Consider the following 49,865-nt stretch of genomic DNA (forward strand, 5'->3'; position numbering starts at 1 on the left):
AAAACCTGGATAATGAAAGCGTTACATTTTCTGTGAAGGACTACCGCCGCGCAGGAAGAAAATCCTTGTTACGTTTATCCGATGCAGAGTTCATCAGACGGTTCGCACTTCACATACTTCCCAAAGGCTTTGTTCGCATCCGGCATTATGGAATCTTGAGTTCCTATCATAAAAAAATTACGCTTACCCAGCTACAGCAAAGCCTGGGACGTGTGCACCTCAAAGAGCGTAAACCACTTCAACACCGCCTGTGCCCGGTATGTAAGAAAGGAAAATTGGTAACTCTTAATACCTTTACGGCACGAGGCCCGCCTGGATACTGGATGGAAAAACTAAGAAAACAATCAAATAAATGAGTATAAAAAACGATTCTTCCGTGCGTAACAGGAAGCCTATGGCCTAAAACGATAAAAATGGCATAAAATCCTGTAAGTGCCTGTGAAAAAATTTAATGTAAAGCAGCTTGACTTTAGGTCAATAGCAAAAAGCCGATATCTTGCATAGAGGCTAGATGTACTATCCGACAAATACTACCTTCTAAAAACAGACCAATCCCCATATAAAGTTAACCGGCAAAGAACCGGTTTAGTCAACATTGCGTTCATGTTGGGCCGTTCCGGCCACACGAACGCTTAGTTATTGTAAACTGTGCTTTTATATTTTTATTCTATTAACTTTTACATAAAACCAAGGAACTTCTTCAGCATTCATTGGGTCGCTTAAAAACTCCTTAATCTCATTCCAATTCTCAATTTTTTCAAAAAGTCCGAATTCATTTATTTTTAGCCCGAACTTATCTTTCAAATCACTCGACAAGTCGTTGCAATGAAAAGAGTGAAAGTCACCACTTATTTCAATTCCGATTATGTCGTAACCTAAAAACTCATTTTTTTCTAAATCAATTTCTTTGCTTTTCAGTTTGTTGTAAATTCCAATTTCTCCACTATTTGATTCAGTCGGTTTTATTAAATCCAAAGTTTTATTCAATTCCGTTTCTGGGAAACTGATACTTAAAATTTCAAAATCCGCATCGTTTGGGAAGAATTTTTCTTTGTATTCCGTTAATGTTTTTAAATCCGAAAATGTATTTATCCAGCCAAGTTTTTCTTCGTCCAATTTTTTGTCTGCCCAAACTTGTATTTCCTCAACATTTTTGTCAGTCAGATTAAACGTTTGTTTGGTTTCTTCTAATTCTTTCTTTTCAGTTGTTGCCCAAGAAATTGCCCAAGAGTCAAAAAAAGAGTCGTTTATACAACGACTACAAGTATAGATTTCCAAACCTTTAATCGTTCCATATTCGACAGGTTTTAATTTAATCAAATAATATGCTCCAATGTAGTATTTCACCCGGTTTTCGGCATTGTTTACAACGTCCCGTATAAAAACTGTGCGAGCTGGCGTGCGTGATTGTCCGCAGGACAATCCGCTGAGCAAAGGAGCACGGAACTTCGATTCAAAACCAAATTAAGCATTGTTTTTATATGTTGTTACATACTTTGCCGACACGCCCGAGTAATCACGTTCCCCAGATCTGTTTTCTTCTCCGCGACCGAGTAAAGGGTCGCAAGTTTTATATCACTTTTGCAATTTTTATCAGCCAGAGTGAAAAAGTTCGTTTTCCATCCGTTCTACATTTCTGTTTGTAACGCAGGGATGAGTCAATAAGCCACATTAAAACGAAAACTTCACACTCACCAAAACCTGCGATGGTCTTAAACGATAGGTACTTTGTATATAAGCAAATTCATTATTGGAAATCCGCACGAACTCATCTGTATTCAGCACATTGTTCCAGCTGGCTTCCAGATCTATTCCAGATTCCATGAAGGTGTATTGATAATTCAGGTTCAGGAAATAATTATTCCGGTTTTCATCGGATATGTTATTGAAATAATACTCCGAATTAAGGCTGAAATATTGATTTTCTGCCACGTAAAAGAAAAGGTCTAAACTATACTGTTTTGTTTCAATTTCATTCATATACCTTCCATCAATATTGGTTTGTAAGATACTCACATTGCCAGCATAGGAAGCGCTTAACCAATCGGTAAATTCAGATTCCATTTTCAGGTTGAAACTCAGATTTTCATTATTCACTTCAGCTAAACGGTCGTTTAAAAGTTGTTCCCTTTGAAAATGAGAATATGTGGTTCCCACACTTAAGGTAGTATTCAGTTTTCTAAAATATTTGCTTGCCTTTGCATTCCAGTTATGAGCATTGGAATAATTCTCCTGCTCAATGGCCTCCAGAATGGTAGCGCCACTCTCCCCAATTATGTTGCTGTACAATAAATTACTTCTTACATGTGCATAGGAATATGAGGTACTTGCAAAAAATGAAGTGAGCGGATTCCTGTAGTTTAGGCTCCAATTATAGTTCTGCCTGAAATCTTCCGGTAGGGGAGAATTGTAACGCTGCAGGCTGCGGTAATTGTTTAGAATAAAACCGTAATACATGCGGTTGGCATCTCCAAAATCATTGCTGTAATTGGCATTAACACTTGTTTCCCAAAATGCTGATAACTTATTACGTATGTAAAAATTGGGTTCAAATGTTAACCGATTTAAATTTTGACTCTGGTTTAATGTGGCATCTTCGATGTCAAAGGTTCTATAATTAAAAGGGGTAGTCAGCCTGAAATTCCAGTTGTCTTTTTCATAAACAAACCTGCTGGTGAAATAGATCCTGGAAGATAGAAAATCAAGATCATTTTGGTAATTTCCACCAAGGAGATCTCTGTCGCTTTCATCAAAAACCATGAGCCTGCTTTCAAGATGCTGATTTTGTAAGGTAAAACCAACCTCAGGAGAAATAGTTACTCCGCGTAGCTTTTTGGTCATTCCGCCAGAATTATCAGTAAAAAAGGTAGAGGAGTTCACCTCCTGCTCTACCTCCTCATAAGTTTGTCTATCATTAAGCAAGCCTTCAAACTGGCCGGGCAGCACGCTAAGGTTTTGGTTAGCTTCTGTATAACCGGTATTAGACCTGAAGGTGATCAATTGGTTTCCTATAGGCTTCATCAACCTAAGATTATTCCGAACTACAGAAAAAGGATTGGAAAGCCGCTGAAGGACTTCTGATTTCCCGGTATCAATAAATCCTTTTTGTGAATCCCAGTACCCGTTGAACTCCAGTTCATTTTTAAGGTAATTGTCATTGGTATTACGCTCAAGTATGAATTTGGACTGTAGCGTATTGTAGAAAAACTCATTGTTGGTTTGTTCTACTAAATCTATAGTATCTGTGGGAGTGAAAAAGCGGGTTTGGGTATTCCCTATTTGCCGCTGAGCATCGTTTAAATAGGAAATATTGGTTTTAAGGTCCAAATCTTTTTTTAGCCGGATTAAATAATTGGCAGATCCAAGGTGTACATTATTATCCAGCCAGCGCTCCTGAGAGAATGGCGGTTCAGCCAGCCGGCGAATGGATAGCCAGTCCCTCTTATTAATACTGAATTCCTGCCTGCCAAAATCTGAAATTGAGAAATCCCTTATCTCCCGTGAGACATCGCTCCCGGTGTTATTAGTCTGGTAAGTGACAATAGCCTGATTTTTCTTTGTGAAGATCATGGGGGTGACCTTCACCTTCCATAGCAGTGGAGATAAACCCGCTCCCAGTTCTGCCGTTCCAGTGGTGGTAACATTGTTTTTAAGCTTGATATTAATAGATGCTCTTTCAGAAAATTCCAGGCTGTCCAGCAATTTTATAGGTTGGTGATTTTCCAGGATCTGCACTTTTGAAACATCATCTGCAGCGATATTGTTATTGGCCAAGCTGTACCTGCCTTCCAGCAAGTCCAGCCCCTCGATGTAATACTTTTGTATAGGCTTTCCCTGGTACTCAATTTGTCCACTGGGTAGAATCTCAATGCCGGGCATTTTCCTTAGGACATCGGCAATAACCCTATCTTTTTGATCTTTAAAGGCTGCAACCGAGAAACTGAGGGTATCACCACGCTGCTCAATAATCCTGGCTTCTACAAGTACTTCTTTCAATTCTTCAGCTGAAGGGTATAGCTGAATTTGCAGCTCCTGATCCTTATTCTGAATTTCCTGCTTTAAAGTAATGTAGCCTACATGAGAAATTTTCAGAAAAAGTGACTCAATATCGGTATTAAGCTTAATGCTGAAGTTTCCCGTTCCGTCTGAAATTCCGTAGGCCAAAATAGCACTTGTAGAATCTTTAGATATTATAATAGTTGCACCACTTAACGCTTCCCTGTTCTCATTGTAAATATTTCCGGAAAGAACGGACTGTGCATGTGTTGGGAAAAAAAACATGAACATAATGAAAAATAAAAAGGTAGTTCTTTCCAAGCTATTCCAGTTCTATTGGGTTATTTTCATATTGAAGCCTTGCCCGCTGATTTCTGTCATATTTATCCATCCCTTCCTTGGGAATGTTAATACCGGGATTGTTTAATATTAGTGATGGTTTTTCTTTTATTTTGCGCAAAAACACCTTTAAATCGGCTTCTATAATTTGAGTGTAATCTTTATCTAAAATAATAACTGAATTTCTTATTTTTTGAATACCTAATGCCTTAAAGTGGTAGTGGTTTTTCGAGTCCTGAATCTCCAGGATCAATCCCGGCAAACCATAAAATTTATAAGGACCTTCGGCTATAGGAATATTAGGAGTAAACCATGCCTCATAATCTCGGCCTTTAAAACGCGTACGGGCCAAAGTAGTTTCATATCCTATTATGACCTTTTTCTCATTCTCAATCTGCCATGTTAATCCGGGTAATCTTGTTTTTATTTTATATTTGTAGGATGTAAAATCATACAACGAGATCAACTCTTCATTTTTTAGATCCTTAAATATTTTATAGTTAAATTTTGATTTTGAAATTCCAAATATTCCCTGAGGACTTTTTGAATCTAAAATAGAATCTTTTAGGTGTACAGTCTGGCTTTTGAACACCGATATACCCTCGTCAATTTCCAGAAACATATATTCGCTGGCTTTGGAAGCTGGATTCAAGGAATCTATCTGAAATGTCAATTCATAAATAATCCGCAAGTTATTATTGTTGTGCTGTGAAAACAATACTGCGGGAAAAAATAAAAACAGGGCGTAAATTTTTTTCATCTATTTTTTTATTCCAATTCAATAGGATTATTTCGCTTAAGTAAAGTCTCTTTATGTTCTTTCATCATCTTCTCTTTTTGTCCAGGTTGAAATCCAAAAGTGATCCCCGCCCTACCCAGGGCTGCAAATGGATCCCGGTTATATTCTTCAAGCGCTTGCAAATACCTCTCTTTGGTAGTAGTTATATATTCTTTAGAATTATATTCAAAGGGAACCGGTTTTTTAAGAATTTTAAAATTGGTAAGTTTAAAGGAATAATAATTTTGATCGTCACTTATTTCCAGTATCAATCCCGGTAACCCGTTGAATTTATAAGGCCCTTCGACAATTGGTATCTCAGATGTGAACCAGGCAATATAATCCCTTCCGGAAAAACTGGTTGTAGCTTTTTGAACCTGATAGCCCAAAACCTCTTTTGTTTCGGGAAGTATTTCCCATTGAAATTGATTGAGGTCTTCAATGTACTTAAGCTTATCTTTAACGATCTTCTGAGTAAAGGATAGCTTCCCTTCGGGAACTCCTTTGTAGATATAATAGTCAAATTTTGTTTGTGGGGCCCCCTGAAATTTACCCGTAAAGGCGGAAGGATTCTTTCGTCGGTTTTTCAGGACCTCGTCTCCTCTCAAACGTTCCTTACTGGAAAATCTTGATATCTTATCCCCAATATACAATTCCATAGCTTCACTCTCAACAGACTCAGCATTTGTGGAATCTATTTGCCAGGTAATTTCATATGTGGCTTTGTATTTAAAGACGTCGGTAACAGGTTTTTGCGCAAACGCCGCCTGGTAAATGATTAAGATAAAAAGTGTTAGGCTGTAGTTCTTCATTATAGCATATATTTTAATTCAATGGGGTTATTCTCATTTTTCTATTTTTCCTTTTCGTTCTAATTCATCACTCCAATTCAATGGGGTTGTTTTTCTTTTTTAGTTCCTCTTTTAGCTCTCTTTCCATTTTTTCTTTCTGTCCAGGTCTAAACCCAATGGTGACCCCAACCTGTTCCAGGGCTGTAACTGGATCTCAATTAAATCCTCCAAGTACCTTGAGAAAATTGTCCCTGGTGGTTAGAATATAAACTTTGGTATCAAATTCCAGCATTACTGGTTCTTGTTTTTTCGGAGGCATTGTATGTAACGTCTCGTATAAAAATAGTGCGAGCTGGCGAGCTTGATTGTCCGCAGGACAATCAGGCGCAGCAAGCGAGCAGGGACTTTCGATTTGAGACAGGTTTGAGCATTTTTTTTATACGTTGTTAGCCAATGGCTTTTTTACTCATCTACTCGGTCAGATATTTGTTCTCTTACCCACTCGACATTTCTTTCTTGTCGAAAATCAAACCATTCCTGTCTGAAGTCCGATTCGTGTATTAGATGATTAAAATTCCTGAAAGGTTTTGGTCGGTTTAGAGCAACAAGTAACTTTTTGCTAAATCCGTCCGCCTCCAGCTGGTCCGCAAAAGATTCCATTACAGCATAGGATTGGTTTGAATTCATTGGCTCGATACGAATGTAATCATCCCAATTATTCTCGACTTTATCTGTAACTTCTTGCCAAGGATTTTCCTCATCTAGAAAAAAGTCCATTTCTGCCGGATGATATTCAAAATCACCTGTTTTAATATTTAGAAAACAAAGTTGTCCGCACAGAATGAGTTCAGCCATTTCTCGAATATTTGCTTCCTTAACTTTCATTTTTTTCAGCTATTGGCTAACGTCTCGTATAAAAACTGTGCGAGCTGGCGTGCGTGATTGTCCATAGGACAATCCGCTAAGCAAGCGAACAAAGAGTTTCGATTTGAGACTAATTTACGCATTGTTTTTATATACTGTTGTAAGCAGGTTTTATTCCGCAACAATTTCCAATTCCTGTTTTTCTTTCCATTCTTCAAATCCGATTTGACCATATTCTTTAATCAAATTAGATGATTTAAATGCTGTTCCAGTTACTCGATATCTTAGGAAAAAGACTTTGTATTCCATTTCAATTTTTCCGTTTACCAAAATATCATAATCTGTTCCAGCTTGTTTTAAAGCTCTTTCCGTCGCTATTTTAACAGACTTTCGCTGACTTCGAGCCCAAGAATCATAATATCCGTTTACCTCAATTCCTCCTTCTGGATTTATATTTACGGATTCGTCTGCGAGTACTGAATAGTTCAATAAGTTAATTGAACAACTTGAGAGTGAAGAACTCAAAATTCCAATAAATATTAATATCTTAAATCTCATTGATTTCATTTTCATTGGTCAAGTTTATTGATTTGCGAATTTTGGTTAACTTGCTTACAACGTCCCGTATAAAAACAGTGCGAGCTGGCGAGCTTGATTGTCCGCAGGACGATCAGGCGTTGCAAGCGAGCACGGAATTTCGAATTGAGACAGGTTTAAGCATTGTTTTTATATGCTGTTGTGCAACGTTTATTTTGTTTTCATTGATAAAATTCCAGTTCCTTCATTTTAGAAATATCCGAATCCTCCACATCAACAATAATCCGTTGTCCTGTTCCGCAACCACAAGATTCGCAATCTGTTGCTAATGGCGACCTGGTGTCAAATTCCAACTTTTGAACGCTAATATTCTCATTTTCTAAATATGTTTTAACGGCAATTTCAGTTTCCTCGTTAGTGCTATTTTCTCCAGTATTCCAAGGATCAGCACATTTGGTTTGGTTCCAGTAGAATATGCTTTCATCTTGAGGGGAATCATCGTCATCACTACAGCTATAAAGTGAGAGTGAAATAAGTCCGATTAATAAAATTTTAGTGTATTTCATAAGGTGGTTTTTATGTTGCACAACGTCCCGTATAAAAACAGTGCGAGCTGGCGAGCTTGATTGTCCGCAGGACAATCAGGCGTTGCAAGCGAGCACAAAGTTTCGCTTCAAGACAGGTTTGAGCATTGTTTTTATATAGTGTTGTAGCACGTTTTTATGATCTAAATATTATAAATAATCCGGCAATAATTAGCATAAAAATCAAAGCGTAAGAATTGACCATAGCTTTCCAGTTCATAACATCATAATCTTTCATTTTATAGGATTCTCTTTTGTCGATTTTGTAAATCAGGTAAGCCAAACCGAGAAATAGAAATAATCCGCCAATGAACAAAGGGTAGCTGTCAGTCAGGTGAAGTATTTTTTCTTGAATAGTATTCATCATTCTTCTTTGGGGTCAGATTTTATAATGTGCTACAACGGCTTTGTATAATAGTCAGTTGCGGATTGATTTAGTATAAAGATAGCAAAAAAAGATCGAATTTTATGCATGCGCGGTTTTGTCCGCAGGACAAAAAGCCGCAATTGCTATTATACATTGTTACCTGTTTTTGCGACACGTTCTGCTTTTTATCCGTTAATAATTTTATTCTAATTTATCAATTTTAGATTATTATTTTATTGGAAGTTTCAATTTTCATTTGTCAGAGCAGCGTGAAAGTCAATTTTTTACCGATTTTACTTTTTTCAATTAGTTTTTGATCCAATTTTATGCGAATTTTTCTCTTTTTCTTCAATTTTTCTTTTGGAAATAATCCGTTTTTATTTTTGTCATTTTAAAATTTAATTTGCTGCTAAAAAAGACTTTAAATCTGTAGATTTTCGATTGTTTTCGCTCTTTTTTCGTCTGAGTAAGTTTTTTATTTAGAACTCAAAACATTCTTTTTGAGTTCCAAGTTTTCTTATTTAGTTTTTGTCTAAAATTTTTCGTTTTGAAAAAAATGAAGTTTTAAAAAACTGATTTTCGATTAATCGATTTTGTCTTTTGAGTATCCATTTTTCTTTTTTGATTTAGTTTTCTATAAAATCTGGATTTATTTTATTAATTCTGAGTTTCCTTGTGTATCAATTATTTTCATAATCAACGGCTTGAGTGAGTTTTTGGAGCAATTACAGGTAACGTCTCGTATAAAAACTGTGCGAGCGGGCGAGCGTGATTGTCCGCAGGACAATCCGCTAAGCAAGCGAGCAGGAAGTTTCGATTCGAGACAGGTTTGAGCATTGTTTTTATATATTGTTGCAAACTGTGCTTATAATTTTTCAATTAGGGTTATCGCCTTGCTTCTTGTTTTTAATCGAAAAATAACTCCATAGGGCTGCGATAACTGCGATTCCGACCACAATAAAAAAGGCATTATCCTCATACTTTTCGCTCATATAGTTATTCGGAATATAAGAGAGTGCAAATCCTATAATTACTCCTAAAATGATGAATATAGATTTTCTATTCATTTGTTTCTATTTAGATTAATATTAGATATTTCAATATTTATTGATATAAATTTTTAGTCAGTCGATAAATCTTTATTTCTGAATGAATTCTCCTTCCCCTAAATTTAAATTAGATTTTCACTCTACTTGACCGCATTGTTTGCAACGTAAGTATAAATGCAGTATTACATTTATATCTATTATGTCTTTACATGACTAATCTAATGGATTTTTAATCTTAAAAAAAATATTTGTAGCCACGTGCGTGTAAATTTCTGTTGTTTTGGTGCTTCTATGCCCAAGGAGTACCTGGATATATCGTAAATCGGTTCCACTCTCTAAAAGATGGGTTGCAAAGGAATGTCGTAACATATGGGGTGTCACCCGCTTCTTGATCTTCGCTTTTTTCGCAGCATTCTTTACTATACTCGAAACACTTTCGGGACTATAGGCTTTCCTGCCCGGGCCTTCAAACAAAAAATTAGTCGGTCGCCATTCTTTATAGTATTTTCGTAAATCACCAAGTAGTTTTTCGCTTAAGATTGTAAACCTATCTTTATTTCCTTTGCCCGATCTTACCTTAATCACCATTCTCTTACTATCTATATCTTCCAGTTTTAAATTTAAGAGCTCAATTCTTCTTAAACCGGCCGAATAAAGCAAACTTACTATACATCGGTGTTTAATGTTATTAGTATGCTCAATAATAGCCATTATTTCCTCTTTTGCCAGGACCTTCGGCAGTTGTTCTATAGGTCTGGGACGTTCTATGGCATAAAACCTATTGGGCATTTCCAGTACCACTTCATAATAGAATTTAATAGCATTAATGGCCTGGTTAATATAGGAATGAGAAAAATCCTCTCGTATCAATTTCTGAAGATATAATCTTATATCCTCTTCGTTCAAATCCTTTATCTCCCTGTCACTGTAATGATTTATGAATGTTTCGAAACAAGAAACATAGGTTTTGATCGTGCTATTGGCATACCGTTTTAATTCTAATTTTCTAAGGTAGCTTCCAGGGCAATATCGCTTTCCGCTTACCTCTTCCCTATTTTGCAGCTGTTGAATGTTCACAGGCTCTTCCTCTCTTCCAAAACTAGCCTTGGAATAAAAATGATTGCAATTGATCCAGGCAACACCACGAAAGGTCTTAAAAACAAGCTCCAGGTTAGCCGGTGTGTTTAAGATATAATTCATGCGAAACTTCTCACTCCACTGTACATCGGGTAAGTTGTCCACCATAACCTGCACTACTTTATCGGTAAAGAATTTTAACCCTATACATTTTTCTTTATCAATGATTAAATTCTTTAGAGTAATATACTTCCTATCCATATGGCCTGCGCATTTATTGGTATATAAATGTAAACAGACTTAAACCCTAAAACGTTTATTATCCGTATATTATACGACTAAAACGGCTTTATAATTATGGAAACTGAAAAACATTGTCTGGCCTGTAATAAAAAACTGGAAGGCCGTCCGGATAAAAAGTTTTGCGATCCCTATTGTAAAAGTGCCTGGCATTATCAAAAAACCAAAGAAGGAGCTGCCGGATTCTATGCAAAAGTAGACCGTCAATTAAAAACTAATCGAAGGATTTTAAAAAGCTTCAACAAAGCAGGGAAAGCCACGGTTAGAGCTGACATTTTAAAACAACACGGCTTCGATCCTAATTACTTTACGCACTATTGGAAAAACAGCAAGAAGGAAGTTTATCTCTTTGTATATGAATTTGGTTTTCTAACCCGGTATGAAAACGGAAAAAAGAAATATGTTCTTGTAACCTGGCAAAACTATATGGAGAAAACTACTTAACCTTTATGCCTATATATCAAAATTCATCCTGGTTATTCTCTTTCTTAAAGCATAAATCTTAATCAAAAAATTACATGGCTTCGCCACCGTCACTCCCATTGGTCTTTCTTTTAAGCAATTACGAATTACTTACAGCTATCAACCTCAAATTGCCTTAAATTTAATTCGAGATAGCTTTAAAAATAATCAATGTATAAAGTAAAATTGGTGGTTAATTAAATGAGTAGGGATTCCAAATTTAAAAAATATCTAATTCTAGGTTTATATTACTATCTATAGTTATTAACAAGATATTAAGAATAAAATAGAGAATTGAATAATTTTTGGAGTTAAATGAGGGGTTTTCACTCCATTCAGCACTTTAGTCTTACGTACCTCCAGGCTAAAGAGCCTCATTCACTGGCACCGGACACAAGCGAAAAATCTTCACCTTCCATTTCGCTTATTCCGCAAAAACGGCGGAATGCTTCATTCTCGGTTCTGGTTTTCCACTTAAGTCCTCAAATTGGATTCCATTATTAATTTAATTCCGCTTCCTGCTCCTTCCCTACTCTTCCATTTACCTATTTGAAGTATTCTCGGCCTTCACTGCCACTACCTTTTTCTGTAATGCAAAATACCAAGATTTAGAAGTTAGTCCGCACTGCATAAAGCCAGTCCCCGCGCTCCCTTTTTATAAGTCCTCCCTAATTCTAAATCTTGAAAATGGATCAGCATCAGAAAAAGGTAACAGTGAAGGCGCTACGGGAAGTAAATCTAAAAACGGAAAAATGAAATCATACAAAATCTACAAAAAAGGAAGCGGAATTAAAAAAAATCAAAAAAGGAAAACGCTCAGGATACAATAAGTAAATCAGTTAAAAATCAATTATAAACCTTTAAATCTTTTAATTATGAAAACGCTTAGAAACACAGTACAGTTAATTGGAAACGTAGGGGAAGATCCAAAATCTCACAGGTTTGAAAATGGTATGTTGGTTTGCCGATTCTCTTTGGCCACCAATGAACAATTTTTTAAAGACGGAGAGAAAATTCAGGAAACACAATGGCACCAGCTTGTAGCCTGGAGTAAGCAGGCAGAACTTGCCAGTAAGTATATCGCTAAGGGAAAGGAAATTGCTATTAAAGGCAAATTAACTTATCGCTCGTATAACAACGAAGCTGGGGAAAAACAGTACATCACCGAAATTCTGGTAAATGAGATCCTTTTATTGAGCAGCTCAAAACGGGATAATAATTAATTAAAAGCAAAGAGGGCGTCATCGTCGAAAATTGCGCCCTCTTTCATTATTTAACTTTAAACAAATCAATAATGGAAACCAAAGTTAATGAAATCGCAATAAGTTACAGCGGAAGTATTAAAACAAAATTCCTTCCCAATATATCTTCTTCCCGTGATGCTATTAACCTTCTATTTGAGCATTGGGATAAACAAAATATTGAACTTTTTGAAAGTTTTAAAATGCTGCTTCTTAATAATTCCAATAAGGTAAAAGGTATTTACACCCTCTCTACAGGAGGCATCACCGGAACTTTAGTAGATATAAGAATCGTATTCGCAGTAGTTCTAAAGTCTGTAACTACTTCTATAATTTTAGCCCATAACCATCCCTCGGGAACGCTGCAACCCAGCCAACCCGATAAACTCTTAACGGAAAAGATCAAAAAAGCAGGGGAACTTTTTGATATTAAGGTATTGGATCATTTAATACTAACTCCCGATGGGGATTACTTCAGCTTTGCCGATGAAGGCATTTTATAACAGGAAATAATTAGTTTCTAAAACGGGATATGATTTTCATAATCCCGTTTTTCATTTTACAGAATTCTCAATTATTCTTCCAATTCTCTACAGTTAATTTTAAAGATTTTTCTTTTCCAATCATAAAAAATGGGATTCAGTTTCTTACTAATTAAAGCGCTATTAAATTCATTTTAATAGTCAAAATTTTTGTCCCTGCGGGACGAAAAGGTAGAGCAAGAGGGTAACGGGCAGAGCCACGTTAAGAATTACCTTTTAAAACACAACAATCTGTTTTACAGTTGTTTAAATAATTTTATTCAAGGCGCAAAATTAAAAAGAAGCTGTTTTATTACTAAAAACCCTTGAAATCCATTGAAAAATGGTAGAAATTTTACTAAAAAATGGATGAAGAATATAAAAAAGAGAAGTTCGAGACTCTTAAGATCAAGACTTCCGTAGCCAAAAAATTTAGAAGGTTCAGCCGGGCTTTATCTAAATCTCAATCAATGACATTATTATCGAGGGTCGAATTTTTTGAAATGAATAGTATTTCTCCCAATGAAATGATGGGTCCAAAAATGGAGACTCTGGAAAACCTTGTCAAAAAAAGAATAAATGCAGTAATCGCAATTTTGAAAGATATAGAGAAGAATAAAGTAAACCCCACTTTAGGCATTTTGGAATCTCTAATGGAAGCTGCAGATCCCAAAGATAACTACGAAAATCGAGTAAGGGATTATGAGGAAGACGATACTCATCCCGATTTTTATAAATAATACCCCTGGTTAAAATTTCAGGTTTTATTTCGGTTATTTCTTTTCCAACACCTTACCTTTTGCTACGAAAGTACCAAGCTTTGAAATTAACCGGACTGCATAAACCGGCAGGCTATTTATAGCTCCTCTATAATTTCAAAGCTTGAATATGAAAGCGCATCAAAAGGTAATCCGAAAGCGCTGAAAGAAGTAATGAAAAGACGGACTCAAAAACTGTCATTTCAATCTACTTTTTGCTCCTTTCCGACGTCAAAAAGGAAAATGCTCCAGATGAAAAAAGTAAATGTTAAAAAAGCTATCATTTTATTTAGTGTCATTTGGTTGATTTTGTGATCTTGAAGGCAGCTTTCTAAGTTTTAGATTTTCAAAATATCCCAAATGGTAACAAATTTAATGTTACCAAAAAAATTACTCTTAAGTGTTTTATAATCAATTTATTGCATATTTTTAAAGAGATGAATTACAGTAGTTTTTTAAAGTGCTTAGTTGTCCATTTTTTGTTTGACTTCGAAGACATAAGCATATAAATAATAAAAACGTTTTTGGTTTTTTTACTGGGTTAACCACTTGTTGGTTAAGCTAAGCTTGTATAAAATTTTTGCTTCCTAGAACAATTTTCTGAAAAAAGAAAGCTGCCAGAAGGTAAAAAAATTAAGTAATGGTAATTTTTAAAATAATAACAGATCATAAACTAATGAAATTATGAAAGAAAGCATCCATCCATTTATGGTCAGTATGCATTCCCTGGAAGCTAAAATAGAACAGCTCACCAGGGAATTCAGGATCAGGCAGATTAAAGATCCCTGTCTCATCCTTCTGGATAATGCTGATTTTATCCAGCTATTTAAAATAAGTGCGAAAACAGCTCAAACCTGGCGGGAAGAAGGGCTGATTGAATACGCACAGGTGAAAGGAAAGATCTACTACAGTCTCAAGGATATCCAGGCATTTATAAATCGTCACCGAAAAAATAGGAAGGATGCTAACTCTTAAGTAAGATGACTCCGGAGATTTCAGTTCCCATTCAGCTATTTATTGATGCACAGCAAAAAGGCTATGCTAAAAAGCTGCAATTCTTTCTATCCTTGAAGCTAATCTACAAGTGCGGAAAGGCAAAACTGGATGATGGGGAACTGTTATTTTTAGAATTAACCGAAGAGATCAGCTCTCGAAAAACTACATTAAAGTATATTGACTTTCTGGTAGAGAAAGGTTGGTTGCAATACAATAACAGGACGGGTTATTACATCATAAAATCTTTTGAAAGGATACGAAGCGAGAATAACTGGAAGCTCAGGCTTTCCTATCCGGTAGATTTTTATTCTTACCGAAACATTAAAGCAATTACAGGGGCAATTATTTATGGATATCTACATAAAGACTTCTGGAGAAAAGTAAGGAGAAAGAAAAGCGTACAGATAAAAGGCAGTACCTATCATTTTCTATCCCCTAACTTTAATTATATAGAAGCACCTGCTCCATTATCTGTACTTGGAATCTGTAGGATATTTCAAATTTCACCGTCAACTGCTTCCAGACTTAAAGAAGCTGCTGAAAAGCAAAAATTGCTGCAGGTCAAAAAGAATTACGGGGCTTCAGTACCCAGTAAAAAAGCTATGGAGCTGTGTTTAGACTACAATGATAAGCGGAACAATATTGTCTTTTACCAGGGAAATTACCGATTCCAGTTAATTGATACTATTTTACCTCTTTTTCTTTTTAAAAAGCGGAAAAAACTGAAAACATAAAGGAAAGGTTTATAGTATGAAAAAAATAAAAAACTTTTTGGCCAAAGTTTGATCAAGTTAGGCGCGATTACGCGTTTGTTTCTCTTTGGAACAGAACCGGAGCAAAGCCGGTTTAAAGCTAGGCTATAGCTTCTGCACTACTTGTTTCTTACTTGTCCATTTTTTGGACTAGTTAAAGCGAATAGCTTATACATTGATAGCCATTCAAGCTAAAGCCGGTATAGAATAGCAATTAAGCCTTTCTCCAAAAATTTTTGGATTCTAATCGTTCTTTCAATACAGCCATATCGTCACCCACTTTTCGATCTAGAATTTTTGCATAATGCTGAGTTGTACGAAGATTTTTGTGTCCTAGCATTTTACTCACACTCTCTATAGGAACTCCATTTGCAAGCGTAACAGTAGTTGCAAACGTGTGCCTGGCCAAATGGAATGTAAGATTTTTGTTGATGCCGCAAAGATCTGCTATTTCCTTAATATAAGCATTCGTTTTTTGATTACTTAGAATTGGAAGTAACCGCTTCTCGCTCACATCGGGATGCGAAGAATATTTTTCCAATATAGCCTCTGCCACAGGAAGAATTGGAACGCTGCATCTGGTCTTAGTTTTTGTTCTCTTAGTTTTAATCCATTTATTACCATCAATACCAATTACCACTTCCTTTTCTGAAAGTTTTTTTACCTCAGCATAACTAAGCCCAGTAAAGCAACTAAACGTAAAAATATCTTTAATTAAATCCAGTCGCTCATTTTTAATTTCTTTGGAGATCAGCGCCTGAAGTTCAACTTCAGTTAGAAACTCCCGATCTACCACTTTTAATTTACCTTTCCAGTTCTGAAAAGGGTCTTTTGCTATCCATTCGTTTGATAATGCTATGCGAATGATTTTTTTAAAGTTTGTTACATATTTAATGGCGGAATTATGCGCACAGTTCCTTTCTGTCTTTAAATAATATTCAAAGCCGGTAATAAATTTGAGGTTTACCTCTTTTACGGGAATATCCGAAACTTTGTACTCCTTTTCTATATATTCCCCTACGTGATTTTTAGCCGTTCTATATCTTTCAGCTGTACCGGCGGCAAAATCTTTACCTACAAGTCTATTAACCCGATCATTGTGTTCCTGGAAAATATCCAGAAGCATCCTTTCCTGGTCTTCTTTTTTCTTGTCTTTTCCTAAAAATGTGTCCACCAAGTCCTGAGCAGTAAACTTCGTTCCCTTTTCTAAAAGTTTTTGATGAGATATATAGAGGTCGTTTTCAACTTTGGATAAATATCTATTAAGAATTTTCGCTTTCTCAGTATTCCCCTTGGCCCTTCCTGCTGAAGAATTCCAATCTTCTTTGGAAATTTTTCTACGAAGACTAGTGGCTGCTCGCTTACCTCTTAGTGTGACTCGAAGGTAGATTGGTGATAAAGAATTTTTTGCGCCACCTCTTAGATAAAAAATATGGAAGAAATTTGTATCCATGACTTTAGATTTTTTAGATTAATACATTTCTAAAGTACGAAATTATATCAATCATAAAACACTAAATATCAAATTGTTAAAATATTTTTGTAGGAATATTCATCATAAAGGTGTCACTAATTTCAGTTATTCAAGTGACACCGAATTTGACACCTCCTAGCTTGATATTCTTTGGGATATTTTGAAATATTGTAAAATAAAAAAGCCCCAAAACCATAGGGTTTGAGGATTTTTGCAATATTTTGTAAGTTAAGTAGCGGAGGAAGAGGGATTCGAACCCCCGGACCTGTTACAGTCAACAGTTTTCAAGACTGCCGCAATCGACCACTCTGCCATTCCTCCAATAAAACGCTATGCATTTCTGCTTAGCGGATGCAAATATAACAAGCTTTTACAATTACACACAAGGTTTCAACAACTTTTTTAAAGCTTTTTTCGAATCGCCTAATTATCAGGTTTTAACATATTCTATATTTTTTTTTGGATTCATTCTTACTTAAAATTAATATCTTCATTATTCAAACTTCAAAAACCAGTTTAGATTACAAGGTGTATTTACAATGGGTTGCCATATGATTAAAACAACCCCCTCATGAACAAAACTTCCTACCTCTATCTACTCCTACTTGTATTATATTTTAACTGCATAAGCGCACAGGAATAAGAAGAACTGAATAATAGTGCGGCGGAGTCTACTTCAAATTTCTACACTTCCCAACTCAAGAAACAAAATTCCTATGATGGCCTTGGCTACTATAAGTTATATAACAATAGCCTTAATTATACGATAGACAGACTGAGCATTACTTTAGGCGCAGGATTTCTAGAACAGAATACTATTTATAATAGTAACGCTCCAGGGTTCTACGGTAGTTTTAGTACTAATGTGGAATACAAAATTAGCAACAGGTTTAGCCATTACCTTTTTGGCCGATATTTAACTCCTTCCCTGAATGGAGAACAAAGAATAAATAATCCCCATATGAACTTTCTATTTCCGCAAACAGAAATTGGAGCAGGATTAAGAGGTAATTTTAACAATGTAAATATAGATCTAGGTGCAAGCACTATTTTTGATACTCAACTCAATCAACCAGTGCCAAACACGATTTTAAGGTCTAAAGTATCTATCGGGTTTTAGAATTTTCAGTAGTAAGAATTTGGCGTTACTTAAGTTGGATAATATCTAAGTTTTGATTTATTTTCAAACCCGTTTCAATTGATTTTTAGTCGCTAAATAAATTCAATTTTATACATTTAAAATTCATGAAAAATTTCATTTTATTATCAATATTAATCTTTTTAAGCAATGTAATGTTTGCACAAAAAGAAGAATACCGCGAGCTTATGGAACAGGATTGGGCAAATCTTAAAAAGTATAAAGCACAAAACGAAAAAATAATCGCAAATCAGGATTTTCCAGATGTGGTTTTTATGGGAAATTCAATTACCGAAGGCTGGGTAAACGCACAGCCCGAATTTTTTAAAAATAATAATTACGCAGGTCGCGGCATTGGAGGACAAACCACTCCACAAATGCTGCTTCGGTTTATGCCAGATGTAGTAAAACTCAATCCCAAAGCGGTAGTTATTCTTGCCGGCACCAACGACATTGCCGGGAACACCGGATTTTCTTCCGTAGAAATGATCACCAATAACATTCAGGCAATGGCTCAACTGGCTGAAGCTAATAATATAAAAGTGATTCTTGCCTCTATCCTACCCGTTTACGATTATCCCTGGCGACCCGGCCTGGAACCGGTACAAAAAATTGCCAAAATCAATACCTGGATAAAGAAATATGCTAAAGAAAATAAGCATACTTATCTCGATCTTTTTACTCCGCTAAAAGATGAAAAAGAAGGTTTGTCGAAAAGATATTCCGAAGACGGAGTCCATCCAAATTTAGAAGGCTATCACGTAATGGCACCGATAACTCAAAATGCTATACAAAATACTTTATAGCTGGAACAGAGAAAGTTTTACAGACTTATTAAAATTTAAACCGAAACTGCTATATTGCTGCGACTTTAATAAAAACTTCTAAATATTTTACGAAGTATTAATTAGCAAAAATTAAATTAAACTATGAAAAAAATGCTTTTAGTGGCCTTATCTGCCGGAATGGTAGCCTGCGGCACCCAAAAAAATGTTGAAAATGCAAATCCCATGGAGTATGCTGAGACCATCACTGCTTCAGAATTAAAAGAACATCTTTACACTTTTGCCAGTGACGAATTTGAAGGAAGAAACACCGGCGAACCTGGACAGAAAAAAGCAGCCGAATATATTGTTAACCAATACCAGGAAATTGGCATTGAAGCTCCTGAAGGTTATGCTAACTACTATCAGGAAATCCCAACCGAATTTTTTGATGGAAAACTTAATGATTCCGAAAACGTGCTTGGTTTCATAAAAGGAAGCGAAAAACCAGACGAAATTCTAGTAATCACTTCTCATTACGATCACGTAGGAGTAGATGACGAAGGTAACATCTATAACGGTGCAGATGACGGTGGTTCTGGTCCCGTTGGTATTTTAGAAATTGCCGAAGCTTTTAGAGCAGCTCAAAAAGATGGTTATACTCCTAAACGATCTATTCTTTTTATTCATTTAACCGGTGAAGAAAAAGGACTTTTAGGTTCTAAATATTATGTTGAAAACCCTGTATTCCCATTAGAAAATACCGTTGCCAACTTAAATATGGATATGATTGGCCGTATTGATAAAGAGCACGAAGGCAACGACAACTATGTTTACCTGATTGGTAGCGATAAATTAAGCACCGATCTTCACGAACTTAGTGAGAATGTAAATTCAGAATATATGAATATGGATTTGGATTATACCTATAACGATGAAAATGATCCTAACCGTTTTTATTACCGAAGTGACCATTACAACTTCGCAAAGAACAACATCCCGGTAATTTTCTACTTTAACGGAGTTCACCCAGATTACCACAAACCAACAGATACCGTTGAGAAAATTGAATATGAAGCTTTAATGAAAAGAGCTAGATTGGTATTCCTTACCGCCTGGGAAATCGCTAACCGCGAAGAAAGACTGGTAGTTGATAAAGCTGGTGAATAAAAAAGCTGAAGCTTTAATATGCAAAAAGCCCCGGAAATTCTGGGGCTTTTTTGGTTTTATAATTAATCTAAAAATTAATCTGCAGCAGGTAGCAATACGGTATCAAGTGCGTGAATTACTCCGTTTGTAGCTTGAACATCAGCTGCAATCACTGTAGCAGTTCTTTCGTTTTCATCTGTAATAGTTACATTATCACCAAGATTTACAGTAAAATCACCGCCTTCTAGCGTGGTAACATCCATATCATCAGTTAAGTCTCCAGATCTAACATTAGCACCGGTAACTACGTGATAAGCTAAAGTAGCTTCCAAAGTTTCTGTAGGGATATCTGCAAGAGCTCCTAATTCCAATTCATCTAATAAATCTACAAATGCATCATTAATTGGAGCGAAAACAGTAAATGGAGCAGGATCTTCACTCATCATAAGTGTTTCAACAAAAGTGAAAGAATCTTCTCTTGTAAGGGCCTGTACAAGAATATCGAAGTTAGGATCGGCAGTAGCAAATGTGGTTATATTTGGTAATCCAATTACTGCATCTACTGCGTGAATTACCCCATTGTCTACTTCAACGTCGGCAGTGGTTACCGAAGAAACTCCATTAATCATCACGCCGTCATCTGTATTTATATACATACTTAAAGGCTCTTCAGAAGCTCCCCATACGGCCATACTTGGGATGTAGCCGGTAGTTAATTCGGTAGACATAATTTCGCCCATCTGTACGTGGTTCAATAATACCTGGGTTAATAAATCTACAGGTACTTCATCAAGACCATTAAAGCCATTCTCATTTAAAAAAGCTGTAAATGCAGCGTTATTTGGAGCAAATACGGTATAATCATCGGTTCCGGTGAAAGTTGAAGTTAAACCAGTAGCTTCAAGTGCGGCTAATAAAGAAGAATAATCTTCATTTCCGGCTACAAAATCGGCAATGGTATTTGTTTCAATTTCAATAGCCTCATTTTCAGGAAGAATTACTGTATCCAAAACGTGAATCACTCCATTATTTGCCTGAACGTTAGTGGCAACAATTGTTGCAGTTCTTCCGTTTTCATCAGTAATAGTTACATTTTCTCCCAGGTTGATAGTGAAACTTCCGGTTTCAAGAGTCTCTACCATCATTTGATCTGTAAGATCTTCAGCTCGAACATTTGATCCCGCAACTACGTGGTAGCTTAAAATACTCGATAAAAGATCGGCTGGAATATCGTCTAAATCGGCTAATTCAAGCTCGTCAAGTACATTTGTGAAAGCAGTATTGGTTGGGGCGAAAACAGTAAATGGCGCAGGATCTTCACTCATCATTAAAGTTTCAACGAAAGTAAAAGATTCATCTGCAGTAAGTGCCTGTACAAGAATATCGAAATTGGGATCGGCAGTTGCAAAAGTGGTTACATCCGGTAATCCAATTACGGCATCTACAGCGTGAATTATACCGTTGTCTACTTCAACGTCGGGCGTGGTTACTGAAGAAACTCCGTTGATGGTTACACCATCGTCAGTATTGATATATAAACTTAAAGGTTGGTCTGAAGCCATTCCGGTTGCCATACTCTCAATATAGCCGGTAGATAAGGCACTAGACATAATTTCACCTTCCTGAACGTGGTTTAGAAGGATCTCTGTTAAAACATCTTCGGGAACTTCATCAAGACTGTTAAAACCGTTGTTCGATAAAAATGAGTTAAATGCGGCATTGTTAGGTGCAAATACGGTAAAGTTAGCTGTTCCGTCTAAAGTAGCATCCAGTCCTGTTACTTCTAATGCGGCGCCTAAAGAAGAATAATCAGGGTTTCCAGCCACAAAATCGGCAATTGTGTTTGAAGGGGTGATTACATCTCCTCCATCATCGTCATCACTACATGCAAAGAGACCAAAAGTCAAAAATGCCAGTAAAGCGATTTTAGTAAATTTAATAGTTTTCATAATTCTAAGTTTTTGTTATGTAGTAAAAGTAAACGAGAAGCAAACCATAAACTGTTTATTCTTTGTTAATTATTATAAAACAAGAGTTAAATGTTTAATCATAATAGATTTTATTTAAACAGAATTTTATCAGAACAATATTCTATAAATCCATACCGTTTTTTTCTAAAGACGTGTTTAAATTTGAATATATTTACACAAAACTAAAACCTAGCTTATGAAAAAACTTTTATTAATACTTTTTAGTATAGCGCTATTTACCTCCTGTAGTGAAGATGATGATGCTAACGGAGATGACGATATTTTAGGAACATGGTTTATAGCTGAAGCCAACGGAATTCCTAATTTTGAAGTAACCGAATGTACCAGAGAATCATCTATAACCTTTAATAGTAATAACACAACTTATTCTGAATATTATGTTGGCTCTGGTGAGGCCTGTACACTTGCTGATGAAACAAATAGTGTATGGGAAAGGGAAGGTCAAATTTATACATTTTCTTTACCTATTGAGGGCTTAGAAAATTTTGACTTAGATAACATTAATGGCAATGTAAGCTTCAATTCTGATAAATCAGAATTTACATTTACTCCTTTAATATTTCCTTCGGCCTCAATAGTATTTGAAAAAAGATAAATATTCTACCATCCATTAATTAAAGCGATCTAAAATCCAAATTTTAGATCGCTTTTTTATTTTTAGCTACTTTCCTTCCACAAAAGCTTTCTCTTAAATTTTCGTAATTTTGCAAACTCTTTTCCGACTTTATGCGGAAGGAATTTCAATTTTTAGGTTTATGAAAAAGAAAGTGGTTGTAGGTTTATCGGGTGGAGTAGATTCCAGTGTGTCAGCATATCTTTTGCAACAGCAGGGTTACGAGGTAATTGGACTATTTATGAAAAACTGGCACGACGATTCGGTAACCATTTCTGATGAATGCCCATGGTTAGATGACAGCAATGATGCGATGATGGTAGCCGATAAACTTGGTATACCTTTTCAAACTGTAGATCTTAGTGAGCAATATAAAGAACGTATCGTTGATTATATGTTCAATGAATATGAACGTGGCCGCACGCCAAATCCCGATGTTCTATGTAATCGTGAGATAAAGTTTGATGTTTTTATGAAAATCGCGCTTTCTTTAGGCGCCGATTATGTAGCTACAGGACATTATTGCCGTAAAGGAGAAATTGAAAAAGAGGGAGAAACTATTTATCAATTGCTTTCAGGGAAAGATAATAATAAAGACCAGTCTTATTTCCTTTGCCAACTTACGCAAGAACAACTTTCCAAAACGCTTTTTCCAATTGGCGAATTACAAAAATCTGAAGTGCGAAAAATCGCTTCAGAACAAAACCTGGTGACTGCAGATAAGAAAGATTCACAAGGACTTTGCTTTATTGGGAAAGTAAGATTACCAGATTTTCTTCAGCAAAAATTACAACCTAAAGAAGGCAAGATCATAGAAATTGAAGCCGAAAAAGACTTATATTCTTCTGAAACACCTAAATTCAGCAATAAACAGGAAGAACTCGATTTTCTTGCTAGAAAGTATGAATATGCTGCGGAAGACGGAAAGGTTGTAGGAAAACACCAGGGCGCTCATTATTTTACCAAAGGCCAGCGCAAAGGCCTTGCGGTTGGTGGCACGCCAGAGCCGCTGTTTGTTATTGATACCGACGTGATAGATAATGTAATTTATACCGGGCAGGGAAAAAACCACCCGGGAATTTATAGAAAAGGACTTTTTATCAATAAAGACGAAGTGCATTGGGTTAGAAAAGACCTCGCAATAAATAATGATGATACCTTAAGAGTAAAAGCCAGAATTCGCTATCGTCAACCTTTACAAGATGCAACATTACATCAAACAGAGGCTGGAATGTATGTGATTTTTGATGATCCTCAAGCTTCAATTACCGAAGGTCAATTTGTAGCCTGGTATGAGGGCGAAGAATTATTAGGTTCGGGGGTTATTTCTTAAATTCGAAGAAAATTTAAGCAAATGCCCAAAAATAAGATCACACAGCTTTTTAATATTCAATATCCTTTAATTCAGGCCGGAATGGTTTGGGCCAGCGGCTGGAAACTCGCCAGCGCCGTGAGTAATGCCGGCGGACTCGGAATTATTGGTGCGGGTTCTATGTATCCCGAAATTTTAATAGAGCATATTGAAAAATGTAAAAAAGCTACCGATAAACCATTTGCAGTAAATGTTCCCCTACTCTATCCTGATATCGATAAGATCATGGAGATTATAATCAGTGAGAAAGTAGAAATTGTCTTTACTTCAGCCGGGAATCCTAAAACCTGGACTAAACATTTGCAGGAACACGGCATTAAAGTGGTGCACGTGGTTAGTGGTGTAAAATTCGCTTTAAAATCTCAGGAAGCAGGTGTAGATGCCGTGGTTGCTGAAGGTTTTGAAGCCGGTGGGCACAATGGTAGAGATGAAACTACTACCTTCACCCTAATCCCAATGGTGAAAGAAAAAATCAAAATCCCTTTAATTGCTGCAGGCGGAATCGCCACAGGACGCGGAATGCTAGCCGCTATGGTATTAGGTGCAGATGCTGTGCAAATTGGAAGCCGTTTTGTTGCCAGCCCAGAAGCTTCATCACATCAGAATTTTAAAGAAATGGTGGTAAAAGCCCAGGAGGGTGACACCAAACTTACTCTTAAAGAGCTTGCTCCAGTAAGACTTTTGAAAAACAAATTCTTTGATGATATTCAGAAATTATATACTGAAAACCCATCAAAGGAACAGCTTATTGAATTATTGGGACGCGCCAGGGCTAAAAAAGGAATGTTTGAAGGCGATTTGGAAGAAGGAGAGCTGGAAATTGGCCAAATCTCAGGATTGATCCACGAGATAAAACCTGCCGCTGAAATTGTAAAGGAAATAATAGAAGAATTTGAAACCGCCAGGAAAGAAGTTTCGGCGCTTTAACTGGAATATTCACTTAGTTTGTTCATTTCCTTTTCAACAAATTTCCTCCATTGATATTCGGCTTCTTTATTAATGCTGTGGTTGGTTTCTTTGTCAAACTGATTTTGCATTTGCTGGCGCTGCAGTTCAATTTCAGAATAGATATCGTTTAATTCTTTTTTCATTTTCGGGCCGGGCTCGTAATTGCTTAAAGCTTTTCTAAGTTTTCTGGAGTGCAACTCGGTGATATCAAAATGTAATTGCTCGTGGGCAAGTAAATAATCTACTTCTTCAATTTCCTTCACCCAGGAACGCTTTGGGTAAAAGTTACTACCAACTTCATAAGTAAATATCGTCTCGTCGCTACTTTTTGTAGCATTCCAGGAAAACGAAAGTCCGGAATTGGTATTAGCTTTATAAGGAAGATGTTTTTTAGGATTGGCCTTAAAATCTTCCCATTTTAAAAGCCGGGTTTTATCCCAGGATATTTTTTCAGTGTCTTGAGCTAATAATTGAAGACTTAAAACAAAAATGAATAAAACACTCCAGAATTTCATGAATATTTAAAGCTAATAAGCTTTTCCATATCTGGATGAAGACTTTGCATTACCGGGCAGGTTCGCGCGGTATTTTCCAGTATTTTACGCGTTTTTTCAGAATAAGTTTCAGGGAAATTAATCATAATTTCCACCCTGGAAATTCGCCGGGGATTAGCCGCCATGGTTTTAGTCACTTCGGCTGTGGTTCCTTTTAAGTTTACCTCAAGTTCTTCAGCCTTAATTCCCATAACCGTTAGCATACAACTGGCTAATCCGGTCGCCACAGAGTCGGTTGGGGAAAATGCTTCGCCCTTGCCATGATTATCGGTAGGCGCATCAGTAATTATTTTCGCACCACTTTTAAGATGTTCAGCTTCGGTTCTTAAACTTCCGGTATAAATAACTTTACTGGTCATTAGCAACTTTTAAATTAAGTTCTTCATCTAAACTCATAATATACACCGCATCATTATAAAACCCGCCATTTCGTTTTGAAGTATAATGGAATTTATTCTCGTGATATTCAGTAAAACCGGTATACTTTTCAAAAGAATCATAAAGATCTTCGGCCGAAGCCAATCTTAGTAAAATATCTAAGGTGAGATCGTAACCTCTAACCACATATTGATTAGGGATCATATTAAATTGTTCTTTATAATCCTCAATAAACGCTTCAGTCATCATATCGTCGTACTGTTTATCTACTGAAGGATAATGAAAATTAAGTCGACCTAAATGCTCATTATCTACCACATCATCTTCAAAACCGCTGTTTCTATTGGTAGTGAATAATTTAATTTGATGCTCTCTCGCCAATCGATTTAATGCTGAAGTTGTACTACTTATCAAACCGATATTTGAAGACTCCAGGATTACCCAGTTTTCCTGGGTTTTAGAAAGTACTCCCTTTATTTTTTCAGCACTTAAGTAAGCTTCAGAAGGAAGTATTACCTTGGAATTTGGCAAAATTTGAGTGAGTTCGTTCTTTTCCTGGTTTTTAGCAGCATCAGCAATAATAATTACATTTTTACCCATTGCGTTTTTCTCCAGGTAATCAAACATCGCATTTTTCAGGATCTCATCGGTAGGACGGGATTGAAAAAGATTTTGATAAGATCTCATTTCTCGGTTAGATAAGGGGCTTATCACCGGAACATTATATTGAGCTAATCTTGCAGCCGCGGCTTCTGTAGTGTTTTGCAACAAAGGCCCAATAACCGCATCTACGCTACTAAAATCGTTTGAGTTTATAATATTGGTAACTTCCTGAACATTTCTGCGGGTATCGTAAGTTTTTAATTGGGTAGAAATCCCCAAGCTTTTCGCCTTTTCTACCGCCATTTTTACCCCGCTATAAAAATCTAAAGAAATTCGCAATACGCGATCATCTAAAATAGCGTCCTTATAGCTGGAAATAGAATCCTGATCTATCTGGCTAAGATTATAAGGCAATAATACCACGAGCTCTTTCGTATTGAAATTGCTTAATTTATTTGATAGATCTAATTTCTTATTAGCATTTTCATTTTCAGCCTCACTTGCAAGGTCTTCAGTTTCTCCAGGTAAGTTGTCTTCATCATCGGTATTAGGAACTTTTAGAACCATTCCTATTTTGAGTCCATCTTCTAAAGCAGGGTTTAAAGACATTAAAGAATCCTGTGAAACATCAAATTTTCTGGAAAGACCAAATAATGTTTCTTTAGGTTTTACCTCATAAAATTCAAAAACCTCATCGGTTAGAATTACCGGTTCATCTAAAACATCGGTACCTACACGTATCATTACCCCAGGCTTCAACACATCTACCTTTGGGTTCAATTCTTCCAGCTCTTTTACCGTAATCCCATATTTACGAGCTATCCCGTATTTGGTTTCCTTTGGTAAAATTACGTGCTCACGAGTTTCCGAAATTTCTTGATTGACAGCTTTAGGAATATCAAGCTCTCTGGAAGAAGCTAATTCGGTATTCCCTGCAGCTTTTTTTCGCTGCGGAATTAAGATCTCTTCACCCCGCTTTAACTCTTCAGAATAAAGATGCTTGTTAAACCTTTTAATCTCATCAATTTCAACATTATAATCCTTGGAAAGTCTATATAAAGTTTCTTTTCGCTTTACCGTATGAGTGATAAACTGAATATCTTCAGTTTCAGTTGAAGTTTCTTTTTTCTGTTGACTTAACGGGATCACTAATTTTGAAGATACCTCTAGATTCCCTTTAGCATCGGGATTGTATTTATAGATCGCTTCTTCTGAAATATTATAAGCTTTAGCGATGCTGTAAACAGTTTCCCCGGCTTCTACGGTATGGTATTTAAATTCCTGGGCTGATGCCGAAAGAGTAGACAGCTGAAATAAAAAACAAACTATTAAAAGGTATTTCATATTTATTGGTTTAATCTCTCAAAGAGAGTTTAATTAAGCTCAAATTTTATTCCCATTCTATAGTAGCCGGTGGTTTTGAGCTTATATCATACACTACTCTATTAACGCCTTTAACCCGATTTATTATAGTATTCGAGGTTTTTTGCAAAAATTCGTAAGGTAAATTCACCCAGTCTGCCGTCATTCCATCGGTAGATTCTACGGCTCTTAGGGCAACTACTTTCTCATAAGTACGCTCATCTCCCATAACTCCTACAGAACTTACCGGCAGCAATATAGCGCCGGCCTGCCATACTTTATCATACAACATCCAGTCTCTTAATCCCTGGATAAAAATATGATCTACTTCCTGCAAAATACGAACTTTTTCGGCGGTAATATCTCCCAGAATTCTAATAGCAAGTCCTGGTCCTGGAAATGGATGTCTACCTAACAGCTCATCATCAATTCCCATTTCGGCGCCTACTCTTCGCACTTCATCTTTAAAGAGCATTTTTAAAGGCTCTACGATCTTTAATTTCATAAAATCTGGCAATCCACCAACATTATGGTGCGACTTTATGGTTGCAGAAGGACCTCCGTTTACCGAAACCGATTCAATAACATCGGGATAGATAGTTCCCTGTGCCAGCCAGGTTACGTCCTTTATTTTATGCGCCTCGTCATCAAAAACTTCAATAAACGCATTTCCAATAGCTTTTCGTTTTTCTTCGGGATCACTTACTCCTGAAAGGGCATCCAGAAATCGTGCCGAAGCATCAACTCCTTTAACGTTTAGCCCCATATCTTTATACTGATCTAAAACGCTTTCAAATTCTCCTTTACGAAGCAAACCGTTATTTACAAAGATGCAATACAGGTTTTTCCCGATAGCTTTATGCAATAAAACCGCAGCAACACTAGAATCTACGCCACCACTTAAACCTAAGACTACTTTATCGTCTCCTATTTTCTCCTTTAATTCTGAAACTGTTAGATCAACAAATTTACCCGGTGTCCAGGTTTGTGCTACATCGGCAATTTTCACTAAAAAGTTTTCCAGCAATTGTTTCCCATCGGTAGAGTGATAAACTTCAGGGTGAAATTGTATCCCATAAGTTTGTTCTCCCTCAATTCGGTAAGCGGCATTCAAAACATCTGTAGTACTGGCAATTCTCACGCTGTTTGCCGGCAATTCTTTTATGGTATCACTATGGCTCATCCAAACCTGTGAGTTTTCCATAATCCCGTCAAACAAGGTTTCGCCATCTTTTATTACTGAAAGATTTGCTCTTCCATACTCACGAGTTTCTGAAGCTTCTACTTTTCCACCGTGAAAATGGGCAAAATACTGCGCTCCATAACATACTGCCAGGATTGGTAGTTTCCCACGAATCTTAGAAAGATCTGGGTGCGGAGCATCTTCTCCACGAACTGAAAACGGACTCCCCGAAAGGATCACCGCTTTAAAGCTTGAAATATCGTCTGGAATTTTGTTAAATGGAACAATTTCGCAGTAAATATTGAGTTCTCTCACACGCCTTGCAATCAGTTGCGTGTACTGCGAGCCGAAGTCTAAAATGAGTACGTTTTTTTGCATAGGCAAAAGTAAGAATTTGAGACAAAAATAAAATAGCCAACCGATTTATTTTCTATCTTTATTACAAACCCTCAATTTCACAAAATGAAATATATAAGTGCCATAATTTTTGCTATTGCAATTGTGATTGCTGCCTGGTTCCTGGGAGAATCTTATGTGAGCAGGGCGAATCCCGATGGAGTTATTTCGGTAACCGGTTCCGGAAGTGAAAATTTCACCTCTGACCTAATTGTTTGGGAAGGTCGTTTTAGCCGAATGAGCCCCAATTTAGAAGAAGCATACAACAACTTGAATTCTGATAAAGAAACAGTAAGAACTTACCTTATAGAAAAAGGAATTAAAGAAGATAATATTGTTTTTAATTCGGTGCAAACATCAGAGCAGCGAGAAAATCAATACCAAAATGGAAATTATGTGGGTAGCATCTTCCAGGGATACCAGCTTACTCAGAATGTAAAAATTGAATCTGCAGATGTAGAGCTTGTAGAAGAAGTTTCTCGTGAGATCACTGAACTTCTTAACAAAGGGGTACAGTTTAATTCTACCCCGCCTAGATATTATTACACCAAACTCGCCGATCTTAAAATTGAAATGATCTCTAAAGCTACTGAGGATGCCCGATTAAGAGCGGAGAAAATTGCTGAAAATAGTGGAGGAAGTTTAGGGGAATTAAAAAATGCCAATATGGGCGTTTTCCAGATCACCGGACAGAATAGCGGAGAGGATTATTCCTGGAGTGGCGCTTACAACACCGGCGATAAGAAAAAAACCGCATCTATTACGATGCGGTTAAATTATGAGATTGATTGAAAGTTAAAACCTCAAAGGTTTTAAAAACCTGTGAGGTCTCTTTACTTCTAATCCATGGTATCCAAAATCATATCAATATCTTCTTCGGTAGTATCAGGGTTGATAAAACAAAAACGAACTACGGTTTCTTTTTTCCAGGTAGTTGGTGTTACCAACGCCAGGCCTTCCCGATGATTTTTATACGTCCAGTCTCTATATTCTTCCGGACTCCATCCTTTTCTTCGGAATAGAACCACCGATAAACTTGACGGTCTAACCAACTCCAGGTTATCCCGTTCTTCAATTTTTTTAGCTGCCTTTTTTGCAAGTTCAATTCCGGTCTCAATGGCCTGTTGATATTTATTCGTGCCATGCATTGCTAAAGAAAACCAAAGCGGCATTCCTCTAATTCTTCTGGTTAATTGAATTTGATAATCAGCCGGGTTAAAGCCTTCGGCGCCATCGTCTTTAAAAATTTCAAGATAGGCGCCTTTTTGAGAATGTGCATTTTTTGCCAATTCAAGGTCTTTATATATAACCGCTCCACAATCGTAAGGAGAAAACAACCACTTATGCGGATCTATCGTAATACTATCGGCTCGTTCCACTCCATTAAACAAGTGTCTTACCGAAGGAGCGGCCAAGGCACCACCACCGTATGCACAATCTACGTGAAACCATACATTTTCCTTTTCGCAAACGTCGGCAATGGTATCTAATTGGTCTATAATACCTGCATTTGTGGTTCCACCGGTAGCGACTACTGCAAAAAGACGATTTCGGTCTTTTTCTTCCAATTCATTAATTGCATTTTGCAGTTCGCGGCCGGTAAGATTTTCTTCTTCACAATCTATCATAACTACATCGGCATCAATCACCTTTGCCATGGCCTGTATAGAACTATGTGCCCCGTGAGAAGTAAGCATCAAAGCTTTTTTTCCTACATTCTGGCTGTCTTTTGAACGCCACGCTTCTCTTGCCGCCACCATAGCTGATAGGTTTGCCGCGGTACCACCGCTGGTAAAAACGCCAAAAGCGCCTTCGGGTAAACCGGTAAGCGAAACCAGCCATTTCATCGCCTGGTTTTCACAAAAAATTCCCCCGGCACCTTCCATCCAATATGCTCCATGAATACTGGAAGCCGATGTCACTAAGTCGAACATAATCGCTGCGCGTGTTGGTGCAGCGGGTACAAAAGCTAAATGTCTTGGGTGATCTATGGGCACCGTCGCTTTAACTAAAACGTCACGAAAAAGTTGAAAAGCGTTCTCTCCCCCGATTCCCTCTGGGGTTACGGTTTGGCCCACAATTCTAAATAATTCTTCTTCGTTTTTTGGGGCTCCCATTTCGGGAGTAATATTAGAGATACGGTCTATGGTATATTTCATAACGTCTAACGTCATTTCTACCAGGTCCATATCTATGGTATGCATTTTATTCTTTTCCAAAGGTCAAAATTTTAAATTCCGCTTGCAGCGGGTCTAATTCTTTTAATAATACTGAAATCAATTCGGGGCCGTATTCTGCATAAATTTCCGAAAAATTGGTCTGGCGCTCTTGTAATCCTTTATTCGGAAAGAGTTCATTTTGAAGCGCTGCAATTCTACTTACCTCATCTTCCAGTTTTCGTTTTTGTGCTTTTAAAAGACGTTTTTCAAGATTATCAAGGCCTTTTAATTGTTTTACTTCCTGTGCTTTTACCGCGCCAAGAAAAGATTTATCGGTTTTCTCTGCCAGTTCATACATCTGCTGAAATTGTTCTACCAAATGTTCTTTCTGTTCAGAAAAATCAATATCAATATTTGAAATTTGCCGTACTTTCCTATTGATAAGTTCGTGCTGTTTCAAAAATAATTCTTTGTTTGAAATATTTAATTTTCTTCGCTTTTCATCCAGTTTTGCTGATTGGATCAAAGCCGAATTCCGAAGCAATAAAACCGGAAAAACAACATTTTCAGCTTTAAAATATTCTTTTAACTCCAACCAGTATGCGAGCTCTCCGCCACCGCCTATATAACAAAGATTAGGCAAAATCACTTCCTGGTATAAAGGACGAAGCATCACATTTGGACTAAATCTCTCGGGAAATTCCTTTAATTCCTTCAGGATTTCATCTTTACTCCATTGTATTTCAGTCTCGTGTACAAAATATTCGCCGTCTCTTTCAATAATTCGTTCACGTAAACCATCGTTTAAATAAAACAGATTGATTTCTCTTGGATTCACCTGAACATTATACCCAAGATCATTCAACTTCTCGGCAGTTTGCGTGGTAGTTTTATGAGAAACTTGTTCTAAAAGTTCATTTTCAGCATAAGGGATAAAAAGCTTTTTGAGTTCTGTTTGCTGCGCATCCAGTATCACCAAACCTTCTTCCTTGAAAAGTTCGTTGGCGAGATATAAAGTTGCATCGGCAAGATTATCGTGCTGCAGGTAAGATTTTTTAAATAATTCCTTTAAAAAATCGGCATCCTTCCCGCCACCAATTTCAGCTGAAAAAAGTTTAAAAACATCTTCCAGGCCATCGGTAGATAAATTTCCTACGGCATCATTTTCAGCATTTTTAGGTGCATTTGCCCATTGAAACTTCTTCCCGTTTAAATTAAAAAAATTGATCTCCTCAAAATCGTGATCTTCGGTGGCCATCCAGTACACCGGCACGAAATTATTTTCAGGATATTTTTCCTTTAATTTTCGGCTAAGGTTAATTGTGGAAACAATTTTATATAAAAAATAAAGCGGACCGGTAAATAAATTAAGTTGATGACCGGTTACCACAGTAAAGTTTTTTTCCTCTGCCAGTGCATCAATATTTCTTTGTGTGGCTTCTGAAACTTCCAATCCAGAATATTGCTCTTTTAAAGCTTTCACCAGGATTTCTCGATTTTTTAGCGGAAAAGAAGACTTTTCATCTATTTGCGCTTTAAAATTCTCCAGGTTTGGAAAACGATTATAGAAAGTTTTTAGCTCCTCTTTTTCATCGAGATAATCTAAAATAAGCTCGTTAAAATAATTGGTTTCTTTGTACGGAATACACTCGGTTGGCATTAGCAATTTTTTGGATGGTAAAGATACCGAAGTTAAGAATTTTATTCGCTAATTTTTAGTTAATTTGGCGCTATATACTGTTTTTACTCGATTATTGGTAGTTTATAATCAAACGTCAAGCTGAACTTGTTTTCAGCTTCTAACATGTTTCAAAATCTAAAGCCTTAGACCCTGAAATAAATTCAGGGTGACGTAATTAGAAATTAGAATTCTTATTCAACATTAAAATCAATCAATGAAATCAACTTTACTCGCTGTCGTCTTTCTATTTTTAGGTTTACAAATCAATGCACAATTACAAAGTCCGGAAGAATTCCTGGGATATGAAATTGGGGAGCAATTCTCCCGTCACGCGGATGTTGTGAATTACTTTGAACAGGTAGCTAAAAATTCTCCGCTGGTACAATATCATACCTACGGAAAAACCAACGAAAGGCGCCCACTTACCTATGCGGTGATTTCTTCGGAAGAAAATTTACAAAACCTGGAAGAAATTAGAAAAAATCATCTTGGAAACACCGGAATAACAGCATCTGAAGCCGATGCCGATAAAGCTATCGTTTGGTTAAGCTACAATGTGCACGGCAATGAAGCTTCCAGTACCGAAGCAGCCATGAAAACTTTATATGCCTTGATCACCGAAAAACAGGATTGGCTGGAAAATACCGTGGTGATCATAGACCCCTGCGTTAATCCCGATGGTCGTGATCGTTACGCCAATTGGTACAACCAGGTAAAGGCAGAGCCTTACAATCCTTTGCAAGTGGCAGCTGAGCATCACGAACCCTGGCCGGGCGGAAGACCAAACCATTATTTATTTGATCTTAACCGAGATTGGGCCTGGGCCACCCAGGTGGAAACCCAGCAACGTCTTAAAATTTACAACCAGTGGATGCCACATATTCACGTAGATTTTCATGAACAGGGCATCAATGAGCCTTATTATTTTGCCCCGGCAGCAGAACCATTTCACGAGATCATCACGCCTTTGCAAAGGGAATTTCAAACTGAAATTGGAAAAAATCACGCTGAATATTTTGATGCGGAAGGTTGGCTGTTTTTTACCAAAGAACGTTTCGATTTACTGTACCCAAGTTACGGAGATACTTATCCAACTTATATGGGCGCCATTGGGATGACCTACGAGCAAGCTGGTCACGGCCGTGCCGGATTGGGAATTAATACCGATGAAGGTTACGAACTCACTTTAAAAGATCGGGTAGCGCATCACCACACCACCGGGCTTTCAACCGTGGAAGTAGCCAGTAGAAATACGGAAACTCTAAATACAGAATTCAAAAAGTATTTTGATAATGAAGATCTGGAATATAAATCTTTCGCGGTAAAGGGAAATGCAGATAAAATTGCTTCGCTAAAAGAATTGCTGGATAAGCACGAAATTAAGTATCAAAATGCAGCAGCCGGAAGGTTAAAAGGCTTTAATTATTCCGAAGGTAAAAGAGGAAATTTTAATGCTGACGAAAATACTTTGGTGATCAATACGAACCAGCCGAAAGGTAAAATGGTAAAGGTGCTTTTTGAACCTTCCACTACCCTAACCGATTCTCTAACCTATGATATTACTGCCTGGAGTTTACCTTATGCTTATGGATTGGAAGCAGTAGCGAGCACACGCGAAGTTTCTTCAGAAGAAAATTCTACAAATACTGACATTACAAATACACCAAATCCTTCAGGAGCTGGTTATGTTTCAAAATGGAACGCCTTGCAGGACGCCCAATTTTTAGCCGAATTGTTAAAGGAAAATATTAAGGTGCGTTTTACTGAAATTCCTTTTACCAGCGAAGGAAAGAAATTTGATCGGGGAAGTTTGATCATTACAAAAAGTGATAATAAAACCAAAGAAGACTTCAACAACACTGTAGTTAAAATTGCTATTAAACATCAAAGACAACTTGTCGCGGCAAACACAAGTTTTGCCGGTAGCGGACCCGATTTTGGATCTCCTGAGGTAAAACTTATCAATCCGCCAAAAGTTGCGGTTTTAAAAGGCGAAGGCACTTCTTCTTTAAATTATGGCGAGATCTGGTACTTTTTCGAACAGGACCTTAATTATCCGCTAACCTCTTTAAATACTGACTATTTTAAAAATATTGACCTTGCACAATTTGATGTCCTCATAATGCCGGAAGGTTATTATTCCAGTGTTTTAGATGAAGATACCTTGAAAAAAATAAAGGACTGGGTGAGCAATGGCGGAAAACTTATCGCTATTGGTAGCGCTGTAGGCACCTTTGCCGGAAAAGATGGTTTTAATCTTGAAGAAAACAAATCAGAAGCTAAAGATTCTACGGCTACAGAGAATTTAATTCCGTATGCACAAAGAGAGCGGGAAGCGGCGAAAGATATGATTACAGGGAGCATTATAAAAACCAAATTAGATAATACACATCCTATGGCTTTTGGCTACGGCGCCACTTATTTGAGTTTAAAATTAAGCAGTGACAGCTACAAATTCCTGGATAAAGGCTTTAATGTTTCCTACGTTCAAAAACCGGAAATAGTTGCAGGTTTTGCAGGAAGTTCAGCTATAAAAAATCTGGAAAATTCGCTGATCTTCGGAGAAGAAAGAATGGGAAGCGGAAGTATTATTTATATGGTAGATAATCCTTTGTTCCGTGCATTTTGGGAGAATGGTAAATTGTTCTTCGCAAACTCAGTTTTCTTTGTGAATAATAACAAATTCAGCTTATAGAAGTCTATAAATTTATTGCCACGAATTTACGAATAATCTTTGTTGGTGCATTCGTGGCTTTTTTTAGCTCTAGATTGCCACGTCCCGCTATCGCAGTCCTTGCGATGACACAAATGATTTATTCTGAAATAATCGAAATAAACACTAATTTTGGGTAGCTAAAACTTCATCTTAATGAAATTCAGAATTATACTTTTACTGCTTTGCAGCTTTGCGCTTTCCTCAACTATTCAAGCCCAGGAATCAACCGAATTCAATGTAGATTTTGAAACTTTTACTCTGGAAAACGGCTTAAATGTTATTTTTCATATCGATAAATCAGATCCCGTAGTGGCTGTAGCTTTAACGGCTCACGTGGGTTCTGCCCGGGAGAAAGAAGGTCGAACCGGTTTCGCACACCTTTTTGAACATTTGCTTTTCTTAGAATCTGAAAACCTTGGAAAAGGCGGACTTGATAAACTGAGTGCAAGAATTGGCGGTTCTGGCGCCAATGGTTCTACCAGCCGGGATCGTACCAATTATTTTCAAACCGTACCAAAAGACGCTCTGGAAAAAATGATCTGGGCTGAAGCCGATAAACTTGGTTATTTTATAAATACTGTTACCGAACCTGTGCTTGCAAAAGAAAAGCAAGTAGTAAAAAATGAAAAAAGACAGGGCGTAGATAACCGTCCTTATGGCCATACCATGTATGTATTGGATAAAAACCTATATCCTGAAGATCATCCTTACAACTGGCAGGTAATTGGTTCTTTAGAAGACCTACAAAATGCAACCCTGCAAGACGTAAAGGATTTTTATAACCGCTGGTATGTTCCAAACAATGTAACGCTTACCATCGCCGGAGATTTTGACAGGGAACAGGCAAAGGAGTGGGTTCATAAATATTTTGATGAAATTCCACGTGGTCCGGAGGTAGCTCGCCAGGAAAAACAAATGGTAGAGTTGGATGAAACCAAAAAACTGTATTACGAAGATAATTTCGCCAGGCTACCAGAACTAACCATCGCCTGGCCTAGCGTTTATTCTTATCACGAAGATTCTTATGCGCTAGAAGTTTTAGCAAATTATTTAAGTGACGGAAAAAACGCTCCCCTGTATCAACACCTGGTTGCAGAAAAAGAACTTACAGATCGCGTACAAATGTTTAATTATACTTCAGAATTAGCGGGACAACTAATGCTTCAGGTTACCGCTTATAACAAAGTTGATTTAGATGCTGTGGAAGATGCAGTTTTTGAAACCTTTAAAAAGTTTGAGGCCGAAGGTATTCCGGAGAGCGACTTAGAACGTATTAAAGCGCAGCAGGAAACCAATTTTTACAATAGCCTTTCCAGCGTTCTGGGAAAAGGTTTCCAACTGGCTCAATATCAAATTTTCGCTAACGACCCGAATTATATTAATAAAGACGTAGAAAAAATACTGGCTGTTACTGCAGAAGATGTTATACGTGTTTACAGGGAATATATTAAAGACCAGCATTTTGTAGCTACAAGCTTTGTACCGCAAGGTCAAACCGAACTTGCCCTGAAAAACTCTGAAGAAGCTGAAGTTATAGAAGAAAAAATAGTTGAGAATGCCGAAGAAGAAATTAATGCTTCCGCAGATGCTTCCTACGAAAAAACTGCTTCAAGTTTTGACCGTAGTATAGAACCACCCTATAGCAGCACCCCGGAATTGAACGCACCTGATATATGGAAAAAAACACTTCCATCCGGACTTAAACTCTACGGAATTACCAATAATGAAGTTCCTTTAGTAAAATTTAGCCTGGAAATGCAGGGAGGCTTATTGCTTGAAAGTCCAGATAAAGTTGGAGTTTCTAATCTTTTAGCCAATTTAATGACTAAAGGCACTAAAAATAAAACTCCTAAAGAACTGGAGGAAGCCATTCAGTTATTAGGCGCAGATATTCAAGTAAATGCTCAGGATGAAAAAATGGTTTTAAGCGGAAGCACACTTGCTAAAAACTATGCAAAAACTATAGACCTAGTGCAGGAGGTCTTACTGGAACCTCGATGGGACTCTACCGAATTTAAGCTTATAAAACAACAGGCACTTAGCCGAATTCAAAGGCAGGAAGCCGATCCTAATAGCATTGCAAATAACGAATTTAGAAAGCTTATTTATGGCGAAAATCATATTTTAGGAAAAAATAATTTAGGAACCGAAGCTTCGGTAAAGGCCATTACTTTAGAAGATCTAAAAGATTATTATTCCCAAAATCTTTCTCCAAAACGCAGTGTTTTTCACGTAGCCGGTGCTATTGAAAAAGAGGAAGCGGTAAAAGGAATTCGTGGTCTCTCGGTTGCCTGGCCACCTAAATCGGTTAAAATGCCGGAAGTTGCTCAACCTCAGCTTCCGGAGAAATCGCAGATTTACTTTTATGATGTACCCGGCGCAAAACAATCGGTTATAAGATTTGGGGCTCCTGCCCTGGCCGCTACCGATGATGATTTTTATGCAGCTGAAGTTATGAATTACCGTTTGGGAGGCGGAGGCTTTGCCTCGCAGCTCACCCAGGAATTACGAGAAGGAAAAGGTTACACCTACGGTATTCGCTCTGGCTTTGATGCAGGAAAAAATAAAGGTGCATTTTTAATTTCCAGCGGAGTAAGAACTAATATTACTTACGATGCCGTAAAACTAATTAAAGAAATTATTGAAGATTATCCTTCTAGTTTTGATGGTGAAGATATGGAAGTTACCCGCGGATTTATGATAAAGAGTAACGCCAGGAAGTTCGAAACTTTAAACTCTAAGTTAGATATGCTTAGCGAAATAAGCACTTTTGGCCGCGATGCAAATTTTATAAAGCAACGTGAAAAAACAGTAAACGAGCTTACCGTTTTGGATATTCGCGAACTAGCAGAGAAATATATCAACCCTGAAAAAATGTATTTTTTAATTGTAGGCGATGCCGAAACCCAAATGGATAAATTAGAAGAGCTTGGTTTAGGAAAACCTGTTTTATTAAATAATTCTAAAGAATAGTGATCACTTCTTCTTTGTTACTCGTTTTAGGCCTGGTAATTTTAATTTTTGGAGCCAATTATATGGTTGATGGCGCCTCTGCCCTGGCCAAAAAATTCAATATTTCAAATCTTGCTATCGGTCTAACCATCGTAGCTTTTGGAACTTCAGCGCCAGAATTGGTGGTGAATAGTTTTGCCGCCGCCGATGGATATTCTGACATTGTTTTTGGAAACGTGATTGGCAGTAATAACTTCAACCTTTTTATTATTCTCGGAATTACCGGCCTTATAACGCCGCTAGCAGTGCAATCCAGCACTGCCTGGAAAGAGATCCCTATTTCGCTACTTGCGGTGGTCATTCTCTTTATGATGGTTAACGACCAAATTATTTCTCCCGGTCAAACAAGTCTTTTAAGCAATTTTGACGGATTTATTTTACTCTTTTGCTTCCTGGCATTTCTATTTTATGTCTACAACCAACTTAAAAATGATGACATAGCTGAAGAAGATAATATTAAACTTCTTTCGCCTTTAAAAACAACAATTTTTATAATTGGAGGCCTCGCCGGACTCGTTTTGGGCGGACAATTGGTGGTGAATAACGCCATAGATATTGCCGAAAATATGGGAATTAGTCAGAAAATTATTGGGCTTACGGTTGTTGCTGCAGGTACTTCTCTACCCGAATTGGCAACCTCTATTGTGGCCGCAACTAAGAAAAATGCCGATATAGCTGTAGGAAATATTATTGGCTCTAATATTTTCAATATTTTCCTTATTCTTTCTACAGTCTCTCTAATAAAACCCATTGATTTTAACCTGAATTTCAACCAGGATCTTTATATACTGGCCGGAGGTACACTTTTCTTGCTTTTAGCAATGTTCACCGGAAAACGGAAGCGTTTAGATCGCTGGGAAGCCTTAATTCTACTGGTGTTTTACTTAGGCTACACCACCTATTTAGTGATGCAGGAATTGTAAATAAAGATTTGACTGAAGTGTAAAATCTCACAGGCTTTAAAAACCTGGGAGGTCTAAATCAGAAGTTTTAACTCATTTAACCAATTCAAAAATCAACTATTTTTTATGAATTTTTTCTCATTTCCGAAAGTTTAATTCAATTAGTTTAGCGGAATGAAAAAGATATTTTTACTCCCCGTGTTAGCATTATTGCTTAGTTGTACTAACGAAGCTGAAAAGGAAAAAACAAAATTACGAATAGACAATCTTGAAGCTGATGTTACTGAACTTAAGATTGAAAAAGACTCACTGGAAAAAGAATTGCAATTACTAAAAAGTAGAAACCCAGTAGTTTTTAGCAAAGATTTTGATTCCCTGGAAAACCCGGAAGTTTACATAGTGGAATCCCTGGAAAGAAATTCCCAGCTTATTCCCGAAAAATCTGTCTTAGGAGGTACAATGCGATTTGTAGATTCTGAAATTCTAAACGAAAGATTTATCTGGGCTGCTTATGAGGACGGGCACGTAGCCGGCGAAGCAATTTTTCAATATAAATTAAACGAAGCCGATAGCGTTGACTTTAAACTAATTTCGAAAATTAAAAATTAGGCAACGGCTGGATTTGCAAATTTCTCTCGAAGTAAGTCCAGATCTTCTCCAGTAAACCCTTTTAATTCAACCATATCTCCAGTTGCCCTGGGTGCCTTTATAATCAGGTTATAATTGCTTAAATGGATATTTACCTCTGGGTTAAAATAATAGGCCTTTGGTTTTTGATGTAATCTGGCAACGATCAGTTTTTCTTCGTCCCAGGCGATATATTCGGTGTTTCTATCTTTTTGTTTATAAGCAAGCCAGGCATATAAAATACCTGATATTCCATATAAGGTCGACACTAAATATCGCCCTGAATCAGAATTCAAGTAAAAAGCGAAGCCCATTGACAGCCAGAAAAATGCAAAGATATAATTGAGGTTCCTTTTAAAGAAGCTGGTCTTTTTTATAATTTTTTGCATCTCAGGCGGTAGCTAAATTTTGCTCGGGAGTTAATTCGGTTTTTAGTTTTTCTATATCGGCTTCGGTATAGCCTTTCAGCTCGACCATAGTTCCACCTGCAGGTCCCGACTTTATGGTCAGGTTGGTGGCTGAAACTTTTATACCATCAATCCTCTCCCAACTATAAAATCTAGTGCTCTGTTGCCATTCGCTAATTTCTATTTTTTCATCATCCCAACGGATAAATTCTAATGGCAGGTCTTTTTTGAAATAACCAACCACGGCATAAACGAGTCCGATGATTGTATAGCCATAAGCCATAACATCGTAAGTTTTGACTATTAACATAGTAATCCCAAAAAACAACCAAATCCCTCCCATAATGAAGAAGTAGTTTCTTCGGAAAAAAGTGACTTTTTTAGAAATTTGCGGCATAGGTTTTAGAATATAGAGGTAAGATAATAAATTTTTTAAAGTTTATATGGAGCTTTTAGCCAGCAAGATGCCTCCTTTTCTTCCATTCCTTCGATAATTTTGTCACTTCGAGTGGTTTTGAAAACCGGGAGGTTTTCGAAAGTGTATCGAGAAGTTCTCGATATGGTTTTTACGGCTGTCGCCTTAAAAACCTACTCGAACTGACGTAACACCTTGTAGAAAATAAAACTATGAAGTTGAAATAGCTCGTCACTTCGAGTGAGCCCGATGATAATCGGGCTTGTATCGAGAAGTGGTAATAGTTCTCATCAACTGTTCTCAATATGATTTTTTCGACTACCGTCTCAAAAACCTACTCGAACTAACGTGAGAATTTAGTAACTTATTATTCCTTTAATAACTGCATAATGAGAGTCAGCTTTGTATATATCCTGGAATGTGCTGATAACACCTATTATACTGGAGTTACCTCTAACCTTGAAAAAAGAATGATTGAGCATCAAGGCGGAGCTCATCCTGAGAGATATACCGCTAAAAGAAGACCTTTAAAACTGGTGTTTTTCGCGGAATTTACAGATATTAATTTTGCAATAATTCGAGAAAAACAAATTAAAAAATGGTCTCGAGCTAAAAAGAAAGCTTTAATAAATGGGAGGTTTGAAGACTTACCGAATCTGGCTAAGAAAAACTTCAGTTAGTTCTCGATATGCTTTCTACGGCTACCGCCTTAGAAACCTACTCGAACTGACGGAGCACCTTGTAGAAAATAAAAATATGAAACTGAAATAGCGCGTCACTTCGAGTGAGCCCGATGATAATCGGGATTGTATCGAGAAGTGGTAATAGTACTCATCAACTGTTCTCGATACAGTTTTCTTCGGCTACCGCCTCAAAAACCTACTCGAACTGACGAAACACCCTGTAAAATGAAAAAATTTTAAGCTCAAATAGCTCGTCACTTCGAGTGAGCCCGATGGTAATCGGGATCGTATCGAGAAGTGTTGTGGGACTTCGGTAGCTGTTCTCGATATGGTTTCTTTGGCTACCGCCTTAGAAACCTACTCGAACTGACGACATACTATAAATAGGAAATAATTCATAATTTAAAAGAATGAAACAAGCTTTACGCTACTTCTTTAAATTCCTTTTGATCCTATTGGCTCCACCTATAATTTACCTGGTTTTAGCACTAATTGGATCAATAATTCCTGTGAATTCCAATCCTGAAACTAAGAACGCGGAAATTGATATTTATCTTTATAAACAAGATATGCATACCGATATTTTGCTACCGTTAAATTCAGAAATTATAAAGTGGGACAGGATTTTTAAACCGGAACATACGCTATCAAATCCTCAGAATTCGGAATTTATCGGGTTTGGATGGGGAGATCTTAATTTTTATAGAAATACCCCTCAATGGAAAGATCTAAAACTGGATGTGGCTTTTAAAGCGCTTCTTCTAAGATCACAAAGTGCATTACACACTCGCTTCTATGAAAAAATACCAAGTTCAGAAAACCTGGTAAAAATTTCGGTTTCAGAAGATCAATATAAAAAGCTAACTGAATATATTTTAGAAACTGTAGACGCAGAAAATAAGAGTAAAATTAAACCTGTTTCAGATCTACACTATTACCAGGATGATGCGTTCTATTTAGCTGAAACTTCTTTCCATCTTTTTAAAACCTGCAATACCTGGACAAATTCCGCATTAAAAGCTTCCGGACTTAGAGCCTGTTTATGGACGCCTTTTCCGCAGGGCATATTTTTTCAGTATAAGAATTGAAAGTTACCGGATTACGAACTTTATACCGTTTTAACCTTCAACTCTTTTCTTACCGGTTTTGGCGCTTCGTGAATCGGTTCAGCATATAAATCGAAATCGGCTGCATCGGTCACTTTTACTTCGTAAAATTCCCCTGTCTTTAGGTAAATTGAACTCGCATCGATTAGCACTTCGTTATCAACATCAGGCGAATCAAACTCGGTTCTACCTACAAAGTAGTTTCCTTCTTTTCTATCGATCACCACTTTAAAGATCTGACCAATTTTCTGTTGGTTTAGCTCCCAGGAGATCTGGCTCTGTATTTCCATAATCTGGTTGGCACGATCTTGTTTCACTTCCTGTGGCACATCGTCTTCCAAATTATAGGCGTGTGTATTTTCTTCGTGGGAATAAGTAAAGCAGCCTAAACGCTCAAAACGCATCTCCTCTACCCAATCTCTCATTTCCTCAAACTGCTCCTGGGTTTCTCCCGGATAACCTACAATAAGTGTGGTTCTAATGGCCATTTCAGGAACATATTTCCTGAAATCTTTTAGCAGTTTTGTAGTTTTTTCACTCGTAGTTCCGCGGCGCATAGATTTCAACAACTCAGTATTGATATGTTGCAACGGGATATCTATATAATTACAGATCTTTGGCTCACGCTTCATCACATCCAGCACATCCATTGGGAAACCGGTAGGAAATGCGTAATGTAAACGAATCCACTCAATGCCTTCAACCTTAGCAAGATTTTCAAGTAATTCGGCTAAATTTCTTTTCTTATAAAGATCAAGTCCGTAATAGGTTAGATCCTGTGCGATAAGAATTAATTCTTTTACGCCATTCGCGGCAAGATTTTTAGCTTCTGTAACCAAATCCTCGATTGGTGTCGATTTATGGCCACCACGCATTAGCGGAATAGCACAAAAAGAACAGGGCCTGTCACAACCCTCGGCAATTTTAAGGTAAGCGTAATTCTTTGGTGTGGTTGTTAGACGCTCACCAAGCAATTCGTGCTTATAATCGGCTTCTAGCGCTTTTAATAAACCCGGAAGTTCTGTAGTTCCAAAATACTGGTCTACATCAGGGATTTCTTTTTGAAGATCTGGTTTATAACGCTCGCTTAAACACCCGGTTACAAAAACTTTATCTACTTCTCCCTGTTGTTTCTGTTCTACAAACTCCAGGATGGTATTCACCGATTCTTCTTTGGCGTTGTCTATAAATCCGCAGGTATTAATTACCACAATATTGCCGTCCTGCTCGTGCACCACGTCTTTATTGTTGCCCTTAAGCTGTCCCATCAAAACCTCACTATCATACACATTCTTGCTGCAACCAAGGGTTACTACATTAATACGGTTCTTCTTTATCGACTTTGTCCTCATAATAATATTGTTTTCTAAAAGCTGCTCTAAAAACTTTTCTTTGTCAAGCTGTCCTGAAGCTTTGGGACGGAATGACGTTTTAAAAACTTTTTACAGTCTCTCAAAAGCGGGTGCAAAGATACAATCTATAATTTGAATTACAGCAGGTTAATACTTAAAGGAATAGCATAGAATATATTTCTCTTTGTTCTTTTTTGCATTGCCCAAAAAAGAACCAAAAAACGCTAGGCTTACTTTTCTCTCCTTGAAAACACTACGCTGATTGCCTATCTTGCGCATTGCAACCGCTGCGCTAGGCAATGCTCCTCTGCCCGCCGCTGACAATCAGCCCGGTTTTGCTACGGAAATAAAAGTAGGCCGTTATGGTTAAAATCACATTCAGTAATTTCAAAATATAGCAAAAAAACTATTTTGTATCTTCCCGAAACTAAAGCCTTAGCGCCAATATTTTTATCAATGAAAAATTCCCTCCTGCTCACTTCGCTATTCTTTTGTATGTTGAATTTAATAAACGCACAGCAACGTGTGGAGGAAATACCGCTGAAAATTGGGGTGATGCAAAGAGGAGCTCTAAACGCGATTACCGATGTTGAAGGTGTAAAAGTTGGACATACTACGTTGGTAAAAGGAGATTCGGTGCGTACCGGCGTGACGGCTATTCTTCCGCACGGTGGGAATATTTTTCAGCAGAAAGTACCCGCAGCGGTTTTTGTGGGAAATGGCTTCGGAAAACTGGCAGGAAGCACACAAATTAATGAACTGGGAAATCTGGAAACCCCGGTAATCCTTACCAACACTTTAAACGTTCCCACCGCGATGGATGCGGTGATAAAATATACGCTAAACCTGCCCGAAAATGAAAACGTGCGCTCGGTAAATGCCGTGGTTGGCGAAACTAACGACGGCTACTTAAACGATATTCGCGGGCAACACGTAAAGAACGCAGATGTAATTTCAGCGATTAAAAATGCGAAAACCGGAAAAGTGGCTGAAGGAAACGTTGGCGCCGGCACGGGTACCATCGCTTTTGGTTATAAAGGCGGGATTGGTACCGCTTCCCGAAAACTCCCCGAAAGCCTGGGCGGATATACTTTAGGCGTTTTAGTACAGAGTAATTTTGGTGGGGTTTTGCAAATTGCCGGCGTACCGGTGGGGCAAAAGCTGAGAAACTACAGTTTTAGCAATAATTTACTGAATAATGTAGACGGTTCCTGTATGATGGTAATCGCTACCGATGCACCTTTGAACAACCGAAACCTGGAACGCCTGGCTAAAAGAGCATTCCTGGGACTGGCAAAAACCGGCGGGATCGCTTCCAATGGCAGCGGCGATTATGTGATCGCTTTTTCTACCGCCAAAGGAATGAGAATTCCTTATAAAATAGTGACAAAAACCTTAACACAGGAAGTAGTGCCTAACGATTTAATGTCGCCGCTATTTATGGCAACCATCGAAGCTACCGAAGAAGCTATTTTAAATTCTTTATTTATGGCCGAAACCATCATAGGTTTTCAAGGCCGAACCATAAAAGCATTACCTAAAGAGGAAATTTTAAAATACTTAAAAGAAGCCGGGGTTTTAGAAGATTAGCGCTAAAGTTATTTTAATTATTACCTACTCATCCACAAAACTTCCTATTGTATTAATAAAAAAGTTCAAAGCCTGTTGGTAAATAGGCTAAAAATTACGGTTTCCCACAGTTTTAAGATTTGACAATAAATTACCTTTGAAAATCTAAGCATATCCCGGTTGGGTCTTGGTTAAATCTTTATTTTAGACCGGGTAAAAGGAGTTAGCTGCAAGCTTTTAAGAAAAATTCCAATAGTAAACATGAGTCTGAAAAATCCAATTTTAGAAATAGAACCGGGAAAACCCTTCGAAAATTGTAAACTAGAAAGAGAAAAATATTCAGATGTCTTAACTGATATAGTTAGCAATTATTATGATGGTTTTGTTCTAGCAATTAATAACAAATGGGGCGAAGGAAAAACGACCTTTGTAAAGATGTGGCAACAATCACTAATTGACAAAAACTTTCAAACGGTTTACTTTAATGCCTGGGAAAATGATTTTGAAGACAACCCACTAACAGCATTGATGGGTGAATTGAAAACTCTTACAAATAAAGAAACTAAACCTAAATTTGAGAAAGCTCTAAAAAATGCCTCAATTCTAACTACACATTTAGCACCCGTTTTAGCACAAGCATTAGTTGACAAATATATTGTAGATACGAAAGACATAAAAGATGTAATCGTAAATGCCACTAAGGGTTTAGCAGATATTTTCGAAAATGATGTAAATAATTACCAAAAGAAAAAAATAGGAATAACAACTTTCAAAAAAAGCTTAGCGAAATTTATTGCAGATACTAATGAAGGGAAACCTATAATATTCATAATTGATGAATTAGATAGATGTCGACCAAATTATGCAGTAAGTATATTAGAACAAATCAAACATTTTTTCTCTGTACCCAATATCGTATTTGTGCTTTCAATAGATAAAAAACAGTTAGGAAATGCTATTAGAGGAGTATATGGGAGTGATAGGATAAATTCTGATGAATATTTAAGAAGATTTATTGATGTAGAATACTCGATACCTAAACCTCCAAATGATTTATTCTACAAATACTTGATCGAAAAATTAAACTTTGATGAGTTTTTCCAATCACCAGAACGCAGTAAGTATAGAGAACTTATAGATGATAAAGAAAGATTTTTGAATACATGTAAGTTACTTTTTAATAATTCAGAAGTTGTTCTCCGCCAACAAGAACGTATATTAATTCTGTCAAGGTTATCGCTTCGCACCTATACTTTTAATAATTATGTTTATCCTTCAGTTTATTTAGTACTAATTTTCATTAAAACGCTAAAAGATGAATTTTACCAAAAAATAGTCAATAAAAAACTATCGTTTACAGATTTACAAAACGAATTATTTGATTTGTTCTCAGACTCAGTCACAGATAGAAATCGGAGAGAAATTATGTTTATTGAAGTTTACTTTTTAATGTTTTATAACAATTTCAAATATGAACATCATGAAAAACGAGAATTATATGAAAGAGGAGAAAGTTTTGATGACAAAGACAAAAAACTCCTTATACACTCAATGTTTGGAAAAGAATATGATCCAGATTTTTTATCTACTATAAGTCATATTGAAAGAGCAAATTATAATTCGAGTTCCTTCAGTTTAGAACACATTATCCGTAAAATAGATTTGCTAGATACACTTAAAGCGTAAAAGCAAGCAGCTAACAACGGTTCCTATGAAAAGCAATAATCGCTTCTCTCAAATTTAATATTTTATTTTCTCTTATCTCATTATGATGATGATTTTGTAGTGTTGAATTTGTTGACAAGCCTTTTCACTCCTCGAGTTGCTTGTCAATAATTCAATACTTAATAACCTGCCCGGGCTCCTATTTGTGGTCATTTGGTTTTGAAACGCCACCAGCATCGCTATGATTCCGGTTATATAATCCTGTCCACTTGCTAATAAAATGTGATCCACTATGGTCACCACCGTTGTTTTGTGGTACTGGATAAGTTTGTCTAGGGCTTGGTCATTTATATTATTTTCATGCTACCACTCCTATTTCATAAGGAGTTTCTGTTTTTATAACTGCTAAAGTCCGACTCAGTAATTTATGGGCCACCTTTATGATAATCTTCTTACTATCTTTTCCAACATGCTTACGGTAATAGGCCTGCATGATAGGATCTGTTCGTACAGCCTGCCAAGAGGCTTCTACAAAATAGGATCGCATTAAACGCTGAGCCCTGGGGGTCATCCCGGTAGTTCGAGAAGTAGCCCCACTCTGATAGATACCAGGTGCTATTCCAACATAACCAGCCAGATGCTTCAGGGTATTAAAACGTCGCAGGTCACCTAACTCGGCTAGAATACCAGCTGCTACGATACCTCCAATCCCAGGAACACTCTTTAGCAAATAATAATCCTTTTTATAATGGGTACGCGCGTAAGCTCTTATTTGATTAGAAATATGTCGGAATTCCTGATCCAGAAATCGAAAACTTCGAAGTTTACTAGCCAGACTCTCGTTAGCCGTCCCATGGGAGAATTCCTGAACTTCTAACCAAGTGCGAAAGGCATGGCTCCAGTGGTCGTTATCAAATTCCCGAGGAAGCTTTACCCCAAAGTACAAGAGTTGCATCTTGATCATGCTTTTAATACGTCGAAGATCTTTGCTCAGACTATAGCGTCTTCTAAATAAACTTCGAAAACATTCTCGCTCTTCCCCAACAATTTGGATACTCTCCAGACGACCATCTTTGAGTTCCCGGCTAATGAGCTGGGCATCGATACGATCGGTCTTAGTATACTGTTCTTTACCCTTACGATGGATATCTGCTGGATTTACTACCAGAGACTGCCATCCGTAAGATTCAAACTTCCGATGTGCGGCATAGCCAAAGCACCCTGCTTCGTAGGCAATACTAACCTGGTGATCCGGATAATGCTTTCGAACATATTTATAAAGGATCTCGCAATGTGGCTCCATACTGAAGGATTTACCTGAAAAAAGATCGGTACTACAATGAATCTTCCAGCTTGACTTGTGGATATCAAGGCCAATGAATAACTTTGGTAAGGCAGTAACTCGGGTTTCCATATCTTTAATGTTTTAGTGAATTTTAAAGATAACCGATTACTGCTTTTTCATTGATGCTAATCGCCAATAGACGGCAGCGTTAGAAGAAAATAATTAACTTGACCAACAAACCAATACTAAGCCGACAAATCCGCGTCCCTAACTCCGCCAACTGGCGATAATCGAAACCGTAGGCAGTAATGCCAGAAATTTTCACTAATCAACTATAACAGTTATGAAAAATTTTTTCTTATTAACAACCACATTATTGATTTGTATTTCAGTTAGCGGACAAGTTTCAGATACAATTAATAATGAAAATAAAAACATTAGATTATTCTGTAAAGCACAAGAATTAGAAAATGTACCTTACTTTTTTCTTGTGTTAGGTAAAAATGAGATTGAAATTGACAATGAGAAATTAGGTTTAATTGATTTAGGTTGGATAGAAAATCTAAATGTTTTGAATAAAGAAATAGCTATCAAAAAATTTGGATCAAAAGCTGAACACGGTGCCATTTCAATTAAAATAAAAGAACAAAATATTAAAGACCTTAAGGAAAAACTGAGGACTAAAAATAAGTAATTAGTACTGAGCCACGGCTGCCAACAGCGATCAATCGCCAATAAGCGGCACCATTAGTGAGAAAATAATTAACTTAACCAACAAACCAATATTAAGCCGACAAATCCGCGTCCCTACTCCCGTGACCTGCGATAGGTACTGTGTTATAAAACAAATATTTTTGATTAAAGTTTTAGGAAGAAGTCAATGCTAAATTGCTTCTATCCTGTGCAGCAAGGACTTCGGTTCTTGCTGTCTTTTTTTGTTCATATTCCG

At 37.1% G+C, this 49,865-nt stretch carries 44 protein-coding genes and 1 tRNA gene; 23 read left to right on the plus strand and 22 right to left on the minus strand.

The window, feature by feature from the left end:
• Positions 1 to 356 (plus strand): transposase (locus APB85_RS17635; protein WP_317042969.1); only part of this gene is annotated, 356 nt, incomplete at its 5' end.
• Between the two features lie 298 nt (positions 357 to 654).
• On the opposite strand, the gene APB85_RS16955 is transcribed toward APB85_RS17635, so the two are convergent.
• The 9 genes from APB85_RS16955 to xerA all read right to left on the minus strand — a co-directional run bounded on the left by APB85_RS16955 (position 655) and on the right by xerA (position 10,643).
• Positions 655 to 1,347, minus strand: coding sequence for a hypothetical protein (locus APB85_RS16955; RefSeq protein ID WP_146035387.1), 693 nt, complete (start codon positions 1,345 to 1,347; stop codon positions 655 to 657).
• A 324-nt stretch (positions 1,348 to 1,671) separates the two neighbouring features.
• Positions 1,672 to 4,287, minus strand: coding sequence for a carboxypeptidase-like regulatory domain-containing protein (locus APB85_RS16960; protein WP_057481313.1), 2,616 nt, complete (start codon positions 4,285 to 4,287; stop codon positions 1,672 to 1,674).
• A gap of 31 nt (positions 4,288 to 4,318) precedes the next feature.
• Complete coding sequence (locus APB85_RS16965; RefSeq protein ID WP_057481314.1) at positions 4,319 to 5,095, minus strand: GLPGLI family protein; 777 nt, start codon at positions 5,093 to 5,095, stop codon at positions 4,319 to 4,321.
• 8 nt (positions 5,096 to 5,103) lie between these two features.
• Positions 5,104 to 5,925 (minus strand): GLPGLI family protein, encoded by an 822-nt coding sequence (locus tag APB85_RS16970; protein WP_057481315.1) that lies wholly within the window; start codon positions 5,923 to 5,925, stop codon positions 5,104 to 5,106.
• Between the two features lie 441 nt (positions 5,926 to 6,366).
• On the minus strand, positions 6,367 to 6,789 hold the full coding sequence (locus APB85_RS16975; protein ID WP_057481316.1) for a UPF0158 family protein: 423 nt from the start codon (positions 6,787 to 6,789) through the stop codon (positions 6,367 to 6,369).
• 150 nt (positions 6,790 to 6,939) lie between these two features.
• A complete protein-coding gene (locus APB85_RS16980) occupies positions 6,940 to 7,326 on the minus strand; it encodes a hypothetical protein (RefSeq protein ID WP_103294503.1) in 387 nt (128 codons plus the stop codon).
• A gap of 200 nt (positions 7,327 to 7,526) precedes the next feature.
• Positions 7,527 to 7,871 carry a hypothetical protein gene (locus APB85_RS16985; protein ID WP_057481318.1) on the minus strand — a complete coding sequence of 115 codons (345 nt, stop codon included), beginning with the start codon at positions 7,869 to 7,871 and terminating at the stop codon, positions 7,527 to 7,529.
• A 1,260-nt stretch (positions 7,872 to 9,131) separates the two neighbouring features.
• The gene (locus APB85_RS16995) at positions 9,132 to 9,323 is read right to left on the minus strand and encodes a hypothetical protein (protein WP_103294431.1); all 192 of its coding nucleotides are present in this window, start codon (positions 9,321 to 9,323) and stop codon (positions 9,132 to 9,134) included.
• Positions 9,324 to 9,518: 195 nt separating this feature from the next.
• Entirely contained in the window at positions 9,519 to 10,643 is a 1,125-nt protein-coding gene (xerA, locus tag APB85_RS17000; RefSeq protein WP_057481320.1) for a site-specific tyrosine recombinase/integron integrase, read from the minus strand.
• A 96-nt stretch (positions 10,644 to 10,739) separates the two neighbouring features.
• Between xerA and APB85_RS17005 the strand changes: the two genes are divergently transcribed.
• From APB85_RS17005 to APB85_RS17030, 6 genes are all read left to right on the plus strand, one after another.
• Positions 10,740 to 11,126, plus strand: coding sequence for a hypothetical protein (locus tag APB85_RS17005; RefSeq protein ID WP_037320331.1), 387 nt, complete (start codon positions 10,740 to 10,742; stop codon positions 11,124 to 11,126).
• 893 nt (positions 11,127 to 12,019) lie between these two features.
• Positions 12,020 to 12,367, plus strand: coding sequence for a single-stranded DNA-binding protein (locus tag APB85_RS17010; protein ID WP_057481321.1), 348 nt, complete (start codon positions 12,020 to 12,022; stop codon positions 12,365 to 12,367).
• A gap of 71 nt (positions 12,368 to 12,438) precedes the next feature.
• The gene (locus APB85_RS17015; RefSeq protein WP_057481322.1) at positions 12,439 to 12,888 is read left to right on the plus strand and encodes a JAB domain-containing protein; all 450 of its coding nucleotides are present in this window, start codon (positions 12,439 to 12,441) and stop codon (positions 12,886 to 12,888) included.
• Positions 12,889 to 13,271: 383 nt separating this feature from the next.
• Positions 13,272 to 13,646, plus strand: a complete 375-nt coding sequence (locus APB85_RS17020) for a BfmA/BtgA family mobilization protein (RefSeq protein ID WP_057481323.1) — start codon at positions 13,272 to 13,274, stop codon at positions 13,644 to 13,646.
• A gap of 702 nt (positions 13,647 to 14,348) precedes the next feature.
• Entirely contained in the window at positions 14,349 to 14,639 is a 291-nt protein-coding gene (locus APB85_RS17025) for a helix-turn-helix domain-containing protein (protein WP_051935865.1), read from the plus strand.
• A 5-nt stretch (positions 14,640 to 14,644) separates the two neighbouring features.
• The gene (locus tag APB85_RS17030; RefSeq protein ID WP_057481324.1) at positions 14,645 to 15,394 is read left to right on the plus strand and encodes a hypothetical protein; all 750 of its coding nucleotides are present in this window, start codon (positions 14,645 to 14,647) and stop codon (positions 15,392 to 15,394) included.
• A gap of 232 nt (positions 15,395 to 15,626) precedes the next feature.
• Here APB85_RS17030 and APB85_RS17035 read toward each other — a convergent pair whose 3' ends face one another.
• Both APB85_RS17035 and APB85_RS17040 read right to left on the minus strand, forming a co-directional pair.
• Positions 15,627 to 16,865, minus strand: a complete 1,239-nt coding sequence (locus tag APB85_RS17035; protein WP_057481325.1) for a site-specific integrase — start codon at positions 16,863 to 16,865, stop codon at positions 15,627 to 15,629.
• A gap of 257 nt (positions 16,866 to 17,122) precedes the next feature.
• Positions 17,123 to 17,207, minus strand: a tRNA-Ser gene (locus APB85_RS17040).
• A gap of 640 nt (positions 17,208 to 17,847) precedes the next feature.
• Between APB85_RS17040 and APB85_RS17390 the strand changes: the two genes are divergently transcribed.
• The 3 genes from APB85_RS17390 (at position 17,848) to APB85_RS17050 (ending at position 19,958) form a co-directional block, all read left to right on the plus strand.
• Positions 17,848 to 18,006 carry a hypothetical protein gene (locus tag APB85_RS17390; RefSeq protein ID WP_160319239.1) on the plus strand — a complete coding sequence of 53 codons (159 nt, stop codon included), beginning with the start codon at positions 17,848 to 17,850 and terminating at the stop codon, positions 18,004 to 18,006.
• A gap of 173 nt (positions 18,007 to 18,179) precedes the next feature.
• Positions 18,180 to 18,830 carry an SGNH/GDSL hydrolase family protein gene (locus APB85_RS17045; protein ID WP_233432785.1) on the plus strand — a complete coding sequence of 217 codons (651 nt, stop codon included), beginning with the start codon at positions 18,180 to 18,182 and terminating at the stop codon, positions 18,828 to 18,830.
• A 123-nt stretch (positions 18,831 to 18,953) separates the two neighbouring features.
• Positions 18,954 to 19,958: a M28 family metallopeptidase gene (locus APB85_RS17050; protein ID WP_057481327.1), complete on the plus strand. Its 1,005-nt coding sequence runs from the start codon at positions 18,954 to 18,956 to the stop codon at positions 19,956 to 19,958.
• 74 nt (positions 19,959 to 20,032) lie between these two features.
• On the opposite strand, the gene APB85_RS17640 is transcribed toward APB85_RS17050, so the two are convergent.
• Positions 20,033 to 21,886, minus strand: coding sequence for a fasciclin domain-containing protein (locus tag APB85_RS17640; RefSeq protein ID WP_057481328.1), 1,854 nt, complete (start codon positions 21,884 to 21,886; stop codon positions 20,033 to 20,035).
• Between the two features lie 217 nt (positions 21,887 to 22,103).
• On the opposite strand from APB85_RS17640, the gene APB85_RS17060 reads away from it, so the two are divergent.
• The 3 genes from APB85_RS17060 to APB85_RS17070 all read left to right on the plus strand — a co-directional run bounded on the left by APB85_RS17060 (position 22,104) and on the right by APB85_RS17070 (position 24,840).
• Entirely contained in the window at positions 22,104 to 22,523 is a 420-nt protein-coding gene (locus APB85_RS17060; RefSeq protein ID WP_057481329.1) for a lipocalin-like domain-containing protein, read from the plus strand.
• A gap of 160 nt (positions 22,524 to 22,683) precedes the next feature.
• Positions 22,684 to 23,874, plus strand: a complete 1,191-nt coding sequence (gene mnmA, locus APB85_RS17065) for a tRNA 2-thiouridine(34) synthase MnmA (protein ID WP_057481330.1) — start codon at positions 22,684 to 22,686, stop codon at positions 23,872 to 23,874.
• Between the two features lie 21 nt (positions 23,875 to 23,895).
• Entirely contained in the window at positions 23,896 to 24,840 is a 945-nt protein-coding gene (locus APB85_RS17070) for an NAD(P)H-dependent flavin oxidoreductase (protein WP_057481331.1), read from the plus strand.
• Here APB85_RS17070 and APB85_RS17075 read toward each other — a convergent pair.
• From APB85_RS17075 to guaA, 4 genes are read right to left on the minus strand one after another with little or no spacing between them, the layout of a single operon-like run.
• Entirely contained in the window at positions 24,837 to 25,376 is a 540-nt protein-coding gene (locus APB85_RS17075) for a DUF922 domain-containing protein (protein ID WP_057481332.1), read from the minus strand. The two genes, APB85_RS17070 and APB85_RS17075, sit on opposite strands and share 4 nt — an antisense overlap.
• The gene (locus APB85_RS17080; RefSeq protein WP_057481333.1) at positions 25,373 to 25,774 is read right to left on the minus strand and encodes an OsmC family protein; all 402 of its coding nucleotides are present in this window, start codon (positions 25,772 to 25,774) and stop codon (positions 25,373 to 25,375) included. The genes APB85_RS17075 and APB85_RS17080 overlap by 4 nt, the downstream gene beginning before the upstream one ends.
• Positions 25,764 to 27,740 carry an amino acid ABC transporter substrate-binding protein gene (locus tag APB85_RS17085; RefSeq protein ID WP_057481334.1) on the minus strand — a complete coding sequence of 659 codons (1,977 nt, stop codon included), beginning with the start codon at positions 27,738 to 27,740 and terminating at the stop codon, positions 25,764 to 25,766. Before APB85_RS17085 ends, APB85_RS17080 begins: the two co-directional genes overlap by 11 nt.
• Before the next feature lie 46 nt (positions 27,741 to 27,786).
• Positions 27,787 to 29,319 (minus strand): glutamine-hydrolyzing GMP synthase, encoded by a 1,533-nt coding sequence (guaA, locus tag APB85_RS17090; RefSeq protein ID WP_057481335.1) that lies wholly within the window; start codon positions 29,317 to 29,319, stop codon positions 27,787 to 27,789.
• Positions 29,320 to 29,403: 84 nt separating this feature from the next.
• Between guaA and APB85_RS17095 the strand changes: the two genes are divergently transcribed.
• Entirely contained in the window at positions 29,404 to 30,129 is a 726-nt protein-coding gene (locus tag APB85_RS17095; RefSeq protein WP_057481336.1) for an SIMPL domain-containing protein, read from the plus strand.
• Positions 30,130 to 30,176: 47 nt separating this feature from the next.
• On the opposite strand, the gene APB85_RS17100 is transcribed toward APB85_RS17095, so the two are convergent.
• Entirely contained in the window at positions 30,177 to 31,541 is a 1,365-nt protein-coding gene (locus APB85_RS17100) for a pyridoxal phosphate-dependent decarboxylase family protein (protein ID WP_057481349.1), read from the minus strand.
• A gap of 1 nt (position 31,542) precedes the next feature.
• Positions 31,543 to 33,156 carry a bacillithiol biosynthesis cysteine-adding enzyme BshC gene (gene bshC, locus APB85_RS17105; protein ID WP_057481337.1) on the minus strand — a complete coding sequence of 538 codons (1,614 nt, stop codon included), beginning with the start codon at positions 33,154 to 33,156 and terminating at the stop codon, positions 31,543 to 31,545.
• Positions 33,157 to 33,391: 235 nt separating this feature from the next.
• Here bshC and APB85_RS17110 point away from each other — a divergent pair, with 235 nt between their 5' ends.
• From APB85_RS17110 to APB85_RS17125, 4 genes are all read left to right on the plus strand, one after another.
• Complete coding sequence (locus APB85_RS17110; protein ID WP_057481338.1) at positions 33,392 to 35,872, plus strand: M14 family metallopeptidase; 2,481 nt, start codon at positions 33,392 to 33,394, stop codon at positions 35,870 to 35,872.
• Positions 35,873 to 36,046: 174 nt separating this feature from the next.
• Entirely contained in the window at positions 36,047 to 38,866 is a 2,820-nt protein-coding gene (locus APB85_RS17115; protein WP_057481339.1) for a M16 family metallopeptidase, read from the plus strand.
• The gene (locus APB85_RS17120) at positions 38,866 to 39,828 is read left to right on the plus strand and encodes a calcium/sodium antiporter (RefSeq protein WP_057481340.1); all 963 of its coding nucleotides are present in this window, start codon (positions 38,866 to 38,868) and stop codon (positions 39,826 to 39,828) included. Before APB85_RS17115 ends, APB85_RS17120 begins: the two co-directional genes overlap by 1 nt.
• 153 nt (positions 39,829 to 39,981) lie before the next feature.
• Positions 39,982 to 40,416 (plus strand): hypothetical protein, encoded by a 435-nt coding sequence (locus APB85_RS17125; RefSeq protein WP_103294504.1) that lies wholly within the window; start codon positions 39,982 to 39,984, stop codon positions 40,414 to 40,416.
• Here the strand turns inward: APB85_RS17125 and APB85_RS17130 are convergent.
• The gene (locus APB85_RS17130; RefSeq protein ID WP_057481342.1) at positions 40,413 to 40,823 is read right to left on the minus strand and encodes a hypothetical protein; all 411 of its coding nucleotides are present in this window, start codon (positions 40,821 to 40,823) and stop codon (positions 40,413 to 40,415) included. The two genes, APB85_RS17125 and APB85_RS17130, sit on opposite strands and share 4 nt — an antisense overlap.
• A 1-nt stretch (position 40,824) precedes the next feature.
• A complete protein-coding gene (locus APB85_RS17135) occupies positions 40,825 to 41,238 on the minus strand; it encodes a YdbT family protein (RefSeq protein ID WP_057481343.1) in 414 nt (137 codons plus the stop codon).
• Between the two features lie 407 nt (positions 41,239 to 41,645).
• Here APB85_RS17135 and APB85_RS17140 point away from each other — a divergent pair, with 407 nt between their 5' ends.
• Together APB85_RS17140 and APB85_RS17145 are read left to right on the plus strand one after the other, a co-directional pair.
• The gene (locus APB85_RS17140) at positions 41,646 to 41,936 is read left to right on the plus strand and encodes a GIY-YIG nuclease family protein (RefSeq protein WP_057481344.1); all 291 of its coding nucleotides are present in this window, start codon (positions 41,646 to 41,648) and stop codon (positions 41,934 to 41,936) included.
• 413 nt (positions 41,937 to 42,349) lie between these two features.
• Complete coding sequence (locus APB85_RS17145; protein WP_057481345.1) at positions 42,350 to 43,027, plus strand: TIGR02117 family protein; 678 nt, start codon at positions 42,350 to 42,352, stop codon at positions 43,025 to 43,027.
• A 20-nt stretch (positions 43,028 to 43,047) separates the two neighbouring features.
• Here APB85_RS17145 and rimO read toward each other — a convergent pair whose 3' ends face one another.
• On the minus strand, positions 43,048 to 44,397 hold the full coding sequence (gene rimO, locus APB85_RS17150) for a 30S ribosomal protein S12 methylthiotransferase RimO (RefSeq protein ID WP_057481346.1): 1,350 nt from the start codon (positions 44,395 to 44,397) through the stop codon (positions 43,048 to 43,050).
• 456 nt (positions 44,398 to 44,853) lie between these two features.
• On the opposite strand from rimO, the gene APB85_RS17155 reads away from it, so the two are divergent.
• Together APB85_RS17155 and APB85_RS17160 are read left to right on the plus strand one after the other, a co-directional pair.
• The gene (locus APB85_RS17155) at positions 44,854 to 45,987 is read left to right on the plus strand and encodes a DmpA family aminopeptidase (RefSeq protein WP_057481347.1); all 1,134 of its coding nucleotides are present in this window, start codon (positions 44,854 to 44,856) and stop codon (positions 45,985 to 45,987) included.
• Positions 45,988 to 46,227: 240 nt separating this feature from the next.
• Positions 46,228 to 47,652, plus strand: coding sequence for a KAP family P-loop NTPase fold protein (locus tag APB85_RS17160; protein WP_057481348.1), 1,425 nt, complete (start codon positions 46,228 to 46,230; stop codon positions 47,650 to 47,652).
• Between the two features lie 337 nt (positions 47,653 to 47,989).
• On the opposite strand, the gene APB85_RS17165 is transcribed toward APB85_RS17160, so the two are convergent.
• The gene (locus APB85_RS17165) at positions 47,990 to 49,045 is read right to left on the minus strand and encodes an IS110 family RNA-guided transposase (protein ID WP_057482355.1); all 1,056 of its coding nucleotides are present in this window, start codon (positions 49,043 to 49,045) and stop codon (positions 47,990 to 47,992) included.
• A gap of 214 nt (positions 49,046 to 49,259) precedes the next feature.
• On the opposite strand from APB85_RS17165, the gene APB85_RS17170 reads away from it, so the two are divergent.
• A complete protein-coding gene (locus APB85_RS17170; protein ID WP_057480109.1) occupies positions 49,260 to 49,610 on the plus strand; it encodes a hypothetical protein in 351 nt (116 codons plus the stop codon).
• The last annotated feature ends 255 nt before the right edge of the window (positions 49,611 to 49,865 follow it).

It is taken from the genome of Salegentibacter mishustinae (genome assembly GCF_002900095.1).
GTDB classification, from domain to species: Bacteria; Bacteroidota; Bacteroidia; order Flavobacteriales; family Flavobacteriaceae; genus Salegentibacter; species Salegentibacter mishustinae.

Excerpts from the sequence above, each read along its gene's own strand:
- APB85_RS16960 (WP_057481313.1), bottom strand. The coding sequence starts at position 4,287 with ATGTTCATGTTTTTTTTCCCAACACATGCACAGTCCGTTCTTTCCGGA.
- APB85_RS16965 (WP_057481314.1), bottom strand. The coding sequence starts at position 5,095 with ATGAAAAAAATTTACGCCCTGTTTTTATTTTTTCCCGCAGTATTGTTT.
- APB85_RS16970 (WP_057481315.1), bottom strand. The coding sequence starts at position 5,925 with ATGAAGAACTACAGCCTAACACTTTTTATCTTAATCATTTACCAGGCG.
- APB85_RS16975 (WP_057481316.1), bottom strand. The coding sequence starts at position 6,789 with ATGAAAGTTAAGGAAGCAAATATTCGAGAAATGGCTGAACTCATTCTG.
- APB85_RS16980 (WP_103294503.1), bottom strand. The coding sequence starts at position 7,326 with ATGAGATTTAAGATATTAATATTTATTGGAATTTTGAGTTCTTCACTC.
- APB85_RS16985 (WP_057481318.1), bottom strand. The coding sequence starts at position 7,871 with ATGAAATACACTAAAATTTTATTAATCGGACTTATTTCACTCTCACTT.
- APB85_RS16995 (WP_103294431.1), bottom strand. The coding sequence starts at position 9,323 with ATGAATAGAAAATCTATATTCATCATTTTAGGAGTAATTATAGGATTT.
- xerA (WP_057481320.1), bottom strand. The coding sequence starts at position 10,643 with ATGGATAGGAAGTATATTACTCTAAAGAATTTAATCATTGATAAAGAA.
- APB85_RS17005 (WP_037320331.1), top strand. The coding sequence starts at position 10,740 with ATGGAAACTGAAAAACATTGTCTGGCCTGTAATAAAAAACTGGAAGGC.
- APB85_RS17010 (WP_057481321.1), top strand. The coding sequence starts at position 12,020 with ATGAAAACGCTTAGAAACACAGTACAGTTAATTGGAAACGTAGGGGAA.
- APB85_RS17015 (WP_057481322.1), top strand. The coding sequence starts at position 12,439 with ATGGAAACCAAAGTTAATGAAATCGCAATAAGTTACAGCGGAAGTATT.
- APB85_RS17020 (WP_057481323.1), top strand. The coding sequence starts at position 13,272 with ATGGATGAAGAATATAAAAAAGAGAAGTTCGAGACTCTTAAGATCAAG.
- APB85_RS17025 (WP_051935865.1), top strand. The coding sequence starts at position 14,349 with ATGAAAGAAAGCATCCATCCATTTATGGTCAGTATGCATTCCCTGGAA.
- APB85_RS17030 (WP_057481324.1), top strand. The coding sequence starts at position 14,645 with ATGACTCCGGAGATTTCAGTTCCCATTCAGCTATTTATTGATGCACAG.
- APB85_RS17035 (WP_057481325.1), bottom strand. The coding sequence starts at position 16,865 with ATGGATACAAATTTCTTCCATATTTTTTATCTAAGAGGTGGCGCAAAA.
- APB85_RS17390 (WP_160319239.1), top strand. The coding sequence starts at position 17,848 with ATGAACTTTCTATTTCCGCAAACAGAAATTGGAGCAGGATTAAGAGGT.
- APB85_RS17045 (WP_233432785.1), top strand. The coding sequence starts at position 18,180 with ATGTTTGCACAAAAAGAAGAATACCGCGAGCTTATGGAACAGGATTGG.
- APB85_RS17050 (WP_057481327.1), top strand. The coding sequence starts at position 18,954 with ATGAAAAAAATGCTTTTAGTGGCCTTATCTGCCGGAATGGTAGCCTGC.
- APB85_RS17640 (WP_057481328.1), bottom strand. The coding sequence starts at position 21,886 with ATGAAAACTATTAAATTTACTAAAATCGCTTTACTGGCATTTTTGACT.
- APB85_RS17060 (WP_057481329.1), top strand. The coding sequence starts at position 22,104 with ATGAAAAAACTTTTATTAATACTTTTTAGTATAGCGCTATTTACCTCC.
- mnmA (WP_057481330.1), top strand. The coding sequence starts at position 22,684 with ATGAAAAAGAAAGTGGTTGTAGGTTTATCGGGTGGAGTAGATTCCAGT.
- APB85_RS17070 (WP_057481331.1), top strand. The coding sequence starts at position 23,896 with ATGCCCAAAAATAAGATCACACAGCTTTTTAATATTCAATATCCTTTA.
- APB85_RS17075 (WP_057481332.1), bottom strand. The coding sequence starts at position 25,376 with ATGAAATTCTGGAGTGTTTTATTCATTTTTGTTTTAAGTCTTCAATTA.
- APB85_RS17080 (WP_057481333.1), bottom strand. The coding sequence starts at position 25,774 with ATGACCAGTAAAGTTATTTATACCGGAAGTTTAAGAACCGAAGCTGAA.
- APB85_RS17085 (WP_057481334.1), bottom strand. The coding sequence starts at position 27,740 with ATGAAATACCTTTTAATAGTTTGTTTTTTATTTCAGCTGTCTACTCTT.
- guaA (WP_057481335.1), bottom strand. The coding sequence starts at position 29,319 with ATGCAAAAAAACGTACTCATTTTAGACTTCGGCTCGCAGTACACGCAA.
- APB85_RS17095 (WP_057481336.1), top strand. The coding sequence starts at position 29,404 with ATGAAATATATAAGTGCCATAATTTTTGCTATTGCAATTGTGATTGCT.
- APB85_RS17100 (WP_057481349.1), bottom strand. The coding sequence starts at position 31,541 with ATGCATACCATAGATATGGACCTGGTAGAAATGACGTTAGACGTTATG.
- bshC (WP_057481337.1), bottom strand. The coding sequence starts at position 33,156 with ATGCCAACCGAGTGTATTCCGTACAAAGAAACCAATTATTTTAACGAG.
- APB85_RS17110 (WP_057481338.1), top strand. The coding sequence starts at position 33,392 with ATGAAATCAACTTTACTCGCTGTCGTCTTTCTATTTTTAGGTTTACAA.
- APB85_RS17115 (WP_057481339.1), top strand. The coding sequence starts at position 36,047 with ATGAAATTCAGAATTATACTTTTACTGCTTTGCAGCTTTGCGCTTTCC.
- APB85_RS17125 (WP_103294504.1), top strand. The coding sequence starts at position 39,982 with ATGAAAAAGATATTTTTACTCCCCGTGTTAGCATTATTGCTTAGTTGT.
- APB85_RS17130 (WP_057481342.1), bottom strand. The coding sequence starts at position 40,823 with ATGCAAAAAATTATAAAAAAGACCAGCTTCTTTAAAAGGAACCTCAAT.
- APB85_RS17135 (WP_057481343.1), bottom strand. The coding sequence starts at position 41,238 with ATGCCGCAAATTTCTAAAAAAGTCACTTTTTTCCGAAGAAACTACTTC.
- APB85_RS17140 (WP_057481344.1), top strand. The coding sequence starts at position 41,646 with ATGAGAGTCAGCTTTGTATATATCCTGGAATGTGCTGATAACACCTAT.
- APB85_RS17145 (WP_057481345.1), top strand. The coding sequence starts at position 42,350 with ATGAAACAAGCTTTACGCTACTTCTTTAAATTCCTTTTGATCCTATTG.
- rimO (WP_057481346.1), bottom strand. The coding sequence starts at position 44,397 with ATGAGGACAAAGTCGATAAAGAAGAACCGTATTAATGTAGTAACCCTT.
- APB85_RS17155 (WP_057481347.1), top strand. The coding sequence starts at position 44,854 with ATGAAAAATTCCCTCCTGCTCACTTCGCTATTCTTTTGTATGTTGAAT.
- APB85_RS17160 (WP_057481348.1), top strand. The coding sequence starts at position 46,228 with ATGAGTCTGAAAAATCCAATTTTAGAAATAGAACCGGGAAAACCCTTC.
- APB85_RS17165 (WP_057482355.1), bottom strand. The coding sequence starts at position 49,045 with ATGGAAACCCGAGTTACTGCCTTACCAAAGTTATTCATTGGCCTTGAT.
- APB85_RS17170 (WP_057480109.1), top strand. The coding sequence starts at position 49,260 with ATGAAAAATTTTTTCTTATTAACAACCACATTATTGATTTGTATTTCA.